48 protein-coding genes (1 of these 48 running past the window's edge) are annotated in these 57,671 nt (G+C 33.2%); 33 read left to right on the top strand and 15 right to left on the bottom strand.

What is annotated here, in order from left to right; translation table 11 throughout:
- A protein-coding gene (locus HM984_RS07965; RefSeq protein ID WP_179348786.1) for a DUF8696 domain-containing protein crosses the window boundary here: on the top strand, positions 1–3,562 show its 3' portion. The gene continues 2,300 nt to the left of window position 1, outside the view; only the last 3,562 of its 5,862 coding nucleotides appear in the window; its start codon lies beyond the left edge, outside the window; its stop codon occupies positions 3,560–3,562.
- 7 nt (positions 3,563–3,569) lie between these two features.
- Complete coding sequence (locus tag HM984_RS07960; RefSeq protein ID WP_179348785.1) at positions 3,570–4,571, top strand: PorP/SprF family type IX secretion system membrane protein; 1,002 nt, start codon at positions 3,570–3,572, stop codon at positions 4,569–4,571.
- Between the two features lie 12 nt (positions 4,572–4,583).
- On the opposite strand, the gene bamG is transcribed toward HM984_RS07960, so the two are convergent.
- Positions 4,584–5,819, bottom strand: coding sequence for a BamG family beta-barrel-assembly machinery protein (gene bamG / locus HM984_RS07955; RefSeq protein WP_218845036.1), 1,236 nt, complete (start codon positions 5,817–5,819; stop codon positions 4,584–4,586).
- On the bottom strand, positions 5,812–7,110 hold the full coding sequence (locus HM984_RS07950; RefSeq protein WP_179348783.1) for a DUF4270 family protein: 1,299 nt from the start codon (positions 7,108–7,110) through the stop codon (positions 5,812–5,814). Before HM984_RS07950 ends, bamG begins: the two co-directional genes overlap by 8 nt.
- 214 nt (positions 7,111–7,324) lie before the next feature.
- On the opposite strand from HM984_RS07950, the gene HM984_RS07945 reads away from it, so the two are divergent.
- From HM984_RS07945 to HM984_RS07925, 5 genes are all read left to right on the top strand, one after another.
- A complete protein-coding gene (locus tag HM984_RS07945) occupies positions 7,325–8,224 on the top strand; it encodes a DUF6268 family outer membrane beta-barrel protein (RefSeq protein ID WP_179348782.1) in 900 nt (299 codons plus the stop codon).
- Between the two features lie 10 nt (positions 8,225–8,234).
- On the top strand, positions 8,235–9,233 hold the full coding sequence (locus tag HM984_RS07940; protein WP_257018467.1) for a Kelch repeat-containing protein: 999 nt from the start codon (positions 8,235–8,237) through the stop codon (positions 9,231–9,233).
- A 127-nt stretch (positions 9,234–9,360) separates the two neighbouring features.
- Positions 9,361–9,711, top strand: coding sequence for a DUF4907 domain-containing protein (locus HM984_RS07935; RefSeq protein WP_179348780.1), 351 nt, complete (start codon positions 9,361–9,363; stop codon positions 9,709–9,711).
- Between the two features lie 20 nt (positions 9,712–9,731).
- Positions 9,732–10,784: a sensor histidine kinase gene (locus tag HM984_RS07930; protein ID WP_179348779.1), complete on the top strand. Its 1,053-nt coding sequence runs from the start codon at positions 9,732–9,734 to the stop codon at positions 10,782–10,784.
- Entirely contained in the window at positions 10,765–11,493 is a 729-nt protein-coding gene (locus HM984_RS07925) for a LytR/AlgR family response regulator transcription factor (RefSeq protein WP_179348778.1), read from the top strand. The genes HM984_RS07930 and HM984_RS07925 overlap by 20 nt, the downstream gene beginning before the upstream one ends.
- Before the next feature lie 3 nt (positions 11,494–11,496).
- Here the strand turns inward: HM984_RS07925 and HM984_RS07920 are convergent, their stop codons facing one another.
- Entirely contained in the window at positions 11,497–12,939 is a 1,443-nt protein-coding gene (locus HM984_RS07920) for an SLC13 family permease (protein WP_179348777.1), read from the bottom strand.
- Positions 12,940–13,203: 264 nt separating this feature from the next.
- Here HM984_RS07920 and HM984_RS07915 point away from each other — a divergent pair, with 264 nt between their 5' ends.
- Together HM984_RS07915 and HM984_RS07910 are read left to right on the top strand one after the other, a co-directional pair.
- Complete coding sequence (locus HM984_RS07915; RefSeq protein WP_179348776.1) at positions 13,204–14,781, top strand: T9SS type A sorting domain-containing protein; 1,578 nt, start codon at positions 13,204–13,206, stop codon at positions 14,779–14,781.
- A gap of 230 nt (positions 14,782–15,011) precedes the next feature.
- Positions 15,012–16,463 (top strand): phage tail-like protein, encoded by a 1,452-nt coding sequence (locus HM984_RS07910; RefSeq protein ID WP_179348775.1) that lies wholly within the window; start codon positions 15,012–15,014, stop codon positions 16,461–16,463.
- Positions 16,464–17,323: 860 nt separating this feature from the next.
- On the opposite strand, the gene HM984_RS07905 is transcribed toward HM984_RS07910, so the two are convergent.
- The 3 genes from HM984_RS07905 to gntA form a co-directional block, all read right to left on the bottom strand.
- The gene (locus tag HM984_RS07905) at positions 17,324–17,485 is read right to left on the bottom strand and encodes a hypothetical protein (RefSeq protein WP_179348774.1); all 162 of its coding nucleotides are present in this window, start codon (positions 17,483–17,485) and stop codon (positions 17,324–17,326) included.
- A gap of 66 nt (positions 17,486–17,551) precedes the next feature.
- Positions 17,552–18,172, bottom strand: coding sequence for a DUF1989 domain-containing protein (locus HM984_RS07900; RefSeq protein ID WP_179348773.1), 621 nt, complete (start codon positions 18,170–18,172; stop codon positions 17,552–17,554).
- Positions 18,169–18,852, bottom strand: a complete 684-nt coding sequence (gene gntA / locus HM984_RS07895; protein ID WP_179348772.1) for a guanitoxin biosynthesis heme-dependent pre-guanitoxin N-hydroxylase GntA — start codon at positions 18,850–18,852, stop codon at positions 18,169–18,171. Before gntA ends, HM984_RS07900 begins: the two co-directional genes overlap by 4 nt.
- Before the next feature lie 208 nt (positions 18,853–19,060).
- On the opposite strand from gntA, the gene HM984_RS07890 reads away from it, so the two are divergent.
- A complete protein-coding gene (locus HM984_RS07890) occupies positions 19,061–19,579 on the top strand; it encodes a DUF421 domain-containing protein (protein ID WP_179348771.1) in 519 nt (172 codons plus the stop codon).
- Positions 19,572–20,135, top strand: coding sequence for a hypothetical protein (locus HM984_RS07885; RefSeq protein ID WP_179348770.1), 564 nt, complete (start codon positions 19,572–19,574; stop codon positions 20,133–20,135). Before HM984_RS07890 ends, HM984_RS07885 begins: the two co-directional genes overlap by 8 nt.
- A gap of 26 nt (positions 20,136–20,161) precedes the next feature.
- On the opposite strand, the gene HM984_RS07880 is transcribed toward HM984_RS07885, so the two are convergent.
- The 7 genes from HM984_RS07880 to HM984_RS07850 all read right to left on the bottom strand — a co-directional run bounded on the left by HM984_RS07880 (position 20,162) and on the right by HM984_RS07850 (position 28,114).
- Positions 20,162–20,431, bottom strand: coding sequence for a SemiSWEET family sugar transporter (locus tag HM984_RS07880; protein WP_179348769.1), 270 nt, complete (start codon positions 20,429–20,431; stop codon positions 20,162–20,164).
- Positions 20,432–20,454: 23 nt separating this feature from the next.
- Positions 20,455–21,702, bottom strand: a complete 1,248-nt coding sequence (locus HM984_RS07875; protein WP_179348768.1) for a cation:proton antiporter — start codon at positions 21,700–21,702, stop codon at positions 20,455–20,457.
- A gap of 16 nt (positions 21,703–21,718) precedes the next feature.
- Positions 21,719–23,851 (bottom strand): catalase, encoded by a 2,133-nt coding sequence (locus HM984_RS07870; protein WP_179348767.1) that lies wholly within the window; start codon positions 23,849–23,851, stop codon positions 21,719–21,721.
- Positions 23,852–24,130: 279 nt separating this feature from the next.
- Positions 24,131–25,933, bottom strand: a complete 1,803-nt coding sequence (locus HM984_RS07865; RefSeq protein ID WP_179348766.1) for an FAD/NAD(P)-binding protein — start codon at positions 25,931–25,933, stop codon at positions 24,131–24,133.
- An 83-nt stretch (positions 25,934–26,016) separates the two neighbouring features.
- Positions 26,017–26,865, bottom strand: coding sequence for an SDR family oxidoreductase (locus tag HM984_RS07860; RefSeq protein WP_179348765.1), 849 nt, complete (start codon positions 26,863–26,865; stop codon positions 26,017–26,019).
- A 128-nt stretch (positions 26,866–26,993) separates the two neighbouring features.
- Positions 26,994–27,446 carry a ferritin-like domain-containing protein gene (locus HM984_RS07855; protein WP_115809418.1) on the bottom strand — a complete coding sequence of 151 codons (453 nt, stop codon included), beginning with the start codon at positions 27,444–27,446 and terminating at the stop codon, positions 26,994–26,996.
- Positions 27,447–27,757: 311 nt separating this feature from the next.
- On the bottom strand, positions 27,758–28,114 hold the full coding sequence (locus HM984_RS07850; RefSeq protein ID WP_179348764.1) for a hypothetical protein: 357 nt from the start codon (positions 28,112–28,114) through the stop codon (positions 27,758–27,760).
- 292 nt (positions 28,115–28,406) lie between these two features.
- Between HM984_RS07850 and HM984_RS07845 the strand changes: the two genes are divergently transcribed.
- A complete protein-coding gene (locus tag HM984_RS07845) occupies positions 28,407–30,071 on the top strand; it encodes a hypothetical protein (RefSeq protein WP_179348763.1) in 1,665 nt (554 codons plus the stop codon).
- 2 nt (positions 30,072–30,073) lie between these two features.
- A complete protein-coding gene (locus tag HM984_RS07840) occupies positions 30,074–30,739 on the top strand; it encodes a DNA-binding response regulator (RefSeq protein ID WP_179348762.1) in 666 nt (221 codons plus the stop codon).
- Between the two features lie 264 nt (positions 30,740–31,003).
- Here HM984_RS07840 and HM984_RS07835 read toward each other — a convergent pair whose 3' ends face one another.
- On the bottom strand, positions 31,004–31,249 hold the full coding sequence (locus tag HM984_RS07835; protein WP_179348761.1) for a hypothetical protein: 246 nt from the start codon (positions 31,247–31,249) through the stop codon (positions 31,004–31,006).
- 214 nt (positions 31,250–31,463) lie between these two features.
- Between HM984_RS07835 and HM984_RS07830 the strand changes: the two genes are divergently transcribed.
- The 20 genes from HM984_RS07830 to HM984_RS07740 all read left to right on the top strand — a co-directional run bounded on the left by HM984_RS07830 (position 31,464) and on the right by HM984_RS07740 (position 57,356).
- The gene (locus HM984_RS07830) at positions 31,464–32,519 is read left to right on the top strand and encodes an endonuclease/exonuclease/phosphatase family protein (RefSeq protein ID WP_179348760.1); all 1,056 of its coding nucleotides are present in this window, start codon (positions 31,464–31,466) and stop codon (positions 32,517–32,519) included.
- 66 nt (positions 32,520–32,585) lie between these two features.
- Positions 32,586–33,578 carry a hypothetical protein gene (locus HM984_RS07825; protein ID WP_179348759.1) on the top strand — a complete coding sequence of 331 codons (993 nt, stop codon included), beginning with the start codon at positions 32,586–32,588 and terminating at the stop codon, positions 33,576–33,578.
- A gap of 121 nt (positions 33,579–33,699) precedes the next feature.
- Complete coding sequence (locus HM984_RS07820) at positions 33,700–34,095, top strand: hypothetical protein (protein WP_179348758.1); 396 nt, start codon at positions 33,700–33,702, stop codon at positions 34,093–34,095.
- A gap of 5 nt (positions 34,096–34,100) precedes the next feature.
- Positions 34,101–34,547: a molecular chaperone DnaJ gene (locus tag HM984_RS07815; RefSeq protein WP_179348757.1), complete on the top strand. Its 447-nt coding sequence runs from the start codon at positions 34,101–34,103 to the stop codon at positions 34,545–34,547.
- Between the two features lie 4 nt (positions 34,548–34,551).
- A complete protein-coding gene (locus tag HM984_RS07810) occupies positions 34,552–34,749 on the top strand; it encodes a hypothetical protein (RefSeq protein WP_115818114.1) in 198 nt (65 codons plus the stop codon).
- Between the two features lie 32 nt (positions 34,750–34,781).
- A complete protein-coding gene (locus HM984_RS07805; RefSeq protein ID WP_257018466.1) occupies positions 34,782–35,201 on the top strand; it encodes a hypothetical protein in 420 nt (139 codons plus the stop codon).
- A gap of 121 nt (positions 35,202–35,322) precedes the next feature.
- The gene (locus tag HM984_RS07800) at positions 35,323–36,939 is read left to right on the top strand and encodes a type I restriction-modification system subunit M (RefSeq protein WP_179348756.1); all 1,617 of its coding nucleotides are present in this window, start codon (positions 35,323–35,325) and stop codon (positions 36,937–36,939) included.
- Positions 36,936–38,216, top strand: coding sequence for a restriction endonuclease subunit S (locus HM984_RS07795; protein ID WP_179348755.1), 1,281 nt, complete (start codon positions 36,936–36,938; stop codon positions 38,214–38,216). Before HM984_RS07800 ends, HM984_RS07795 begins: the two co-directional genes overlap by 4 nt.
- A 40-nt stretch (positions 38,217–38,256) precedes the next feature.
- Entirely contained in the window at positions 38,257–42,894 is a 4,638-nt protein-coding gene (locus tag HM984_RS07790) for a PDDEXK-like endonuclease domain-containing protein (RefSeq protein ID WP_179348754.1), read from the top strand.
- Positions 42,895–42,985: 91 nt separating this feature from the next.
- The gene (locus tag HM984_RS07785) at positions 42,986–43,828 is read left to right on the top strand and encodes an HNH endonuclease (RefSeq protein ID WP_179348753.1); all 843 of its coding nucleotides are present in this window, start codon (positions 42,986–42,988) and stop codon (positions 43,826–43,828) included.
- Between the two features lie 9 nt (positions 43,829–43,837).
- Positions 43,838–43,969 carry a hypothetical protein gene (locus HM984_RS17650; RefSeq protein WP_257018465.1) on the top strand — a complete coding sequence of 44 codons (132 nt, stop codon included), beginning with the start codon at positions 43,838–43,840 and terminating at the stop codon, positions 43,967–43,969.
- Positions 43,969–46,050: an McrB family protein gene (locus tag HM984_RS07780; protein WP_179348752.1), complete on the top strand. Its 2,082-nt coding sequence runs from the start codon at positions 43,969–43,971 to the stop codon at positions 46,048–46,050. Before HM984_RS17650 ends, HM984_RS07780 begins: the two co-directional genes overlap by 1 nt.
- Positions 46,051–46,055: 5 nt before the next feature.
- A complete protein-coding gene (locus HM984_RS07775; protein ID WP_179348751.1) occupies positions 46,056–47,507 on the top strand; it encodes an McrC family protein in 1,452 nt (483 codons plus the stop codon).
- Between the two features lie 3 nt (positions 47,508–47,510).
- On the top strand, positions 47,511–50,723 hold the full coding sequence (locus HM984_RS07770) for a type I restriction endonuclease subunit R (protein WP_179348750.1): 3,213 nt from the start codon (positions 47,511–47,513) through the stop codon (positions 50,721–50,723).
- Between the two features lie 14 nt (positions 50,724–50,737).
- Positions 50,738–51,241 carry a TIGR00725 family protein gene (locus tag HM984_RS07765; protein WP_179348749.1) on the top strand — a complete coding sequence of 168 codons (504 nt, stop codon included), beginning with the start codon at positions 50,738–50,740 and terminating at the stop codon, positions 51,239–51,241.
- A 6-nt stretch (positions 51,242–51,247) separates the two neighbouring features.
- Positions 51,248–54,061 (top strand): glycosyltransferase, encoded by a 2,814-nt coding sequence (locus HM984_RS07760; protein ID WP_179348748.1) that lies wholly within the window; start codon positions 51,248–51,250, stop codon positions 54,059–54,061.
- On the top strand, positions 54,058–54,858 hold the full coding sequence (locus HM984_RS07755; protein ID WP_179348747.1) for a M20/M25/M40 family metallo-hydrolase: 801 nt from the start codon (positions 54,058–54,060) through the stop codon (positions 54,856–54,858). The genes HM984_RS07760 and HM984_RS07755 overlap by 4 nt, the downstream gene beginning before the upstream one ends.
- Positions 54,859–54,860: 2 nt before the next feature.
- Positions 54,861–56,294, top strand: coding sequence for an asparagine synthetase B family protein (locus tag HM984_RS07750; protein WP_179348746.1), 1,434 nt, complete (start codon positions 54,861–54,863; stop codon positions 56,292–56,294).
- 1 nt (position 56,295) lies between these two features.
- Complete coding sequence (locus HM984_RS07745; protein WP_179348745.1) at positions 56,296–56,973, top strand: hypothetical protein; 678 nt, start codon at positions 56,296–56,298, stop codon at positions 56,971–56,973.
- Between the two features lie 20 nt (positions 56,974–56,993).
- Positions 56,994–57,356: a hypothetical protein gene (locus HM984_RS07740; RefSeq protein ID WP_179348744.1), complete on the top strand. Its 363-nt coding sequence runs from the start codon at positions 56,994–56,996 to the stop codon at positions 57,354–57,356.
- Between the two features lie 68 nt (positions 57,357–57,424).
- Here HM984_RS07740 and HM984_RS17595 read toward each other — a convergent pair.
- A partial coding sequence (locus HM984_RS17595; RefSeq protein WP_218845035.1) for a hypothetical protein occupies positions 57,425–57,671 on the bottom strand: 247 nt, incomplete at its 5' end.

Here is a 57,671-nt window from a genome sequence, read left to right as displayed (position 1 = left end):
CCAATGGTATGAAAATTCTGTAAACAATACCACATCAGGAACTGCTATTGCAGGAGCAACCTCAGCCACATTTTCTCCACCAACAGGCACGGTTGGTATAACGTATTATTATGTTCGTATTACATTTTCTTCTGGTGGTTGTAATGAAATTATATCAGATACCGCAGAAATTGAAGTGGCCAATGCGCCGCAAATAGATACGCAACCATTAAACTCACAATCCATATGTGTTGGTGGTAGTTCAGAGGAACTTTCAGTTATTATTTCTGGTGGATCAGGAAATGCAACATACCAATGGTTTAGTAATACCACAAATAGTAATTCTGGTGGCACTTTAATTTCTGGAGCAACAGGGTCAACGTATTCACCTCCTGTATTTAACACGGTTGGGACATTTTATTATTATGTAGAAATTTCTTTTATATCTAATGGCTGTTCAATGCTCTTAAGTGATGTTTCTGAAATAGAGGTCGTTGAAGATCCTGTGATAACAACACAACCTATAGATTTTCAGAGTTTATGTCAGAATTCTGCGGTTCAAGATTTGGAAGTTACTGTTTCTGGTGGTTTAGGTACTTTATCTTACCAATGGTATGTGAGTACAATAAACGGTGCCACTTCCGGAACATCAATAGCAGGAGCAACATCAAACATTTATACTCCTCCAACAACCACGGTAGGAACACTGTATTATTACTGTGTCATAACCCAAGATGTTTCAGGTTGTGACGTGACAAGTGCCATCGCTGAGATTGAAATTAGTGCAGGCGCACAGTTTAGTGCACAACCTATGTCTGATGAGATATGTTTAGGTGAAACCACTCCCGCTTTAACAGTCGCTTATACCAATGGCACAGGTACAGCAACATACCAATGGTATCGAAATGGAGTAGATGATACTGCAACTGGTACTGCTATTACAGGTGCAATTTCAGATACATACAACCCAGAAGTCACTTCAATCGGAACGACGTACTATTATGCGGTCATTACGTTTAGTTCTGGTGGTTGTACTGAAATCATTTCAACTACAGCAGAAATTATTATTAATGAAACGCCAATTATCGATGATGCAGATCTGTTGATTTGCAGTGGTAATACGTTTCAGTTTTTTCCAGACACAACGAATACAGGTGATATTGTGCCCTTAAATACATTGTACACTTGGACGACTCCTGTGGTTAGTCCTGCAGGAAGCATAACAGGAGCCACAGCGCAATTAACACCAATAGCAACGCTATCTCAGTTTTTAGAAAATACAACTACCAATTCCGCAACCGTAACATATACGGTAACGCCAGTCTCAGGAAATTGTCCTGGTTTAGATTTTGAAGTTGTGGTTACGGTGAATCCATCCATTTCAGTAACGTCGAGCGTGATTCATAATTTATGTTATCAAGTGAATACCGCAACTATAGATATTACCATTGTCGGTGGTATTCCATTTTCAACAGGAAATGATTATAATGTCACTTGGACAGGGCCAAACGGATTTTCTAGCACAGACCAAAATATTTCTAATCTTGAAGCTGGGGATTACACATTAGATATTGTAGATGATGGAGGTTGTCCATATTCTGAAATTATAACCATTACAGAACCAGATGAATTATTATTTAGCGCTGTAGATTTTGATGTCGAAACTATTTCATGCTTTGGTGCAAATGATGGTGAAATAAGCATTGAGGTTTCAGGTGGAACTCCACCTTATATGTATACTTGGACATTGAATGGTGCTCCATTTTCTACAGATGAAGATTTGACTGACCTCGGACCGGGAGATTACAACATTTCAGTAACTGATGCTAATTCTTGTGGACCAATAGCGCTTACTTTTAATGTGGAAGAACCAGATGAATTAGAAGTGACTTTAGATTCTAAAACAGATGTCTTATGTTTTGGTGATGCTACAGGAATAATCTCTGTAAACCTCATTGGAGGTCGAACGGATTACACATATGCTTGGACCGGACCGAATGGTTTTTTAAGTACAAATCAGAATATAGATACATTAATCGCAGGAATATATAATCTTACGGTCACAGATAATTCCGGTTGTACAGATACTTTAGAGGTCGAGATTCTTCAAAATGATCAAATAGATATCGATATTAGTGTAACACAAATTGTATGTTATGGGGATAATGATGGATCAATTATTATTAATTCAATTTCAGGTGGTGTTTCACCCTATACAGTTGCATGGAGTAATTTAGGATCAGGTTATAGTCAGACTAATTTATCGGGTGGTACTTATACAATAACCATTACAGATGCTGAAAATTGCGAACGTCAATTTCCTGTGATAATCGATGAACCTCCTGTGTTTTTAATTGATCCCGAAGTGACACAAATGTCTTGTGCTGGTGAAAATGATGCGAGTATCACTTTAAATTTTGTTGGAGGCATTGATCCTGTAACACTAGTTTGGGATGATGACCCTACGGCCGGAACAGAACGAAATAATTTAGCACCAGGCACTTATACTGTGACCATTACAGATGGTGTACCTTGTGTTATTCAAGAGAGTTTTACCATCCATAATATTTTACCATTGGCTTTATCTACAACAATTACTAATGCCTTAGAATGTGAGGATGCTAATAGCGGTGCCATTAATTTACTTATACAAGGAGGAACACCGCCTTTTAATGTGGTTTGGTCTAATGGTTCAACGACTGAAGATTTAGTTGATGTACCACCAAATACATACATAGCGACAGTTACAGATGTTAATGGCTGTACCATTGAAGGCAGTTGGGAGGTGACACGATTTGAGCCTTTGGTTTTAAATGTTGAAGAGCAAGTTGATGTGAATTGTGATGCCAGAACTATAGATCAAACGTTTATAGCTATAGCAAGTGGCGGAGTACCACCATTTCAATATAGCTGGTCTAGCGGAACAGTTAGTGGTGTTAATAATGAACTTATGACGACTGATGAAAATGGCTTAGTCATTTTAGAAGTTACGGATAGTTTTGGGTGTTCTATCAATTACACTTATAATGTAGAGTTAACTACTTTTGGTGATGCAGATTATGATACCTCTTCTTTTGGCTATTTAAATTATGGTATTTATGCGATTCAAGATCCGATTGAATTTATAAATGAAGCCACAGGGCACTATGAAACCATACTGTGGGACTTTGGAGATGGTAGTTTTTCGGGTGAAGAAAATCCATTTCACACATATTTTACACCAGGAAGTTATGTGATAAAACAAACCGTTACCTATCCTTTTGGTTGTGTGTACGAAAAAACAATTACCCTAATTATTGAAGAAGGTTATAAATTAATAATGCCAGATGCGTTTACTCCAAATGATGACGGTATAAATGATTTCTTTGGACCTGTTTACATCGGACTCAATAGTTTAGAAATGACGGTCTTTGATACTTGGGGAAGTCTTATTTATAAAGAGTCGGGTGATGCAATACGCGGATGGGATGGTAAAGTGAAAGATGAAGAAGCCGAAAACGGAAATTACTATTACACTTTTACGGCCAAGACTTTTTACGGAAATGAAATTAAGAAACAAGGAGCTTTTGTATTTATCAAATAAAACCGAAATGACATTGAAAAGAATTATAAGTATTATAGCGGTTTTGGTGGGGATTCAAGCACAAGCTCAAGATCCTATTTTTACACAGTCTAACTATATACAAGAAACGATAAATCCTGGGTTTTCAGGTTTTGAAGATAGCGATAGAATAGCTGCCGGAGTCTTAAGCAGAACACAATGGCCAAATTTAGATCTAAGAGTCGATACGCAATATGCCTATCTCAATAAATCGTTTGATTATGGTCCAAGTTTGGGTTTCGGAGTTGGAGTAAATTTCTTAAGACAACACGAAGCATTTAGCAAATACAATTATTATCAACTTAATGCTAATTATGCACACCGAGTTAATCTTGATGGTGGTTGGTATTTTAGACCCGCTTTAGAAGTCGGTCTTGGGTTTAAAGATGTAGGGTTTAGTAATCTTACTTTGGCAGATCAAATAAATATTAATTCGGGTGTTGTGAATCCTGTGTCTGTAGACCCACTGAGTAATACTTTAGATAATGTGTTTTTTGGAGATATTTCTGCAGGTTTTGTTTTTGAGAGAGAAGAGTTCAATGGATTAACCTATTGGTTTGGAGCTTCTGCTAAGCATCTCAATCGTCCTAATATTTCATTTGTAGATGGAGAAGAAGTGCCCTTAGATATTTTCTATTCCTTGCATGGTAATTTTAGATTTCCATTTATGAATGATTACAGCATCATGATGACCGCTAATTACATGCAACAAGGCGAATATAATCGTTTAGATATCGGGGCATTGTTTGTTGTTAATCAATTCCTTGTTGGTGTGACTGCAGCTACCAATCCGGCTAAAAATGATGAGAACAGTCACATTTTAACCTCTGTCAATGGGTTCTTTGGGTTAGAGTTTACAGAGTTTAGGTTCGGGTTGTCGTATGATATGAATACCTCTAAAATAGGACGAACCAATGGAGTCTATGAGGTGTCAGTAACCTATTTGTCCCCTTGTAGACGTTGTAAAACAAATCGTAGTCGCAAACGTTAAAACCACTTTAGACTAGTTAAACTTTCGTTTTTGAAACCATAAATCAGATAATGAAATATTAATGTTTAAGGTGTTTACATATTCTTGAATTAGAATACTATCTGTAGTTCCTTTTTTAGCTAGGGTATAAGAAACATTTAATAGCGATTGTTTACCAATAGGCAAACCAATACCAAAGGAAGCGGAATAGGTGTCAATATTGGTGTCATCGACTTTAAGGTAACCCGAATTGTAATTTAATCCCATTCTAAAATCCACACGTTTCCAAAATTTATAACTCGTTGGGTCTACAGCATAAGACGCTCCTAAGCCAAAAATATTTTGATCGGTATAATCTCCTATGGCATCAGACTGATTTGTAGCTCCCCAGAAATTTTTCTTATAATCAGCAGTTAATAGTAGATTCTTAAATTTTGTGCTATAACCAAAGCCTAGTTTTAAAGGGAGATAAAAACTATCAACGGATTCGTCTTCTGTTTCTTCCAATATACTGTACGCGGCATTTGAATATTTGCCAACAAGAACATCTTTTGTACCTTTTAATACGGTAGGTAAATCTAAAGTCAAGCCAAAATTATGTCTGTCTAATAACTTGTATTGTAAACCGACCCCCAATTGCGCACCACTATAATAATTAGTTTCGTTAATTTCTAAATAACTGTTTGTGGTTACTATGGATTCATTTTCTTCTATTTTTCCAAATAAATACGATGCTTTTATACCTACATTAAAATTTTTGAAGACTGTTCTGGCATAATCTAATCGTAATTCACTTATACCACCATTACCGCCTATGTTCGTTGTAAATTGTTCTGAACTACCTTCAATATTATTCTCCAAACCAATTAAGGAGTACCCAACAGTAGTAGATGGTTTTAGAGTTAAACCAATACCGTAGTCGTTGTTATGATTAAAGGCTATTGAGATATTGGTAAAATTGTAGGTTGTTCTTTGTTCACTGACGTTGTCGCCCGTAAGATTATTGAATTCCGCAGCACCACCAAAATCAAAGGTGATTTCATTTTCTTTTAGAGTAGCAAAAGCAGCAGGATTGTAAAGATTAATACCATAGTTAGCATCTAAGGAAATACCAGTATTACCTAGTCCACTATTTCTACCTGTACCAGAATTACTTTCTACACCCAAACCAAAAAGCGAGTATGGTGAGCCCGTTAGGTTACTAGACTGAGAGTAACCTTGTAACCCAAACAGTAGTACGAAAAACATTAGGGATGGATATTTATTCATATAGTGCATAGGTTATAACTAATTTGGTATTAAAGCCAGATCGCTGACTGTCGTTAAAAATGGTTTTATTAATAGTAGAATTATAGTCTGTAGGAATTAAAATAAGGGCATCTTTAGTCACAGGACTCTCACTTAGTTTTTGATCTATAAAATCTATAACAGGTACTGTAAATGCAATTTGATTAAATTCTGAATCTACATTAGTTGTAGTTGCGGTGACCACATCTACACTATTACTAATTTGGCTAGCTAAATCATTATTTTGATCTATAGTATATAGTAACAATGTTTCGCTTAAAGGGTGAATATCAGAATGTGATGCTGAATTCGGTTCTATATAAAGTGTGGCATCTAATATGGTGCCTTCTACACCTAAGTTATATAACTCTTTAATTGTTGGAAATTCAATTCGAGTTACATACCCTGTGCCAGCTTGGTTGTAACTAATATTTCCACTTTCCGATGACGATAAATTGTATTCTTGGCCATCAATAGCTTCTAGAGGTAAGCCTGTAACATCACTTTCTATGTGATTATAATAGGTGTTAATCGACATATCATAGGTGTATTCATCGGTTACTAACTCATCTGGAATGGTATAATAAAATCGAAGGTAACTAGTGCTAATGTCTGTTGAAAAGCCAATGACAGAAGCATTGTCATCTGTGCCAGGTTGTATGGTTAGTCCTTTTAATTGCTGGTATAAGGATTCTTGATCTGTAATATTGTTATCTCTAATAGCATTAAATAGGTTTTCACCAAAGCTGTAAGGTAGCGTTATAGAAATCGAATCTCTATTTGGAGTTGGGTAGTACGTTTTCTGGGCTAAAGGAGTTGTTTCGTAAGCCGTCTCTGTGGTGTTGTAGAAAAAGGTGTCATCAGAACTCATTTTGTCGGTGAGTTTATGAATATTAAGAGTGGCCACCTGCGTGGTGTCATTGTAATAGTAGGTGTCATACCCAAGCACTAAACCAACACTATCTAAAATAGCATCATTATCTAAGTAATAAGAAGAAGGACTAATCTGAATATAAGTTGAGGTATTTGCAATTCCCATATCATCATCCTGATATTTACCAACTAATAAGCGCTCGCTTGTTGAGGTTGTAATAGAATCAAATTTCATAGTCGATAGTTTTACAGAAAACGTATCAATAGATAACACCCTTATGTTGGTACCTGTAAAGTCTTCACCTGCAACTAAGTTTTCATCTTCAGCGTCTGCAGAACAAGATATGATGACCATTAAAGTGATAATAACTGTCAGTAATTTTAGAAAGGATTTCAGCATTTGTTTTGTATAATTTCTACAAATCAACTACCCAATTGAGGTAATAAAAAGTCTAATATACCTATGGCATATATGTATCTACAAAAAGGGACATTTATACGATTAAAATTCATAATTGGTTTTGTAGATTAAAATTTGGGGTTTGTCTATAAAAAAAGAGTCTAGGTATATTTTGTAATTGTTGTAAAAGATTGTGGTAGTAAGTTAGCAGCCGATGAGAAAAAAGACATTACATTATTTAACCTTTAGCCTAGTCTCTATGGTGTCGTATGGGCAGAAAATGTTCACTACTACCCATGCAGGAGATGTAATGGCATTAGAGTATAGCAGTTATCTTAATTTGAACGACGTTCAATTAGATACGAAATCAGTAACTATAGATTTTACATCTGTATTAGATAAACCAACCATTGGTTTTGGTATGAGCTACACTAATAATAGTTTAGATTTTGATGCGTACGATCGGTTTCACGATTATAGTGCATTTGAAGAATTACACAGTATAGAGCTATTTGCAAGGTATAAAAAAGCGCTACGTAATAATTGGGATGTAAATGTCACTGTAGCACCGTATGTGTCTTCAACATTTAATGAAGCCATTTCTAGCGACGATTTTATATTGAGTTATGCAGGAAGCTTTACAAAGACTTGGGATAAAGACGGACTTAAATCATCCTTAAAAATAGGTGCAGGTTACGGTTCATTGTTTGGTAAGCCTAATTTTTACCCTTTACTATCGTATTCTAAACATGTCAATGACAAATTGAGATACGAAATAGGAATGCCTGTAACAGGTGTGTTTTATAAACTAAACGAGCAGAATAGTTTTGATTTTAAAGCAGAACCCGAATCTATTTATGCTAATAATACTTCAGACTTTAGCATGACAAATAATGAGGTCGTTTATAATTCTGAACTAGAATTTAAAGCCTTGAAATTAGGATTGGGATATCAATTCCGTTTTGATGATAATTGGTCTACCCATTTTAATATGGGGTATTTATTAGCAAGTGAGCTGACGTTAAGTGAAAACGATAATACCATATATGATTTTGATTCTAAGGAATCATTATCCTTAAACATAGGAATTAGTTTTAATATAAATAAGAAGTAAAATGAGAAAAATGAATAACAAATCAGCCATAAGATTACTTTATTTCGGTGCCGTATTGGCGTTGTTTTCTAGTTGTAATAGTGATGACGATGATGATGACACTTTAGGAAACTGGGTAAAGAAATCGACATTTAATGAAGAGTCGAGAAGCAGCTCTACAGCTTTTACCATTGGTAATGTTGGCTATATGGGAACCGGTTATGATGGTAGTGATTATTATAAAGATTTTTGGGCTTATAATATGGATACCAATTCTTGGCAACAATTATCAGACTTTCCTGGATTAGAAAGAAGTTCTGCAACATCTTTTGCTATCGGTAACGATGGTTACGTGGGTACAGGTTATAATGGTGATACTAATGATGAGCTGTCTGATTTTTATAAATATAATGTCGATACTAATAGCTGGACAACCATTGCCGATTTCGGTGGTTCAGCAAGATACGGTGCCGTTGGATTTGGATCTGATTCCTATGGTTATGTAGGTACAGGAAACGACGGAAGTGATAAAAAAGACTTCTGGAAATACAACCCAATTTCAGATTCGTGGGAGGAAGTGTTTGGTTTTGGAGGAGACAAAAGAAAAGATGGTGTCACCTTTACAATTGGCAACGACGTCTATTTAGCAACAGGTGTCAGTAATGGAGTGTACGAGACTGATTTTTGGTCATTTAATTTAGATACTGAAGCCTGGACGCAACTTACAGATGTTGATGACGATGACGAGGACTATGTGTACCGATCCAATGCTGTAGCTTTTACAATGAATGGTAAAGGTTATGTGGCCTGTGGTGAATATTCTGGAAGTTTAAGCACGGTTTACGAATATACTCCATCGTCTGGAAGCTGGGTAGAAAAAACACCTTTTGAGTTGTTTGCAAGGCGTGATGCTATAGCGTTTAGTGATGGTGCCCGTGCCTTCGTAGCCCTAGGTAGAAACGGTACTTTGTATTTAGATGATAACATGGAGTTTTTCCCTAATGCAGAACAAGACGACGACGATAATTAAAATATAAAGGGAGATTAGATTGGTTGATGGGCTATTACTTTAGTGATTGAGAGTAATAGCCAACTTAGAGTCAGGAGAATGTTGATATCCTTCATTAATTCTGACTCTTTTTTTAATAATATATGAGATGAAAAATAAGTATAACAGTAAAGCTGTATTTTTAGGCATTATAATTTTATGTGTAGCATTCTTTTATTTCCAATCTGGAAATGTTGAAAAGAATGCCGTAAATGAAACATCTTTTGCTTTACAGGTAATAGAACAAGATAGCTTTTGGATCTATGAGGTGTATAATGACGATAATTTATTTATTCGTCAAGAATACATTCCTGCCGTAAAAGGACAACAAGGTTTTACATCTAAAGCAGATGCCGAAAAAATCGGAAATCTTGTAATGCGTAAGCTTATAGAAAACAAAATGCCTGTGGTTAGTATAAAAGATTTAGATGCTAATGCCATACATTTTAAGCGAATATAAAAGACGTTATTAAATAGTACATGCTAACTAAAAACATATCTTATAAAGAATTTATTGTACATATCCTTGTTTGGCTTTGTATTAGTATATTTCCTTTATTAACGGCTTATCTAAATTTAGGTAAAATTCCTCATGAGGTGTTTTTAAAACAATTAATGAACCCCATTTTGTTTTATGTTAACTACTTAGTTCTTGTTCCCTATATTTTACTAAAACGCAAACTGTTCCTCTACATTGTAGTGTCTATTTTATTTTTGGCACTCTATAATTATGTGAGTGAAGTGTTAATTTCAAACCCAATAAGAGATGAGTTCAGAAATATGGGTATGCGCTCTAATAGACCAGGAGGGCCTTTTGGTATACGACATGCTATACCTTTAGTCTTTTCATTAACTATTTTTCTTTTAGGTGGTATTTTTAGTTTGGTTGTAGACTTTTATAAACGCGATCGGTTGTCTAAAGAATTAGAAAATGAACAAAAAGAGATTAAGTTACAGTTTTTAAGAAATCAATTAAATCCGCACTTTTTATTCAATTCACTTAATAGTATTTATGCTTTAGTGAGAAGTAAATCTGATGATGCACCAGAAGCAGTAATAACATTATCAGAGTTAATGCGCTATATGCTTTATGAAGCAGGAAATGAGCAAGTCACATTAGAGAAAGAAATAAATTACATTAAGAATTATATTGCGTTACAGCGGTTGCGACTCAAAAATACTGAAGCTGTTAAACTTAACATAAAAGGAGAGACAAGAAATTTAAAAATCTATTCTTTGCTATTAATTTCCTTTATTGAAAATGCGTTTAAGTACGGCACAGATTATAAAGGAAATACACATATAGATATAAAAATAGTCGTCGACAATAATAAATTAAGCTTAAACGTAGAAAATATAATAGGCTTATATAAACGCGACGATAAGAACTCTGGAGTCGGATTAGAGAACATAAAAAATCAACTAAATTATTTGTATAAAAACAATCATGAGTTGGCCATAGAAGAAGACAATTCGTATTACAGAGTGCATCTAACCTTAAATTTAAATGACAATGAAGTGCATAATAATTGATGACGAGCCGTTGGCAATAGATGTCATCGCATCCTATTGTCAGGCTTTAGGAGCAGTAGAGGTGATTAGCACATTTACAAATGCCATTGAAGCTTTAGATTTTATAAATAATAACCGTATCGATTTGGTGTTTTCTGATATTGAAATGCCAAATATTTCGGGTATTGAACTGATACGATCTTTAGAAGGTAAAGTACCTTACTTTATTTTTACAACTGCTTACCCAGAATATGCTTTAGAAGGTTTTGACCTCAATGCTGTGGACTACTTAATGAAGCCCATTCCGTTTCCCAGGTTTTTAAAAGCGGTAAACCGCGTTAAAGAGATGATGAAGCTCAATGAAGTGAGTACATCTGTCAATGTGTCTTCAGCAGGTGGTGAGGCTTCAACGCACGAAGATGATTTCATTTTTGTAAAATCGGAGTACGAAAACGTAAAAATAGACATTAAAGAGATTAAACATATTCAAGGTTTAAAAGACTATTTGAAGATTCATTCAGAAAACGCGAAACCTATTTTAACCTTAATGAGTTTCAAAGAGATGCAATCTAAATTACCCGAAGCAATGTTTATAAGAGTGCATCGCTCGTACCTTGTTAATGTCAATAAAATCACCTCTATTCAAAAAAATAGAATTATAATTAAAGAAGAACGCATTCCAATAGGTGAAAGCTATAAATCCATGGTGTATAGTCGCTTAAATATCTAGTGATTAATTCAAATCCCAAATTAGAGGTAGTACAAAATAGACAATTAATGTGATGAGTAAAATAGAAATCACATTCATCCAGATGCCTTTTTTAACCATATCTTCTATTTTTAAATAGCCCGAGCCAAAAACCACCGCATTTGGAGGCGTAGCAACAGGAAGCATAAAAGCGCATGAAGCTGCTAAAGTTGCACTTACCAGTAAGATATAAGGATGCACATTTATAATGGCAGCTAAGGATACCAACACAGGCAATAGCATTGCTGTAGTCGCCATGTTAGATGTAATTTCAGTTAGAAAGTTAACCGAAGCAATTAAGACTAGTAGCAGAATAAAAAGAGAAACGCCAATTAAAGAGGTTAGTTGATTGCCAATCCAGATGGCCAAACCACTCGATTCAAAGCCATTGGCTAAAGCCATGCCACCACCAAAAAGTAGCAAAATACCCCAAGGTAATTTTACGGCATCTTCCCAAGAGATTAAAGCCTCATTTCCTTTTTTATTCGGAATTAAAAACAAAATAACAGAGGCCATCATTGCAATAATAGTATCGTCAATTGCTGGTAACCATTGCGTTAATATAAACGATCTGCTAATCCATGCTATGGCTGTAATGGTAAAGACTATGAGAATCACTTTTTCCTCATAAGACGTTTTTCCTAAGGCATTCAGCTGATTTTCAATTTCTTTTCGACCACCAGGAAACTCTTTTTGTTCAAATTTGAAGGCAAATCGGGTTAAATAAAACCAACAAATAATCAGCAAAATAACACTTATAGGAAATCCAAACATAAACCATTGCGAAAATGTAATTTCGGTATTATAAGTACTTTCAACCACACCAGCTAAGACTAAATTTGGTGGTGTACCAATAAGCGTGGCCATACCGCCTATGGACGCACTATAGGCAATAGCCAGCATTAAGGCTTTTCCAAATATTAAATTCTCATTAGCTTTTGTTTTGGGGTTATCCTGTAGTTGTAAAACAATAGCGATACCAACAGGTAAAATCATTACTGCTGTGGCGGTATTAGAAATCCACATGGATAATAAGGCCGTCGCCACCATAAATCCAAGAATTATACGACTGACATTAGTCCCAACAATTTTAATGATGTTTAGGGCAATCCGTTTGTGTAAATTCCATTTTTCAATGGCAATAGCGAGTATAAAACCTCCTAGAAATAGGAAGATGTACTTATGACCATAAGCCGCTGTAGTACTACTTAAAGATAGGCCACCAGATAAAGGAAACAATACAATAGGCAATAAAGCGGTGACAGGTATTGAGATCGCTTCAGTAATCCACCAAACGGCGATCCAAGCAGTAGAGGCTAGAATAGCATTTGCGGATTCGCCTAAGCCTTCAGGGTAACAAAAAAGCTTAATCAGTATAAATAATAATGGGCCTAAAACGAGACCAATCTTCTGTTTTGTTGATTTCATAACTTTTATAACGAATGGTTAGTAGTTTTTTAAGGTACTAATTTTCCTATTTTTTATTGAATTTCTTTTATGGTGAAATTCTAGCTGTAAGGTATTGTATTATCCCGATATTTCAATTTAGGCGGTTAACTAAAAGATGTGATTTTTCCTACTTGTGAGGGTTAAGTAATTGAAATTCAGTTAAAAAATAAATGATAACTTTTTAGTTTTAATTGGAGTAACTGATGTTTATACTGTTCCTTTGTAATCCCAAATCTACTAAAAATGAAACTATTTTACCTTACGGCCATGGCTGTGGCTTTTTGTTACACAACAAAAGCTCAAGACTTATCTAGTACTTTGCATGTAAGTGCTGGTACAACAGTTACTGTGTCATCGGGCACTAAAATTTCTACAGAAGAAGTAAACCTCAAATCCACATCAGATAGCTTTGCATGCTTATTTCTAAATGGGGATTTAGACGCCTCTACAGTAGTTAATTATGATCGTTATGTTAATGTTATTGGTACATCTGGTGAAAACGGAGGTAACGATTTAATTTCGCTACCAGTAAAAACAGTGGCATCTGCTACTTTTGCTGATTTTTTAACCTACACTGATGGACTAAATGCAAATCTAACGATTATACCCAACTCACCATCGCTTCCAACGTTATTTGCCTTTGGGCCTTATAACAACACTAATCAATCCTACACCAATTATAATTCAGCTACAGATGGAGGTGTTATACTTAAAAGAGGAGTAGGGTATAGAGCTGCTAGTTATAGCGGGCAGACCGTAAGATTTACGGGTACAGTATCTAAGGTGTCAGAAACTGTTGAGATCTCTACAACTAATAATGCATGGAACTCAATAGGTAATCCCTACCCAACATTTATAGATTCTCAAGCTTTTCTATCTGCAAATTCTGCAGTATTAGATCCAAATGCAGTAGCGATCTATGCTTATAATAATGGTGCGGATACCGATATAGGAGCCGGAACCTTTGGAAACTTTACAATTATTAATGGACTAACGGAAACAGTTGTAAATATTGCACCAGGACAAGCATTCTTAGTAGCAAATGATCCTGCTGATCCAACAAACATAATAAGCTTCACTACGGCTATGAGAACTTATGAAGGAACGGATGATTTTATATTAGGTAGAGCGACCAATCAAAACCAAATGCTACGCCTTCAAGTTGAAAATGGTACGGATGATTTTGCAACAGAAATTTACTATAATGCTAATTCAACTTTAGGTTTAGATCCAGGATACGATGCAATACTTTATAATGGAGTTGGTTATAATTTATTAGTGTATTCTCATTTGGTAGAAAATAACCTCGGCAAAAATATGGCTATTCAAAGTCTTGGGTTTGACAATCAAAATGATGTTAGCATTCCTCTTGGACTTAAAGCAGCGCAAGGGCAGCAGATTACATTTAGTATTGAGGCATCTACATTGCCAAGTGAGATTGAGGTTTATTTAGAAGATACTCAGACCAATACGTTTACCTTATTAAATACTAATACGTATTCATTTACCGCGAATACCGCTATTTCTGGTACAGGACGATTTTATCTAAGATTTGAAAACAGTTCATTATCAACGATAGATTTAAATAGTGAAAGCATACAAATCGTTGCAAGCGAGCAAACCCTTTTTATTAATGGAGCACTTTTGGCCGATACAGAAGTTTCAATTTACGATATTCAAGGACGATTAGTAATGTCTTCGCTCTTAAAGGAAGCGTCAGACAGAAACATAATTGATGCGGCAAGTTTAAGCCAAGGCATTTATGTCGTAAAGTTGAATAACGAAGAGCAACAGCAAATAAAGAAAGTGATTTTTAAATAAGTTTCAATTCACGGTTTTAAACATTGTTGATACAACAATATCAACGCGATTCTATAATATGTTTTTAAAACGGCGGTTTGTTTCTTAATTAAAAAAGGATTAAGTGTGTACTTTCAATGGGGTGTAAACCATTGATTTATACTCAATATATTAACAAAAAAACGTTCATCTTCAGGATGAATACGATTTAACTACCCCCAAATATTCATTAACCTCACAACCCTAAATTTATGAGACATTTTAAAACATTACTTTTTAGTTTATTACTTACAGTTACCGGAGTAACCACTGCACAAGTAGGAATCGGTACAGAAGTACCAGATCCTTCATCGCTTTTAGATTTACAATCAAATTCTCAAGGTTTGCTAGCACCACGAATGACAACCTTAGATCGCGAAGCAATTGTAAGTCCGGCAGAAAGCTTATTAGTTTTTGACACAGACTTAGATGCCTTTTATTATTATAATAACACAACGAGCACGTGGGTAGAATTAGCGAATAACAACGCTGTTAAACGAAACAATTACAAACTCATAAAATCTGCAGACGATTTAGCTGCAGAGTTAATTGCAGGTGGAGGCTCTAGTTATCAACTAGAAGAAAACACCTATTATGAAATCAACGGAACGATAACATTATCATCTCCTATTGATTTAAATAACGCCTACATTTCTGGTTTAGATGCTAATGAAGATGTACTCTCTGCTACAGGAGTTGTTTTTAAAGGTAGTACTGGTGGTGGTATCAGAAATGTAACGCTGAAAGGAACTAAAGCTTTTGAAATTACCGGGCCAGGTTTAGCAACCACTGCAACGCTTTTAGTTCAAAACGTAGTTATTGATGGTATGACCTCAAGTGTAGGAAGCGTTTCAGGATTAGGATTATATTTTGGAAATATCAATCAATTTATAAATAATACGAATGGAATTACGTTTTCTAATATTGGTAACTTGTTACTAAATACCCAAGCATGGTTAAGCAGCAATAATGGTACTTTTGAAACCTTTACAGGCAACTTCGGTTTAATAGAAAAAGTGAGTGGTTTTAGTACAGTAGATGGAGCAGATGTGGCAATGGACGTTAGTAGTGGTAGTCTTAGCGTAGGGACTGGAATTATAGAAGGTACAGTGTTTACAGGGACTACATCTAATCCTTCAGGTTATATTAACGGTTATACAACAGGGTCTTATTTAGATTTTAACTTTAACAATGATTGGTCCGTAAGTGCTCCCGGTATTCCAAGGGAAAGCGATGATGTAACTTCTGGTAACTTGTATTATGCTTCGTCTAGTATTAAATATGTTACTAATAATAATGCTTTTAAGCTACCTGTGAATACAGAAGCAATACGACTTTTTAGAACAGCAGAAGGTACTGGAGGTAATAGTGAAAACCGTATTATATATAAAGGGGAAACAAGACGTCCTTTAAACATCTTTGCTACTGCGTCACTTACTGCAACAGCAGGTACGCGATTAGCGTTCTCTATATATAAAAATGGAGTTGAAGTGATAGGAACCGAAGCTATAGTTGATGTGATTCAAACCGATTCTAGACAATCTGTAACGGTTATTGGAACAGTTAATGTAGTTAAAGATGATTATATTGAAATATATGTACAAAAAAAATCTGTAGATAATGAACAACTTTTAATTACCTCTTACAATTTAATAGTAAACTAAATTCATATCTAAATTATTATTTCAAGCCTTCGGTAATTCACACCGAAGGCTTTTTGGTTTTTAAATTGTCCAACATAGAAACGTTTTTCTTTAGCAGATTACCACGACATATAATTAAGGACCACTAATTAATTATATATCTTTTTTACAAGATTGGTAAAAGCTTTACGCACTATGTTCAGAAATTCTCTTAGTCCGTATTTTACCACAAGTATATGACAATGTTAAATTAGTGCTAAATCTTTAGTTTTAGGTGGTTTATGTCTCAATCGGAGATCCAAAATTATATTTTACGTCGTATCTTTATAAACACCAAATTATATGTGCTATGAGACTACTACAGCTATTAAAAAAACAATTTTTTTCAACGAAATATAAGCCAACAAATCTGAAGAGATCATCTCAGGATGCTCAACCCAAAACGATGATTGAAAGAACGTTCACAAAAGACGACGATACCTTTATGTTTATATAAACTAATGGCGAAAGAATATTTGAAACTCCATAATGATACGGTTTTTGGTGCTTATAAATTAGATATTATATTGAAATCTTTACGTCATATTTCTAGTTGTGAACCTGTTTATAATCAGGTTCTTAATAAGTTGACGTTGTTGTGCGTTTGCTTTAGATAAAATCAGTTTTCCTGCAAATACGACACATGTGACTAAGAAATAAGTCTTACAAATAAAGTCGAAATCAAGTCTCACCTTGTTTTATATTGCTTTTGAAACTTGAAGTGTCATTATAATAGGTCTTCAGTCTTAATCGCATACATGCTTACAAAGCTTCAGTTTATAACTTTAAAAAGTCCAACCTCTTTAGGCTGGACTTTTTTTTAATCGGTGTTTAGAGCATTTTTATTCGTCTTTTAAGCGCTCAGCGCGTTCACGACGAGTTTCATTTTGTTTACCGTATTGGTTGTAATGGTCGTCTTTTAACGGCCCTTTTTCATCAGTTGCATTTTGATGCAAACGCTTTTCATGTTCTGTTTTTGGTTTTTTGTCTTTATCGTTTTTCATAATATGAGATATTTAATTATTAATTATTTTCCTTTTTCAGTTGCTGAGCATCTTTATAAGATGACTTTAAGATCGTTTTCGCTCTATATGTTGAGGTTCAGTTTCTATGTAATAGTGAATAGGTTTAAAAGTACCTCCGTTGCTATCTTCTGCTGAGCACGCAGTAAGTGCAACTAAAAGATCCATTTGCGCTTGTAAACGAATGTAATCTCCTGCTTTCGATGTGGGAGGATTAACAGATAGTTTACCATTAGCATCAAATTGTACATTCATAAAAATATTGAAGGCCGTAGGGATATCATCAACCGCAATACCATAAGGGTTTAGGTGCTGTTGTAAATTACCTAAGCAACTTGGATGCTCACCTTGATAATCGTACATAATCTTAAATGTTTCTGGGCTACATGGCGCTAAGAGAAAATCGTTTCGTCCGTTGGTGTCTTCTAAAATATGCATCATCTTCTGAGAACGGTTAGACCATAAATAATTCCCTTTAGTTAACAATAGAGATTCTTCAAAATCTAAAGATTTGCCCGAGGATAGTTTTTCTTTATAATCATCAGCATTGAACAATACCATGTCGCTGACTTGTTCTCCCATAGGATCTATAACCGTAAGGATGTCATTTTTTTTAAGTGTAAAGGCTGCTCCAGATTGTTTTTGGATAATATTAACTAGTGGTTTCATATAACTTTAGTGGTTTTGTGAAAAGGACATTTCCAAGAGCTGTCTACAGCTCTACCGCTATATTGTTTGGTTTCAGAATCTGTTCCGAAATCTTTCAGTACAGGGTTAATATGACCTTGTAATTTTTTATCTCGTTTTCTAATACGTTTTTTTACCTTTTGGTAACTACCCATGTCACGCAACTGTTCAAATTGGGCATGTAGATTAAATACAATAGTAGGATAGGGACTTTGACGCGCTATCCGCGAACTATTAGGATGAAGACCCACAATGTAAAATGCGCGTCCTTTTATACTAAAACTGAAATTAGAGTCCTCTGGATCATCACTTACCGAAGGATCCCAGTCATGGTCATCCAATTCATGTAATTGTTGGAGCGTTTGCCATAAGCTTTTTTCGAAATCTACCTCAGACTCATAATGTTCAAAGGGAAAAACGGCTAAGAAAGATTCGACGTTATGCGATTCAAAATCATATTGATCTATAAAAGATTCTAAATCCTTTATTAGATGTTTTAAATCTTCAGTTCGGGTAGAGGAACTATATACGTTAAGATGATAATTATCTGTCATAAACAATGTTTTAGCCATAACGCAAGGGTGTTTTTGCGTAAGGATAAAATCTTTGTAAGCTTCATCTATAGTTTTATATAATGGATATGTTTTGCTGATCGATTTCATAATGACATAGTATTAAATGTATCGTGACATCAAATTTAATAGGGAACATATAATTGGATTTCCTCTATCCGAGTTATCATTACCTCAATACGTTAGGACTTAATTAGGGTGGTGGTGTAGAAATGATTTCAGTTAGTCTTTATTCTAATTGAATTAATACAAGTTATAGACTCCTTGTAATTTTATCATCTAACTAAACTATTTTATTATGACTTTTGAAGACGTTTTATGGCTCGTGGCATCGGTATTGGGTATATTTACTATTATCATAATCATTACGCGAGTATTCGGACTGAGAACTTTTGCTAAAATGTCGAGTTTCGATTTTGCATCTACTATTGCCGTAGGTTCTGTATTAGCCTCAATTATACTTAATTCAGATTATTCGCTTCTTAAAGGTGGTATTGTACTCACTGCTATTATTGGGTTTCAAACTTTGTTTTCATATTTGGTGCGTAAGAATTCACTTTTTAAAAGATGGTTTACAAATAAGCCACAAATTATTATGTGGAATGGTAAAATATTACACAGTCGTCTTAAGGCTTGTAATGTGGGGGAAAGTGACTTAATCGCTAAATTAAGAGAAGCAAACGTGCATGATTTTAGCGAAGTAAAAGCCGTTATTTTTGAAAGTACTGGCGATGTGTCCGTTATTCATAATAGTTCTAATAAGGACATTGAACCGACACTGTTACATGACGTAAATACCCACGACCTATATGTTTAATTTTATAGAGGAAAATAAAAATGCCATTTATGGCGGTTTAATTGCAACCCTTTTTACAGGTGTTGGTATTTTCTTATTAGGAAATGTTTCGGGTTATGAAGCTAAGCATTTATTGAAAGAGTCTCTAAGCGGGCTCAATATGTTATGTAACACTATAGTGTTAGCGTCAGCAACTATTTTAGCGCTATTGCTAACTTTATTGAGCGTGAGCTTTGGCTCTAAAATGTCCTTAAATGAAATTCATTACAAACAAGTTCTTAGTATAGCTAAATTTGATGTCATATTATTTATTGCAGCACTTATCCTATTTCAATTCTTTAATATTCCTATCGTAGAATCAGATAATGTACCCACCAATTGGTATTCGGTAATTTATTGGGTCACCTTAGGGTCGACTTCAGTAATAAGTGGTATGATGATTACAGTGATATTAATGCTATACCGAGCGGTTACGAATCTAATCGCAATTATAGGTCTAGGAAAAGATCACCCAATGTTATCTAAAGACGACTTAAATGACGAGATAGAGAATGAAAAAGAAGCGATGAAGTCTTGATCGTATTAAATAGAAATATAGTGATTTTAACTTGACTTATGTTTACTTTGAAACCAAACAATTTTCAACATAATGCCATTCAATATAAAGGATATACCATTGGTTATAATAATTGGCCAATCCATCTTTAAAATACCATAAATTGTCCACAAGCCAACACCAAGACATAAGATAACAAACATGCTTGGACTAACGTCGTCTATTTTTTTTGTCTTAACTGCTTTATGAATTTGCGGTAATACAGCAATCGTTGTAAATATCCCAGCAAAAATTCCTATAAGTTCTTCTAAATTCATACCTCATCACTATTTAATACTATTTATTCTATTAATGTATTGTCGTCTTCTATGGCAGCCATAGAGCGTTTAGCCGTTAAGCCATGCAGAAGAATAGAGACCAAAATAACTAATGCCACAATTGAAAATAACTGATCTGTGTGGGTAAATTCGCCATGTTTTATAGCGTAAGTTAAGTAGAATACAGATCCTATCCCTTTGATTCCAAAAAAGGAAATGGCCATTTTGTGACGATTATTTAATTTAGAACCATAGAGTGAAATGTATCCTAAAATGGGCCTTACGATTAAGACTAAACAAACACTAAATACTATAATCTCTATGCTAATAAAATTCAGAATTCCTGCCATAATTGACCCCCCAAAAAACAGCATCCAAAACACAATAAGAAACTTCTCAATGTTAGATATAAAGCTTAAACTCGGATGACCAGGATGCTCAACATCCTTTTTATGCTGATGGTAATGTGCAAATAATCCAGCAAAAAACACACTTAGAAAACCATAAGAATTCAATACCTCAGCCAAACCATAAGAGATAAGGGTAAGCGATAAGGCTACAAATGCTAAATGGATTTTATGGGTGTTTCCTTCGGAAAGCCGTGTGGTAAAATAACTATATAGAAAACCAACTGCTATGCCGACTAAGATGCCTACTACAGTCTTGAAAAATACGTAGAAGGATAGCCATTCTAACCAAACATCAGTATGTAGTCCATCGTTTTTAGACCATACTATGGCAAGATATACAAATGGAAATGCTAAGCCATCATTTAAGCCGGCTTCTGCAGTAAGGTTGTATTGCGCCCCTAAATTCTTTGATGATACCGACTGCTTTTTGTTCAATTGAATTTCGGAAGCTAAAGCAGGATCTGTAGGGGCTAAGACGGCAGCTAATAAGAGCGCAAGTTCGCCCGAAAACCCCAAAATATAATACGAAACGATAAAGACCACAGCCATAAATAGAGGCATCGTTATACCTAACAAGCGCAATGGGTTAAGCCATTCTCTCCAAGAATAATTTAATCCAATTTTAAGTCCTGCCACCATTAAACTAATAATAACCACCATTTCTGAAAAATGTAAGGTTAAATCGATTTCCCAAGTGGGATCTGGCCAAGGTAACGGCACGTTTATATAATAAAATAGCCCTCCCAAGATTAGAACTGGAAGTGTAAAACTAATTTTAAAGCGTTTTAAAACTATAGGGAGAAAACTGGCTAATAAGGTCGTAATCCCAACAATGAGTAAAACGCTAAAATAACTATCCATCATCGATTGTCTTTATTTAAGCAGGAACCTGAGCGGCAATTTCCATTCTATCCCAATTACGATGTTTTGAAATAGCATCAATAAATGCTTTAGGTTTCTTATTAATAAACACAGTCTTATCATCTTTATAATCTGCCACAAATGTTTTGTCTAGTAAATGTTCACCTTCATTATCTACGGCGATAGCTTTACAATGTTTAAAAGCCTCGTTTACAAACTTCTTAAATTTAGCTTCTTTTAATAATTTGTCGATAGCGGTTTTGCCGCCTGGAATATAAATAGCATCAAACAACACACTTTCTGTAGTCATAATAGCCGCATCAACTTGATGTTCCATATGCTCATCACACACTACTGTTCCGCCGTGAGGAGCTATTAGTTTTACCATAGCATTCTCTTTTTCTAAGGCCTTTTTCATGGTGCTAAAATCTTTCATTGAAAACCCATCGCTAACTAATACTGCAACCTGTCTTGTAGCTATACTATTAAACTTTGTATGAGCCTGACTTAAAGTTTTGTCTTTATCTAAATAGTTTTTCTTTTTTGGAGGTTGATGTTTTTTTACATCGGCATCCGCTCCAATGGCTTGGTTAATGGGCTGCTCAATGGTATCGGGAATGTTAAGTCCTAATCCTTCTGCTACTTTTTGAGATAAATCCCTATCTATCTGAGCAATAAGCCATAGCATCCGTTCTTTGATAGATTTCTGAGTGCATTTTCCAAGTTCAAAGGTGTAGGCTTCTGCAACGTGTTGTTTTTCCCAATCGGCTAAACTTCTATAAAATAGTGCGGGTTGTGAAAAATGATCATTAAAACTTTCGCTACGTGTTCGGATTTTTTTGGCATCTACACGTTCCTCATAGGAGGTAAATGCACCTTCACTCATTTTAGCCAAATGTGGACAGCCACCTCCTAAAGAATTGGGGAAATAGGCCGTTTGACCTTTTGGTATATCCATTTGCATATGTCCATCTCGCTGATTGTTATGCACCTCTCCAATAGGTCTATTAATTGGAATCTGATGAAAATTAGGACTTCCTAAGCGCGATAACTGGGTATCCCGATACGAGAATAAACGGCCCTGAAGTAGAGGGTCATTTGTAAAGTCTATTCCAGGAACGATATGCCCAGGTAAAAACGCGACTTGTTCCGTCTCGGCAAAGAAATTTTCAGGATTTCTATTTAAGGTCATTTTACCAATAATTTCAACTGGAACTAATTCTTCAGGAATTAACTTCGTAGGATCTAATAAGTCAAATTCAAATTTATGCTCATCTTCTTCAGCTACGACTTGAATTCCCAATTCCCATTCTGGGTATTGTCCCGCCTCAATAGCATCCCATAAATCCCGTCTGTGAAAATCAGCATCTGCACCATTAATTTTTACAGCTTCATCCCAAGTTACAGAATGAACACCTAATAGTGGTTTCCAATGAAATTTTACAAAGTGTGATTCGCCTTTTTCATTTATCAATCGGAACGTATGAATACCAAAGCCTTCCATCATACGTAAACTTCGAGGTATAGCACGATCGCTCATTACCCAAATTTGGTTGTGTAGTGTTTCGGTAGAACGCGAAATAAAATCGTAGAAAGTGTCGTGGGCAGAGGCTGCTTGTGGAATTTCTTTATTAGGCTCGGGTTTTACCGAATGGATTAAATCTGGAAACTTCATCGCATCTTGAATAAAAAAGATAGGCATATTGTTACCTACCAAATCCCATGTACCTTCTTGAGTGTAAAACTTTACTGCAAACCCTCGTACATCCCGAGCTAAGTCCGCAGAGCCTTTAGATCCAGCTACTGTAGAGAACCTTGCGAATACTGGTGTTATTCTCTTGGTGTCCGTAAAAATGCCAGCTTTACTATACTTTTCAATACTATTATAGAGTTCAAAGTAGCCATGAGCCGCACTTCCTCTAGCATGAACAATACGTTCTGGTATACGCTCATGGTCAAAGTGCGTAATTTTTTCTCGCAATAAAAAATCTTCTAAAAGGGTAGAGCCACGTTCACCAGCCTTTAAGGAATTATTGGTGTCGTTAACTTTTAAACCTTGGTTAGTCGTCATAACCTGGTTTTCCGCATCTTTTTCAAATTGCTTTAGGTCTTTTGATTTTTCGGTTGTAGTGGTTTTTTGCTTAGCCATCGTATGAATTTTTAGATATTCTACTCGCATTTAAAATTACGTAATCCACTACCATTCGTTAACTCATCCGCATAAATCTATACCCCTTTTGGCATTATATATTTTATTATTTTGAATAGTTTAAGTCGTCACATTCGGAACATGTTTAGTTGTTAACGGTACTTCAACTTAATTGTACGCAGGGGATTGTGCTTACTTTCCTAATGTCAACATAGGAAATGTGGGTTATAATTTTCTGTCTTCTTTGACAATGTAAAACCGTAAGACGACTAATTATGTTTAAAGCATACGCTCTTCATCATAAGTGTGTGTAATCGTTTGGATTTCTACAGGCTCGTCGCTCTGTAATGTTGAGTCTAATAATGAGGTCACCATAATTTGGCTCGTGGCATTACACGCTTGCAATCCATAGGAATAAGGTCGCAATCCATAAATATGATTAAAGGCTAAATCATATATACTTTGCGACGGCTGGCCATTTTCATCAAGACAACGATAAACGTTGTCTATGGCAATACCTCCTAAATTAAGATACAATGTGTCGTTAACTGGTAGTAGCGCGTCTTCAGGAACTGACGACCGCACATCTTTAATGCGTGATAGGGTTTTAAATTTGGCTTTTGCCATTGAAATATCACCGTTTATTTTCAGGCTTTTAAAAGGGAAATTATCAAATGCAATGGTATCATTACCAGAAGAGTTTATAAAAAGCTTGTAAGTTTTGGTAGTCTCGTTATTGTCCTCATCAACAATTTTTATGTGTGTGCCATGAGTTGTCTTATTTTGAATTTCAACCTTGCCATTAATCAACGCTATGCAGTCCGCCTCATAAAGTGCTAATAGAATTTCGGCAGATTGTAACGGTAGTGCAGCAATCACGTTCATAAGGAATGGCTTAATTTCAGTATGGAAAAAAAGATGGTCTTCCGCTGAAAACAAATCGGTATGAAAATTTAGACTATACATTAAATCATCTAAGGTTTCCATCCAATGGATGGGTTTATTTCGTTTCAGTAATTTATCAGCTAATTCTAATTCCTCACGCATACCAACGAAAGAATCAAGGTATTCGTGCTTTTTTGCCATAGTTTCTATAAACTGTTTAAAATCGAAACTGTTATCATTCAACAGTTGTATAACATCTCTTAAATCGTCTTTTTCTAAAGCTTTTAATAGTGCAGGTCTACAAATTTCATCAAAGTAAGTGTCTATAAAAAGAGCATCCTTTTCATTTTTAAGATTTACTAAGGTTTCGCGTGTGGTATGCCTATAGATTTCTCTATACGGCTGTTCTTGCTCGTATTGCAAATGAGGTAGCCAACCGTTAGCATCATGCAGTGTAATTTTAAAACCAGAGGCTTTAGCATGTAATTTAAATGTAAGCCGATTGTTTTTGCGTAAAAATGTTCCATGACGATGCGCTAAGGACGTTACCACATCAAAAGCACTAAGGGAAGCGCCTAAAATCCCGATATCAAAATTATAATAGTCCTTAGAGGGATTAAGCAATTTAAAGATTGGCCAAGGGGAATCGTAATAACCAGATTCGGATTGGTCTTTGTTTTCCCAGTGATGCCCCGTTGCTATAATTATTTTATTAAATTTAAAACGATGCGTTTCGGTTATAATTTCAGCTGTAGTATTACTAATGGTTTTAATATCAATAACGTTGTGATTGCGATAGGTGGCAATGGTAAAACCTTTGCTTTTTAGGTTTTGAATTAAAAGTTTTAACTGAGCACTAAAATAGGCGCCAAGAGCAATCCGGCTGTACACCTCTGTATCTTTTATAGGGAATTCAACAACATTTAAATCTTTTAAATAGTTGCGGTCTTGTGCTCTTAACCAATTAGCTAAGGTTTGGGGTAATTTCGGAATCTCTTCAGAGGAAATATTCGCCAAATTATATATATCTGTAAACTCAGGGTTAAATGGCATGCCATAGCCTAGTTTAGAACTTTTCTCAAATATTGAAATCAGATGAAATTGCTTACCTAGAGCTTCAGAGTTATCCAAAATATGCTGCAAGGCATATATGGAAGTAGGCCCCGAACCGATGAGTGCTAATGTAGACGTTTTCATAATGTAAAAATCTTATGTTTGGTTAAATGCTTCAGTGTGTACATCGCAATTGGCCTTTTAGGTGCAGTAGGTAAAGGGCTAACTTAGCCACCTATAATTTCACCTCCATTAACATGAATAAATTGCCCTGTAATGTAGCTCGCATCCTTAGAAGCTAAAAACACATAAGCTGGTGCCACTTCGCTAGGCTGACCTGCGCGACATAATGGAGTGTCTTTTCCGAAATCGCTAACATCATCAAATGTTGCAGGGATCAATGGAGTCCATATAGGACCAGGTGCCACACCATTAACTCTAATTTTAGCTTCTGACAACTGCTTAGATAAGGATCTTGTAAAACTCACGATGGCTCCTTTGGTACTCGCGTAATCTACCAAATGATTGCTACCTCTATAGGCTGTAACAGAACTTGTATTAATTATACAATCGTGTTCTTTTAGATGTTCTAAAGCTATTTTAGACAGATAAAAATAAGGGTATATATTGGTCTTAAAGGTGGTGTTAAAATCCTCCATTGAAATAGTTTTAATAGTATCCTTGGGGAATTGAACGGCTGCATTATTAACCAATATATTAAGTTTGCCAAATGTAGAAATACACTGTGCTAATGCTTTGTCACATTGGTCGGTATGTTGTACATCTGCTTTAATAAGCAGACAGGTTTGGTTTTCCTTTTCAACTAGTGCTTTGGTGTGTTCTGCATCTGCTGTTTCCGAAAGGTAAATAATAGCCACATCGGCACCTTCTCGTGCAAAGTGTACGGCAATACTTCTCCCAATACCGCTATCTCCACCCGTAATAAGCGCCACTTTATTTTTTAATTTATCGCTACCCTTATAATCCTCACGGATAACTTCTGGTTCTGGAGTCATTTTACTTTGTTTTCCAGGTAATTCTTGATCTTGCTTTGGAAATGATTTCGGTTTATTCATAATAATAGGATTTATGCTGTGTTATTCATAGGTGCTCAACTTACATGGTATAAAAAAAAAGGGTTGATGTACAGCGCTAACAGTGTACATCAAACCCTTTATACTTAACGCTAACGTCATAAAGCGAATTACTGAATACCCTCTAAATAATCGGCTTTATTATAACTCGCTTGTATCTCAGCTTTTTGCTTTAATAGCAGCGCTCTCACGGTTGGGTTTAACTCGTAATTGTTGAGGATATCGTTATAATCGTCAATGGCTTGTTTTTCACCAGTCCTAACTTCTTCTAGCATGGATTCATCATTATCCATAGAAAAGAATGCTTTGGTGTCTATCCATGCTCTATGCAAGGACCCTGACCAACTGCCATCTCTTTCTGTGATGTCCATTCCGCTATTTCTTAGCGTATCTGTCAACTCGTTGACGTAACCACTACGTGTGCGCGACTTATTAAGAAAAAATGTTTTTAATCTAGGATTGTCCACATTTTCTGCCACTTTTTTAAATCCTTTTTCTGCATCGTAAGCTTTCTCGATGAGGTCATTAAGTTTTTCTTCTGTTTTTTTATCAAATAGTGCCATAATTATAATGTTTTAGTACAGTGCTATATAATCCTATTATAGTTTCACTGCATATGTTATTTATTAGTCTAAAATTAATTACAACGGATCATTACTATTAATCGGATTAGATAAGTTTTTTGCTCAATTCATCTTATTTAAATAAATTTAAGAAGCTAATGACATATTTTATAAATTAACCATGACGAAATATATTATAGCCTCTAACCGTTTGAAATATAGCATAAACCATAGCTTTCATGATTGTTTAACTTTTAAATATTCGCGTCTCTAAATAATAAATTGAAAACAGTAGGTTATAAAATACTGGCTTAGTCAATATTCAAAATACTATCATCTTGACTCTTATTTTTTTCAGGAATCGCTTCAATAAATTCATGTATATCTAAATCTGCTGAAGGGCCATACGCATTAAGGAGGGTTCCTTTTTTATCGTTTTCCGTTGTAATCACATAAAGAATAGATTGGTCAGACGGATCACTCATGCCTTCATAGCGATGTTCTGCAACAATAAACACGTCCTCAGGTTTATATTTGGTGTCTTCACCCGAAGCAATTAACGAATCGTCTTGTACTCTAAAATTATGGGTATAGCCTTTTTTCTGATACTCCTTCAAAAAGTCTAATTCATGCTTTGCGTTTGGGTCACTATATTCTGAATTTTTCATAATGTTTTGTTTTTTAATTTAATACATTTCGAAAATAGGTCTAATAAGAGATAGAGTGTTTCTCATTTGAAATAAATACTAACGCAAATGGAATTGAAAAGGTTTCACTTCTTTAACGTGTTCATTATCATATCTCCGAGCCATTCGGCTTTCCAAAGTCGTTATGTCATCGGCTTGTTTAATAGGGGTTGTAAATTTTATCTAAGGTATCTTCAAGATAGACGCTTAGTGCGCCTTTCAACTGCAAGCAGAAAAAGGTAGTGTAGTCCTATTTTGTTATTATTTTTGAAGCATGAAACCCAACCTTAGTTCATTCCTCTTTTTCTTTAGCCTATGCAGTGTACTGCTATTCACAGGCATTCAATACACATTTGCACAGCAAAGCATAGATAATGAGCATTATTATAAGGCATTGGCTCTAAAGCCTCAAAGTGCGAAAGATTTAATGGTATCCGAAATCTATTTCAATCGTAATTATGATAAAGCAATAAAGGAGGGGGATACCATACTGGCCATTAGGAATTTATATTATATTTCGAGTATAGCCTATAAAAAGGGGGAGTATAATGAGAGTGAACAAACCGCTGTAAAAGCCTTACGATTTTTGGATGCTAGCACGTCCTCACCTCACATTACAGCAACACGTAAAAGTTTCTATAATCTTTTAGGCTTAATGTATTCTGAGCAAAAGAATAAACCCAAAGCCATAGAGTTGTATACCAATGCTTTTAAAATGTCTGAATCAGCCTCCGACAGTGCTAAGATTTATAACAATCTATCTATTGTGTACCGTAAGTTTGATGACATTACTAATGCCGAAAAAGAAATACTTAAAGCCTATCAGTTATTACCAAGAATAAGCGATACCATTACTCACGCGCTTATACTCGATAATTATGGGGTTATTGCATCGCAATTACATAGAGCGAATGGTATAACTTTAATGATGAAGGCTTTAGAGTTGAGGGAGTCCCAAAAAGACAGCTCTACCATTTACACTAGTTATTCACATTTAGCGGATTATTATGACCGAATGGATGATGAAGAAACTTCTAAAGCCTATGCTTTAAAGTCGCTTCAACTTGCCGAAAAACTAAATTTAGCCTCTTATAAAAATAGAGCGTTAGGTTTATTAGTAAAGCTAAGCGATGACCCTATTGCTAGAGCTTATAAAAAGTTGAATGATAGTATATATGCGGCAGAGAAAGCGAAATTAAACCAATATGCCTTACTTAAATATGACCATTCAGAATATAAAAGAGCAGCCTTAGAGAGTCAACTCGAAAAAGAAAAGCAAGAATCTAGAACCATTTATGCGCTGTTAATAGTGGCATTTGTAGTTTTGGCATCGGTCTTCTTATATTTTGTAATTCGATCACGACATAAAAAAGAAAAGTTACAACAAGTGTTTCATACCGAATCGCGTATTTCAAAAGAAATTCATGATGAGATCGCAAGTGATGTCTTTCAGGTGATGACTAGACTAGAACATAAAGAAATAAAGCATAAAGTTCTTAAAAATGAGCTCCATAATTTATATCTTAAAACAAGAGATATCTCTAAAAAGCACAGTGTTTTAAGTGACGACTATCCATTTATAGAATATTTAGAAGAATTATTAGAAAGTTATAATGATGCCCAAACCAATGTTATTATCAAAGGACTTTCGGGCATCGCTTGGGATACCATACCGCAGTTAAAGCAGCTTACGCTATATCGGGTTTTACAAGAGTTGTTAATCAATATGAAAAAACATAGTGAGGCCTCTATTGTGGTCATCATGTTTACTAAAGATCAGAACGGTTTTCAGGTTAATTATAGCGATAATGGAGTAGGAACGACGTTAAAAAAGCGAAATGGACTCCAGAATACGGAAAACCGTATTCAATCTATTAATGGAACTATTACTTTTGTAACACATCCAGATAAAGGGTTTAAAGCTAATATAACCATATAGTAATGTTTAAGAACGTTTTAATTAATGAAGATCACGATGCGGTTCTTGCGAGTATCACAAAGATATTACGGGAATTACATGTGGAATCAATTGAAAAATCGCAATACTGTGATGAGGCGTATCTAAAATTAAAAAAAGGCGCTTTAGAAGCTCGTAATTTCGATTTATTAATCACGGATCTCTCGTTTAAACAAGATCATAGAGATACAACCATAGCATCTGGCGAAATGCTTATAGAAAAGCTACGCGAAGAATTTCCAGATTTACCCATCATCGTATATTCTATGAAAGATCAGCTTCAAAAGATTAGAGGCTTGCTCAATACTTATCATATCAATGGCTACGTGTGTAAAGATAGAAATGGCAGTGCCGAATTAGCAGCAGCTATAAAAGCGGTATCTAAAAAAGCGATTTATGTTTCTCCACAAGTTAAAAAGGCACTGAGCCCTAAGTCGCAATTAGAAATAGACGATTATGATATTAGGTTACTAAAAATGATATCTGAAGGCCAGTCTCAAGACGAAATTAGTAGTAACCTTAAGTTAAATGGAGTTACGCCAAACAGCTTAAGTACCATTGAAAAACGATTAAATAAACTTAGAGAGCAATTTAAAGCCAACAATGCCATACATTTGGTGGCGATTACCAAAGATTTAGGAGTGATATAATACAACAACATATAAGTAAAAGCCCAGCACTTATCGGGATTTAATATTTTAGGGAATACTATAATCGTAAGTGTTGTGGTGAGAAAAGGCAATTAGAAATAATTGCCTTTTTGTGTGTTTAATGGTTTCTAAATATTCTAGACTAATTTTTATACGCTCTGCGGCCTCTCAATTGGCGATTTCTGCCAGCTTTATATATACCACTATTTACGATTTGTAGGAAAAAAGTATAGCGAACCCGCTTATGACCCGCTTATGACCCGCTTATGATGCGCTTATGATGCGCTTGTGGTTGGTTGTTGGTTGTTGGTGATTGGTGATTGGTGATTGGTGATTGGTTGTGGGTGATTGGTTGGTGGTTGGTGGTTGGTTGGTTGGTTGGTTGGTTGGTTGGTTGGTTGGTTGGTTGGTTGGTGGTTGTTGGTGATTGGTGATTGGTTGTTGGTTGTTGGTTGTTGGTTGTTGGTTGTTGGTGATTGGTTGGTTGGGGATTAGGTTTGGAAAATGCATTATAAAGATGAATTTGGTGTTTTATCTTGTTTACTATTAGTTGTTTAGCTATTATTTGTAATTTTAATATATCCCTTAAGTACGGCTTCCTTAACCGTATGAATTACTATAATTCGATGTTGACACATGTTAATAAGATTACCCATTATTGGGTATGGTTTGCTATACTGATAGCTATTAATTTTATCCCTATTGAACATAATACCACGGAATTATGCCACTAAAAATTTCAACTTGGAATGTAAAACACAGTCAGCAACTTATTGAAGACCATCCTTCTGCTGATATTTTAGAACGGATTGGGCGTGTTAAAGACACCATTACTCTAATTAACGCCGACATCCTATTAGTCGTTGAAGGTCCGAAAGGAGAAGCTAAGATTATTGACTTTTGCGATAAGGTATTAGATAATGCCTGGGTACCTGTGCTTTTGCCAGGTCCAACTGATGGAGTGGGAGATCGGGATCGGGATTATGGTTATGATATGCGAGGCACGCAATGGGTATGGTATTTGGTGAAGCCTTCTATATTATCGCAATGCCGTATACAAGCCGCTACCGTATGGCACTCTTTTATTGGTCGTGATAATTGGCAGGTGAATTATTGGGGGCAATTTGAACGTGACAACCACGAGCATTACCGTCAGCCGCAAGTTCTCATTTATAGATTAGATAACGGTAAAGAAATTGAATGCATTGGTGTGCATCTTAAATCTAAGATTAATAAAGACCCCATTACTTATGATGCTGAGCAGAACCTCACTGGTGATTATGTGAACACTGCTTTAAAAGCCCGCGTGAAACTCGCTACCGAAGCCCGTAATATTCGGCATTATGTAGATGCGAAGTTTAGACAATTAGAAGCCCCGGCTTTAGTGATTTTAGGAGATTGTAATGATGGCCCTGGGCAAGATTATTTTGAATCTAATTATCTGTTTTTCGATTTGATACAGAATCTGCAAGGTGAAGTTTTGATGGCCGAAAAGTATTTTAACCACGTGTTGTTTGATGTGGCTAAAGACCTGCGTTGGACGGCACGCTTTAGAGATCCCATTCTTAAAATTCCAGCCAGTAAAAACCCCTTGCTTATCGATCATATTTTAGTGAGCCAACCTTTGTGCAATGGCAGTTTTCCGTTAAAGGTGCATGCGAAAGCAGGCAAGGTGGAGCATGAGATTTTTGAGCGGGTGAATGCCGATTCTAACAGTAAGACTGTTTCTAGTGATCATCGGCCTGTGTCTGTGGTGCTGGAGGATACGGTTATTGTTTAGTTTGCGTATTGGGTGTGCTGAATGCTTTGTTTTTAATTATAACTACTAACCAAAACCAACCATATTATGAGATTATTTACAACATCATTACTTGTTATTTTCTTTTTGACTTCAATGCGAGCTCAGGAAGTACAAATTATAAAATCAAAGTTTTATATATCAAATTCACTTCCATTTGATTCTGGGGATATACACTTAAAAAAAACTATTACTTTAAATTTTGATAGTTTAACTTCAGGAGAACAAAAGGTTATAATTAAAAAATACAAGAAATTAAAAGGTAAAGAATTACAAATAACCATAACAAATCCAAAGGATTCAAAGTCAACTATTACATACACCGACTATTTTAAAATGGACATGTTGACTAGAATGGATTTTAGTGTAGAACGGGACGTAAATTTAAAAACTAAAACTAAAAAAGGTTTTGTAAAATTTACTGATAGTGGCAAAATAATTGTTAATCCTTATCTTACTGCAAATGAGGTAAAGGATAGTACTGGAAAAAAATCCTATGTCAGAGATATTTACAGTTATCAGTTAAAAAACAGACAAAAAGCTAAACTATGGTTTAATGAAATTACTATTTCTACAGTGACTATACCACTCAAATATAGACCAAGAATTGCTGTTGATAATGATCCTAACCCACCGAATGAAGACGAAGCCATGGCTAGAGAATATATACCTGAAGATTTTTCTTCAAGTTTTAATGTTAATTTGTTTTTAGGTGTTTCTATTGGGCAAACAAGTTTCTTCTATAGAAAAGATGTGGGCAATATTACCAATACGTGGAAGGTTACAGCGGGCTTTTTTATAGGAGCATCGACCGTTAAATTAAATAAGACAAATACTGACTTTTCTTCAAATAAATTAGACACTGAGGTTACTAAAGGATTGGCTAGTCTTGGCTTTGGACTAACTTATTCTTTCAATAAAATTAATGTTGGAGCTTTTTATGGTTTTGATTATGCTCTTGGTAGTGATGTTGATTTATGGAATTATAATAAAGAGCCATGGATAGGGGTCGGATTGGGTTTAAATCTTTTCAAATTTTAATACTTAATTGACTCAAAAAAATCAAAATCTATTATAAAAAAATAAAGCCTTACGGATTTCCGTAAGGTTTTGTTTTTTAATGGGTTTATGTTTGAGGATATAGATTTTAAACAGAAAATAAATGTGGTATAAAATAATTGAAATTAAAGACTGGTTTGGTGAAGTAACTGAACGTTATCGTTTAATTAAGGATTTTAATAGAGCAGCTAAGTATGCTTTTATACAGGGAGAATCACCTACGCTATTAGAAGCAAAAATAACTAAAGGAGATAGTTTGTATAAACATGCATTTTCAAAATGGATGGCGAGTGGATTTAGGATAAGAGCTTTAACAGGGAGGCCATTAGAAAAAAGTGAATTAATAGAAATTGGTCGCGTTATTTTAGATAATGAGGAACTAACCAGAAAATTAATAACATTAGGTTGGGATACTTTAGAAGTGCATTCCAATGGAGGTTTTAATGGAGCTAAGTGGCCATTAAAAGAGTTTGCAAATATTGGAGGATTTTTAAATTAGATATTATGATGATGAATAACATTCAAATTAAAACTGATAGCCTGTCAGTTGATTCAATATCAAAAGTCGTTGAGGTCGCCAATACGAATCAAGAGTATGCTATTAATTTGTGGCTGTATGTAGCGATAATAGAGTTTTTAATTATCGGATTCTTAGTATATAAAATGACCAAGAAGAAAACAGATTTAGACTTTTCGAATATTTCAAAAGATAAACTAAAATCAGCAAAATCTTCTCAAGTTGATATGGGGAATGTAATGAATAGTATTAATGGATCAAAAGAGCTCTATAAACAACTAAGTAAGCGTTGTCATCCAGATAGGTTCATTAATTCTGAAAAACAGGAATTAGCAGAAACGATTTTTCAAGACATAACCAAACACAAACGAAATTTTCAAAAACTTTCCGAATTAAAGGAAAGAGCAAAAGAAGAACTAAAAATTAAAATGTAATAAAATGGAAGGAGCAGTTGTTATTATTCAGTTAGGATTAAGAGTTGTAGGTATAATAGTATGTGCAAACAAAGCAAAAGAATTAAATAGAAGTACAGGTGGTTGGGGTTTTTTCGGGTTTGTGTCACCAATAATTGCGATGATTTGGATTCATTGTATGAAACCTGTTACAGATTGGAACAAGAATATAGATATTAAGTAAAATGATGTTTATTATTAAAAACATAGAGGAGAATGAATAAAATATACCTTATGCTTCTAGTATTGGTAATACCAATAACAACTTATGGACAAACACTTCACTTATATGGAGGTGATAATCATAAGGAATATCTAGGCTGTCTCAATTGTAATAGCTACGATAGTGATTCCATTTGGAACGCATACGGAACCTATGGTAATAGTTACAACTCAAACTCCATTTGGAATGCATACGGCACTTACGGAAATGAATACAATTCATATTCACCATGGAATGCCTATGCTTCAGATCCACCAGTTGTAGTAGATAAAGATGGAAGCTTTTATGGATATTTCGCAGTCAACGCTTATAAAGCTAAACGCGCCGATTTTAGTCTCGCCTTAACCATTTATAAATACCATAAAGAGATACGTGAAGATGTGGGAGCATGGTATGATGAAATATTTGATTAAACACAAATACCTTAGCAAGTTTACCTTTGACAGTTAAAGGCTTTTTGTATATTTAAAGTCACTTTAACTTAATGATAACTAACGGCTCTTTGGAGCCGATTTATTTGTTTAAAAACCAATAATGAACCAACAAAATATAAAGCAATTAGAAACTGAACTTTGGGATGCAGCAGATGACCTTAGAGCAAACTCAAAACTAACTGCTGGTGAATATAAAGACCCACTTTTAGGTTTAGTATTACTGCGTTTTGCACAAAACCGTTTCGAAGATGCAAAAATAGACGTAGATAAAAAACTACCTATAAACCCAAGAACAGGAAAAAAACGAGAAGCCAATAAAGGAGATTATGCAGGAGAAGGTGCCATGTTTTTACCAGAAAAAGCAAAGTACGATTATCTAGCAGATTTACCAGAAGAAGAAAATATAGCCGAAGCCATTAATAATGCCATGAAGCTTATTGAAGCCGAATATCCAGATCTAGAAGGTATTCTACCAAAAAGCTACCAAGAGTTTGATGATAAACTATTGCGAGATTTAGTACGTGTCTTTAATAAAGACGCCGTAAAAAATGCAAAAGGCGATGTGTTTGGACGTATCTACGAGTTTTTCTTAATGAAATTCTCCATGCAAGGTGCGGGCGCACAAGAAGGAGGTGAGTTTTTTACACCACCATCTTTAGTAAACCTAATTGTCAACTTTATACAACCCAATCATGGTATTGTGCACGATCCCGCTTGTGGTTCTGGTGGTATGTTTGTGCAAACCGCTCATTTTGTAGAAAACCACGAACATAAAAAAGTAAATGAGACCATAAGAGTTTATGGTACAGAATTAAAAAGCAACAACACACGTTTAGCAAAAATGAACCTTGCCATTCATGGTATAGAAGGTAAAATTATAGAAGCCAATAGTTTTTACACCAATCCACACCACTTAACAGGAAAGTGCGATTTTGTAATGGCGAATCCACCATTTAACGTCGATAAAATTGACGCCAAAAATAAGTTTCTAGCAGATGATGATCGTTTACCATTTGGTGCGCCTTTAACAGGGAAAGGCACCATAAGCAATGGTAACTATCTATGGATGCAATATTTCCATTCGTATTTAAACGCAACAGGTCGCGCAGGTTTTGTAATGGCAAGTTCTGCAACCGATGCTGGAAATGCCGAAAAACTAATCCGTCAAAAACTAATAGAAACAGGCGATGTAGAATGTATTGTAGCCATTAGCAACAACTTTTTTTACACACGTAGTTTGCCATGTCACGTTTGGTTTTTTAACAAAGGAAAAACCAAAGCCAACAAAGACAAAGTGCTCATGATAGATGCACGAAACACTTTTAACAAAGTTAGCACAACCATTAACGACTTTAGTGACGAACATTTAGAGGGTTTAACAGCAATAATGAATTCATTCAGGAGTAACGATGTCACCCTGAATCTGGACACTGAGCGTAGTCGAAGTGCTAGCTTACCAAAGGAGAATTCTTGGCTAAACCAACACTTCCCAAAAGGAACCTACCAAGACGTAGAAGGCTTATGTAAAATAGCTACTATTGAAGAAATTAAAGAACAAGACTACAGCCTAACACCAGGACGTTACGTTGGTGTTAAGATGGATATTGATATGGATTTTGACTACAAAACACGTATGACTGAAATACATACCGAATTAGCACAACTCAATACCGAAGCCAATAGTTTAATGGAGCAAATACAGTCTGTGAAATTATGAGATTGAAATTAGAAGATAATTGCACATTTATTAATGGTGGAAGTTGGACAGCTAATGAATATGCAGATTCAGGCTATCCTGTTTTGAAAGTTTCAAATTTTGACAAAGCCTCTATTTCTTATAATGAGTTGAGTTATTTACAGGAAAGTAGTTTTGGTAAGTATAAAAAGAATGAGTTAAAATTACATGACATTGTAATAGCAACTGTTGGTTCGCATCCATCACTTATAAATTCAGCAGCAGGAAGATGTATAACTGTACCAAAAGATGCTGTTGGTTTATTATTAAATCAAAATGCTTTATGTCTCAGATCTAATAATCTAGACTTCATTGATCAACGTTATTTAGGTTATTTGTGTAAATCTCAATTATTTCAACATTTTATACAGCAAAGAGGAAAAGGAGCAGCAAATCAAATGAGAATTCCTATAGGTGGAATCAAGAGTTTTGAAATCGATTTTCCTGAAATTGAAACCCAACGCAAAATAGCATCCATTTTATCTGGGTATGATGATTTAATAGAAAACAACCTAAAACGCATAAAATTATTAGAAGAACAAGCACAACAAACTTATGAAGAGTGGTTTGTACGTTTTAAATTTCCTGGTTATGAGGATGTGGATATTGATGCGGTTAGTGGTTTGCCTGTTGGGTGGGATTTAAAGAAATTAAATGAAGTATCCAAAATAAATTCAAAAAGTCTTAAGAAGGATTTCAAAGGAAAAATTAAATATATTGACATTGCGAGTGTATCAATTGGTAAAATAGATTCAACAACTACTTATGGCTTTTCTGAAGCTCCAGGAAGAGCAAAACGAATTGTCCAACATGGAGATATAATTTGGTCATGTGTAAGACCGAACAGAAAATCTCATTCTGTTATTTGGAATCCTGAAGACAACTTAATTGCATCAACTGGCTTTTGTGTGATTTCACCAAAATCTCTTCCAACATCCTATTTACTTAAATATTTAACAACAGATTCATTTGTAGCATATTTAACTAATTTGGCAGGAGGTGCAGCTTATCCTGCTGTAAAAGCTATTGACTTTAAAGATGCTGATGTAGTCGTTCCTTCAAAAAATCTTCTGGATAAATTTGATAATAAATTTAGAAAAGTTCTTGAAGTTTCAAATAACCTTCAAAACCAGAACCAACACTTAAAAGAAGCGCGCGATATTTTGTTACCACGGTTGATGAGTGGGATGATAGATTTGAATAGTTTGGAAGTTAATGAAGGATTGGGGATGGTTGCGGAGGATAATGAGAAATATTAGCAATTAAGTAAACAAAGTCGTTGAATAAACAAATGATATAATGACAGTTATTCAAAAATATATTGAGTTTTTAAGAGAATACAATAAGTTACTTGAAAAAGGATCTAAGAATGTATTACGTCTTAAAAACACCTTATGGAAAGAAGATATTGAAGGATCTTCTATAGTTGTTAAAAACAACTTTGATAACCTGTTTACTGTTGGAGAAGAAGGTGTGAATACCACAACATTGCTAGATGTTAAACGTCCGTTAGCTAAAAAAGATACCCAAGATGAAGATGAAGAGACGTTTCAGGAAAAATTTGATAGAGAGGCCTATTCTTATTTTTACCAAGCAGCTAGAGATACAGCTAAGAATAGTAGTTTAGAATTTGTGTATTCTTTTGGGCTGTTTCATCTTAAATTAGGTGATTCAATGGTAAAAGTACATCTTTTCCATATTCCACTTACCGCAGTTATTAAAGGCAGTAAAGTTGTCTTTAAACTACACATTAGTGAAGATCCCTACATAGATGCTTTTTTTCTAAACAATCCACAAATAGATAGAAGTAAGCTTCTAGAAATAATAAGTGCTTTTGAAAAAGGCATTGATGAGCAAGGTATCGCTTATTTAAAGTCACCAGCTTTAAAAAAAATGATGAGTAATGATGTTTTAGCATTACACCCAAGTCTGGTTTATGATCCTAGCACATCAAAACCAATAGATACGCTAACTACTAATTTTGTAAAATTTGCGCCTTGTTTTATTTTAAGGCAAAAACGTTCACGGCATTTTCAAAAATTAATGGATAAAATCATTGATTTCACAAAAGAAAACAATGTTAATCCTTCTGTGTTAGACATTCTACTCGGGCAAAAAAATAATCTGGCACAAGACCAATCGCATTATTTTGCAAATATATATGAGTCTATTAAAGATAAATTTGCCAGTCTAGAAGCTACAGATTTTGAAGCGTTTTTCCCCTTACTTTATAACAGAGAACAGTTAGAGATTTATAAAAATTATAAAACTCACGAGTTATCTGTTGTAACCGGACCACCAGGAACAGGAAAATCTCATAGCATTGTAAACTTACTTTGTGCAATGCTAGCAGAAGGTAAGCGTATACTTATCACAGCAAAGACAGATAAGGCTTTAGAATCTTTGTTAGATAAAATACCGTCTCAATTTGATGGTTTGGTAATGGCAGATATAAAGCAACAAAATCAATCTGATTATACATTATCTAACAGTATAGATAATATTCGTCAACTGTTATTAAATAATAACGGCTATGATCTTAATTTAGATTTAGAAAGATTAAATAAAAGCAAAGAAAATTATATTACAGAAAAAAAAATACTCTCACAGCTACTAAATCAAGAGTATACAGATATAAACATTCCTTATTTTGAGAGAGATTTTAGTGTTTATGAGTTGTACACTTTTGTTTATGAACAAAAGGTAAATTGGGATTATATAAAAGATACTGTTAATGATGATACGTTAGCGCACTCAGAAGAGATTAATAAAGCATTAAAAAAGTATATCTCGCTGCAAACTGTAGATAAGCAGTTTTCGACAATAAATTTTAAGGAGACTTTTAATCTATTAGATGTAGTAGACTTTGATACATATGATAGTCTAACAGATTCTTTTAAAAATAAACTTGAAATTTTAAAAGTATCGAGCTTAAGAGAATTTAATATTGACAGGATTAATGGAGTCCTAAAAAGTCTAAAATCATATAAAAATGAAGACTTAATAAGTGAAAATAAAGACTTGCTAGAGTCTTTACTTCGGAAACGTTCTATTGTTGAAAAAGTAGTCGAAGATTATCAAATTAATAGATCTGCCCATGAAATTAAGCTAGACAGCGCAAAATATGCAAGAGACATCTCTACCTATTTAGCCCTTTTACCAGAGGGCAAAGACAAACTTTCATTTTTTCAGAAAAACTTTAATTCACTTTATAAAACTGTTAAATACATAGATTTAATATCTGTTAATGATGTGTTCTGTAATAACAGAAAAACATTGATGGAGTTTAGAGCCTTCTTAAATAGCTTCTCAAAGTTAAATGAGTTAATAGAAGTACTCATAAAAAATAATTTTATTGACTACGCTCTTAAAGAACAGTGTAGTTTAAAAGAAATGCAAGCAGCTGCTAAAAAGGGAGTTAATAAAGTTGATGTTAACTTAGCAGTATTAAATAAGTTGAATGAAGAGTCTGTACGTTACTTTAAAGATAAGTATGAAATAACAGGTGCAACCTGTGAAAAAATAACAAGTACAGCACAAAAAATAATAGATGTCTATGAAGAAGCAAGAACAATCAAAGATCTAAAAGAAAAAGTAGGAGTTGCTATTAAAAATACTAAAAAGGTAATTTCAACAATAGGAATTAGTTCATTTAATAAAAAGGAAGATATAGTAAGCGCAAAGAAAAAATTAAAAGAGTTAGAAAGCGCACACATAGCACATCAAGAATCTTTAAGTTCAGAAAAAAATCTTAAAGATTTTATTCCAGAGACTTTAAAAAGTCTAAAGTCTGACGCAACAGAGGTTTTAGGTGTTATTACTAAAGATTCTTTTTACTTAAAATATGGCGCACAATTAGTTGAGCAAGCAACATCAATAGATCTACAACAAACAAGTGAGCGACTGCGTCACGCAACAGAAGCAATTAAAAATTGCAAAGCAGATATTTTAAGTGGTCTGGCTAAAGAAAATTTTAAAAAGCGTTTTAATCAACAAGAAAAAAATAACTTCATTAATTTACTTTCAAATTTTGAATATGAATTTAAGCAAAGTAAAAGAGGTATAGCAGATAAAGATAAATTTAGAAGAAACGCACAACAAACTGCAAAAGCAATAGCGCCAAATATTTCTTGTTGGGTAATGAAGTTTGATGATGTATTAAAAACGGTAGATACAACACCAGAGGTTTTTGATTGTATTATTACAGATGAAGCTAGTCAACTCAACTTTAATAGTCTTTTACTGGGTTATTACGGTAAAAAGATGATTGTGGTAGGAGATGAAAAACAAACGTCACCAGAAGATGTAGCCATCACAAATGAAGCTTTTGACTCTCTTAGGAAGGATAATCTTGATTTTATGGGATCAAAAGCTATTAATATAAGGGCAGATGCTAGCTTGTTTTCGTTAGCAAATTTGGTTTCTGGTTCTACAAGTCAAATGCTAAGGGAGCACTTTAGGTGTGTGCCAGAGTTAATAGATTTTTCAAAAAAACACTTTTATGAAAACAAGCTAGTTCCGTTAAAGGTTATTAGTGCAAATAGGCTTATACCTAAAATAAGAGTGTTTGTTAAGAATACAAATTATTTTGATAAAGTAGTAAAAGAAGAAATTGCTGCAATTTCAAAAAAGCTACAGGAGATGATTGAAGATCCTTTGTATAGCAATAAAACAATAGGAGTGGTTAGTTTAGGTCTAGCAAAACATACCAGAGAGTTAAAAATGATTATTGAAGACTTTCCTATTAAAAAGCTAGAAAAACATAACATTATTATAGATAGTCCTTCACAATTTCAAGGAGATGAAAGAGATGTTATATTGGTTTCATTAGGTGTTGCAAGTACTGTAAATGAAGACCACTCATTAACTGCTCCAGGATCTATAATAGACAATATTGATCAGAATCTTACTTCCAAATTAAGAGGGATAAATGTAGGTTTAAGTAGGGCAAAAGAACAAATGATTTTATTTCATTCTATTGAAATAGATCAATTAAAGACCACAGATTTTCGTCGTAAAATCATTTCTTTTTTTGATGAAAAGTTCAGTCCAGTCTTACCTATAGAGTTACCGCCAGATTTAGAAAAGAAACACAGAATCCCTGAGAACAGGCCCAAACCTTTCGATAGTTGGTTTGAATATGATGTGGCAAGTTTGTTATTTAAAAGTGGATATCATCATATTGTACCTCAATATGAAATTAAGAAGAAAGAACTATTTCATAATCCACGATTAGGAAGAGAAACTTATGTGCATTTTAAATTAGATCTGGTAGTATATAACAACGGTACGCCTCTGGCGATTGAATGTGATGGTGATGCGTATCATTCTTCAATAGATGATGTAGCATACGATATTGAGCGACAAGAGTTTTTAGAAAGAATAGGGTGGAAAATACATAGAGTCACTTACTCAAGCTTTAGAATTGACCCTGAAGGTGAACTAGAAAAGCTTATTAATTTTATTGAAAGAAATTCTCAAAGACAAGTGGAAGTTCTTCCAGAGTTAGAAGAGGAGGAAATTGAAGATGTTGAAATTTTAGAAGAAGAAAATTTTAATAGAGTTGAGGTAAATAAGGAAGCACTAGATATTAAGAATAATCAGACGACTGAAGAAGTCGATGCTGATGAATCATTATTTGAACAAAGTGTTACACCGGATTTGTTTTCGTCAGATTATTCAATCACAGAGGGTCATACTAAACCAACTGTAAAAGTGAATAGTAAGTGTAAAATAACTATGCTTGATATTGAAAACCAAATAATGGAAGTTCTGTTAATGGATATCCCAAGAAATCAACAGCCTAAAAGTAGAGATGGCATTCAGATCTTATCAATATATAGTGATTTAGGGAAGTTGTTGATGGGTAACAAAGAAGGTGAAATCTTAATGTTTCCAGAAAGGAATCAAAGAGTTAGAATTGATAAAGTGTATTAATGCAGTTTGAACATTAAATTAAAAAATAGCTTTGGCGTAGTTTGAATAACTCAGTAAGCTTATTTGCAATATCTATCACATTTAAATAATTATGAAAGAAATTAAAACAGAATTAGATGCAACTTTAAATTATGGTTTTGATAAAGTTACTGGTCTGGTGGGATTATTAATTGATTCTGGAGGAGGAAATAATAGAAACCCTGATCATACCATATTATTCAGGGATATTTTAAGTAAACTTAAAAAGAATAATTCACATAATGTATCTATTTATGTAGCAGCATGCAAAACAGCAGCTAACAATTATCCTGATAATGATTATCGAAAGATAAAATTTGAAAATCAATCTGAATTTAATTTTAGAAATATTGATTTAGCCAAATTTATGTCCAATGCAAATGATGAGATCAGAGAGAAAGGAAAGGTAGATCCAAATAGTCCAAATGGGTCAATACATAAAAAACTGCTTATAACTTCAGACTTAAATGAAAATGATTGGAATGAATTGTTTGGAAATACTTCTACGAATCAAATTGTAGTTCAAGAGCTTATCAATAATCAAAATGAAGAAGATTTAGAATACACTTATCAAAAAATAAAAAAACGTCTTCGCCAGTCTAAATTCCGAAAAGAGCTTTTAAAGGCCTACGATAATACCTGTGCAGTAACAGGATGTAAAGTTTTAGATATATTAGAAGCCGCACATATTGAGCCTTATAATGGAGCTTATACAAGTGTTGTTAATAATGGTATTTTATTACGATCAGATATTCATGACTTATTTGATTTATATAAAGAAGAAAAAAGATTGATTACTATTTCTTCGGATTTTAAGATTGAAGTTCATTCATCTTTGAAAGATTCGGAGTATTGGAAGTATGATGGTAAGGGAATTAATTTACCTAAAGATAAAAGTGATTATCCTAAATTTTGATTAATTAATATGAGTTTTAAAAGAATATATAGTCAATATCAACAATTAATAGAAGCACGTGATATTTTGTTTTCTCGTTTAATGAGTGGAATGATAGATGTTGCTGGTTTGGAGATTGGTAAATTAATGCAAACTATATAATGTCACATCCTAACTATTACATTTTTGCAAACAAACCAAAAGGAGAGTATGATAATTCTATTTGGGATACTAACAATATTTTAGTCACAAAAAAGTATTACATAGACAGTACTTTAGGTTTAGTAGATAAGCCAAAGGTTGGAGATGTTATTATTTTTAAGGAATTTGTTACCAAGGTATATTGGGGAGAAGCTATTATAATCAATATAAGTAGAGTAAATACAAATCACGATTCTGAAGCAGTTTGTTACGAGCTTGTAAATCTTAAAAAGTGGTTGTATACTATTGATACGGATGGTTTGTATGAATATTTATCAAAAAAAGATACTAGAAATAGAATAGTTGCTATAAATAAAAAAGATTATAAAATAATCAAACAAGAAATGGAAAAAAATAATTTGTTAAGTGAAGATAGGCAAGAACAACTTATTAATTTATGGGACAGTTATAAATCTATACAAAAAGAAGATTTAAATCAAATAGAGGCAGAATATCAGGATAATATAATAGATTATCAATTTTATAAAAGTAAAATAGAAGATGGTAGTTTTGGTCTTGATGATTATACAAATGTATTATACAAAACAGATGGTAAACAGGGTGGTTATTTGTGTAATTTTTTAGAACGCACAACAAGTCATGTCTTTGGTTCGTCTAAACCAGGTAATGCAACAAATTTTGAAGTTAAGCTTAATAAAGATGGGCAAACTTACACTATAAGAGAAGAATTAATCTCAAGAACAGATGTTGGTAACATAAATAAAGTTCAAGCGACCACTTTTTTTAATGATAAAATAAAACCTATTTTAAATACAATTATTAAAAGCCAGAACCTAGATGAAACAATAAGCTATATTGAAAACTTAGGTAGCGCTTATACTGCAAAGCAAGTATTAAGAAAATTACTGGTTATTGCCCATCCTTTTAATTTTATTAATATTTATTCGGATGATGTAGTAAATGATTTATATGAAGAGTTTATTTGTAGCAATCATGTTTCTAATTTAGAAAAAAACGAGGCACTTACAACGCTTTTTGTAAAACTATTTGCATTAGATAGCACAACATTTTCAGACCGATTTTTATTATCAAGATTTCTCTGGATGTATTCGAATACCAAAGGAATTGCTGATGAGAACACACCAAATGTTATTTTATATGGACCACCAGGAACAGGAAAAACATATCAAGTAACTAATAGTTTAGATTTTGTTTGTCAAGGAGAAAAATCGAGATATGAAATGTTACAGTTTCATCCCTCTTTTACGTACGAAGATTTTATTGAAGGTATAAAGCCTAAAGGAGTTACAAAAGATGGTAATATTAAGTTTGAGTTGGTTGATGGTGTTTTTAAACTCTTTTGTAAAAGAGCAAAACAAGAATGTTTAGATGCTATTCAAGAAGCAAGGGACGTTAAGCCTTACTATTTTGTAGTTGATGAAATTAACAGAGCTAATTTATCTTCCGTATTTGGTGAAACCTTATCGAGATTAGAAAAAGATTACAGACATGATGTTGTAAATAATGATACATCAAACTTGATAAAAACACAATATTCATCACTAATAGAACAATTAGAAGAAGATAAAAAAACTGAATTGGCTTACGAGCTAATAAACGGTCAAGCTTATTTTGGAGTGCCAAGTAATGTCTATTTTATAGGGATGATGAATGATGTAGATAAAAGTATAGATACTTTTGATTTGGCTTTAAGAAGACGTTTTAAATGGATTAGAAAAGATTGTGATTATAATGTTATTTCAGAGGAAACAAAACGCAAAAAAGGAGATGATTTTATAAATATTGAAGAATATGTAATTGCATGCGAAAAACTAAACACCTATATCTCTCAAGAGTTAGGTTTAGGTAAATCTTATGAATTTGGACATTCTTTTTTTATGAAAATGAAAGATATAGCAAGTCGTAAATCTATTTCAGAAAACAATATAAAACAGTTGTTTGACCTTTATTTAAAACCAACTTTAAAAGAGTATTTAAGAGCATTATATCCTGAAAGTGAATTAGATGCTAAATTACATGTCGCTTTAGATATTTTTAAAAGTCCATTTTCAAAAAAATAAAACTAATGGAGATAAGTGTTCCTAATAATCATAACTATTATGAAGAAAGCCCTTTAAGTGAAGCATACTTATTGGAGCAAACTGGAATACGTGGAAAGAAAAAATCTAGAGAAGTAATATCTAATTTGTTTTCTTCTGTTTTTGAATTAAAAACAAATAACGTAAGTGTAGAAAAATTACAGATAGTTGGTTTTAAAAATCAAAAAGACGTACTAGAAGAAGATAATTTAATATTAAAACTATATACAAAAGAGAATACAAGAAATGAAAAGGAGTATTTTATTCAGTCTGGCTTATTTTCAGGTGTAGTATACTATAAAGGTTGTAAGTTTAATATAACAACAAGACATGGAGGTGCTTTTCTTCGAAGAATGCTAAATTTTGTAAATGATATTTATGTTGATACAGAAAAATCTAAAGCTTCTAAAAAAGAAGAGCATAATGAGTTTCAATACATCATTGCATATCTATTTATACAATCGTTAGAAAAAGCATCTGTTTTGGGCTTGCCAAAAGAATATCAAAGTATTACACAGCGTAGCCATAAAGTAAGAGGTAAAATAGATTTAAATGCATATTTAAAAACAGATATTCCATTTAGAGGAAAATTAACAACAACCTTTAGAGAACAAATTTATATTCAAGAGATTATTGATATTTTGTACCTAACAGTAAAAAGACTGCAAAATAAGTTTGGCAACGATATTAATAATAAACTATTTAGTATTAATCAATTGCTAAAACAAAATTATTCTGGCCGCTTTGCAAATATGGAAACGCTACGTAAAGCAAAAAATCATAGAATACTTAATAATCCAATGTATGCTTCATTTAAAAAAGTAATTGAGTATGCAGAGATTATATTGTTAGAACATGATTTAAGTCCAAAAGAAACAAACAATAATCTTGAAACTTCTGGATATTTATTTGATATTTCTCAGTTGTTTGAAGTGTATTTAGAAAAACTTTTAAGTCGTCACTTTCAAGATTGGTATGTAACAGGTCAAGAAGAGTTAAAATTATACAAAGGCTTGTTTTATAGTAGAAAGATGCTTCCAGATTTAGTTTTAAAACATAAATACTCGAATAAAGTTATTGTTTTTGATGCTAAGTTTAAGAAAATGGAACTAGAAACTAATCAAAGTAAATACTCAGATTTAGATAGAAGTGATTTTTATCAAATACATACTTATATGCAATATTATCAACCAGATGTTATTATTGGAGGTTTAATTTATCCATTATCTAAACCTTTAAATAAAGAAAAAGCCCATTCAAATAGTTTATTTGGCAAAGGAGATTTAAATACAAGTAAGTTCATTGTTGATGGTGTTTTTGTAAATGAAAATATGACTATGGAAGATTTATTAAATTCAGAAAAATCTTTTCTAAACAGAATAGAGTTATTAACTGAAAATAGTCTGAGTATAAAAGATCAATATTTAAAAGTTATATAAACTATGAGCTACGAATATTCAGAAGACGGTTTAATAGAAAATGCAACACAAGATGTTTTAGAACAATTGGGTTGGACCGTAGTTTCTGCTTGGCATAAAGAGTCTTTTGGAGACAATGGTTTATTAGGTAGAGAAGATAAAAGCGAAGTGGTTTTAACACGTTACTTATTGCAGGCGCTTAAAAAATTAAATCCGAACCATCCAGAGTTAGCGTATCAACAAGCTATAGATAGAATCACTCAAAATGTAGCGGACCAAACGTTAGGTTCTATAAATAAAGAAAAAAGCAATTTACTTAAAAATGGTGTTCCTGTAAGTTACACCAATGATAAGGGCGAATTGATAAAAACCAAGCTAAAGGTTTTTAATTTTAATAAATATCAAGACAATCATTTTTTAGCAGTACGTCAACTAGAAGTTTTAGGTGAGTTGTATTTAAGACGACCAGATGTTATTGGTTTTGTAAATGGGATTCCCTTAGTGTTTTTTGAGTTAAAAGCACATCATCAAGATTTACGTCATGCATATAACGATAACCTAAAAGATTATAAAGATGCCATTCCACAGGTGTTTCATAATAACGGATTTGTTATTTTAAGCAATGGTTTAGATGCCAAAGTAGGAACCATAACCAGTAAATATAAATACTTTTTAGACTGGAAACGTATTGAAGAAGATGAAGAAGGAGAAGTAAGTTTAGATACCATGTTACGTGGTACTTGCGACAAACATCGTTTAATGGATATTTTTGAAAACTATTTGTTATTTGACGATTCGCAAGGCGATGTGGTGAAGTTAATGGCTAAAAACCATCAATATATTGGTGTCAATAAAGTCATAGAAAACGTAAATAACATTGAAGATTTAGAAGGGAAGTTGGGTGTGTTTTGGCACACGCAAGGTTCTGGAAAAAGTTATTCTATGGTGTTTTTATGCGAAAAGATTCATAGAAAATTAGGAGGTTCTTATACTTTTTTAATTGCTGTAGATAGAACAGAATTAGAAAATCAATTATATGATACCTTTTCGGGTGTTGGCGCAGTCAATGATAAAAACTGTATTGCAGGAAAAAAGAAAGGGACGACTGGTCGTGAACATTTACGAGAGTTGTTATCTGAAAACCATAGGTATGTGTTTTCATTGATTCATAAGTTTTCCATAGATCCAAAATTAGAAACCGAATACCCCTTAATTACAGATCGTAAAAACGTCATCGTCATTAGTGATGAAGCACACAGAACACAATCCGGAACCTATGCAAGAAACATGCGTTTTCATGGTTTACCAAATGCATCGTATTTAGGTTTTACAGGAACACCAATTATAAAAGAAGAAGAAGAGTTAACCAAAAATATATTTGGTGAATATGTGTCTATTTACGATTTTAAACGTGCTATTGAGGATGAAGCAACTTTGCCACTACGTTATTTAAATAGAGGAGAAAAACTAGATATCACCAATCCAGAATTGGATGAGCAAATGGCTGCCGTTTTTGAAAACGAAGATCTTGATGATGACCAAAAGAAGAAATTAGAATATCTGTTTAGTAGAAATTATCCAATTCTTACAGCGCAACCAAGACTAGAAGCCATTGCAAAAGATTTAGTCTGGCATTTTAACGAAAGAGGGTATCAAGGTAAAGCTATGTATGTTGCCTTAGATAAACCTACAGCAGTAAGAATGTATGAGTTAATTCAAGGGTATTGGCCAGAATATCTCAAAGAATTAGAAGAACGTATTAAAAACGCAGAAGACCAACAAGAAGAACAAGAACTAAAACGTAAATACAACAAAGTAAAAGAAACAGAGGTTTGCGTTGTAGTAAGTAGCGAGCAAAACGAAGTAGATAAATTCAAGAAAATGGATTTAGATATTGAAGTGCATCGTAGAAAAATGGTGGAGCGTAATCTAGAAAAAGAATTTAAAGATGAAGAGAATCCATTTAGACTTGCTATTGTATGTGCTATGTGGATTACTGGTTTTGATGCACCTTGTGTCTCAACGGTCTATCTAGATAAACCTATAAAAGGGCATACGTTAATGCAAACCATTGCCAGAGCAAACCGTGTGTATGATGATGAAAAGGAAAATGGTTTAATTGTAGATTATGGTAATGTATATAAACAATTAGAGCAGGCGTATTCAGTTTATGGAGAAGGTGGAAAATCTGGAGGCATAGGGAAACCATCAGGAAGTCCTGTGGAGCCATTAGAAGACGTAGAAATTGAATTAAAACAAGCTATAAAAGATGTTAAGGCATATTTAAAAGAATTGGACTTTTCGCTTCAAGATTTAAAGGATGCAAAACCAATGTCTAAAATTGCTAAAATTAAGGATGCTACAGATTGTGTGTGTTTAAATGAAACCACGCGTACTACTTTTGAAATGGTGGCAAGAAATGTATTTAGAAAATACAAAGCCTTGTTTCCTAATGATAAATTAAAGAAACATGTTAAAGATTTTAATGCAATTGAGGCTATTTACACTGCTTTAAATCAAAATGTAAAGTCAGCAGATGTCACACAAATTATTATGGAATTGCAATCCATAGTAAGTGATAGTGTGGTGATTCAGAATAACGAAGTAAATGAGGATGAAGAAGAGGTTTACGTCGATTTGTCGTCGTTAGATTTTGATAAATTGAAAGCAGCATTTGCTAAAACACCTCGTAAAAACACATTAGTATTTAACTTACAAGAAGCTATAGAACAGCAATTGGAACAAATGCTAAAAGAAAATCCGTTGCGTATTGAATTTTATGAGCGTTACAAAGAGATTATAAAAGAATACAATAAAGGGAAAAGTCTTGAAGATACAGTTAAGACCTTTGATAATCTAAATGATTTCATCAAGGATTTATCTTTTGAAGAACAACGTGTCGTTAGAGAAAATTTAAAAGATCAAGAAACACTAGCTATTTTCGATTTGCTTAAAGAAGGAAAAGAGCTAACAACTAAAGAGCTTAAAGAAGTCAAAAAAGTAGCCACTAAAACATTAGAAACACTAAAGTCTGAAAAGCTTAAAATTGAAAATTGGCGGGAAAGCAGACAAATAAAAGCACAAATTAAAAGTGCTATTTACGACAATTTACTTTATTTGCCACAAGACTATTATTCAGACGAAGAAGTAGGTGTAAAAACAGCAAATGTATATCAACATATTTATACTAATTATTATGGTGGTGATAAAAGTGTTTATAATCAAATAGCGAGTTAATTAAGAATTAATAAATGATAAAGATTGGAATAATAGGTCCTAATAAATCGGTTTGTGGGAATGATTTGTATGATTTTGGAGAAAACCTAGGTAAAGTAATAGCGAAAAAAGATCGTGTATTTTTAAATGGAGGCGCAGGTGGTTTTATGGAAGCTGTTAGTAAAGGAGTAAAATCATCTAAAGAAACGTTCGACGGTCAAACAATAGGTATTTTACAAGGAGACAATGCTGAAGAAGCTAATGAGTTTATAGATATAGCCATACCAACAGGAATGGGAATAGCACGTAATATGATTTTAGTAAATAGCTCTGATATTATTATCGCAGCAGGAGGCGGAGCAGGTACATTGTCCGAATTAGCTTTTGCATGGCAAAAAAAGAAAATAGTGTTATGTGTCACAGAATTTGGTGGCTGGTCTAAGGAATTGGCAGGGAAAAATCTAGATCATAGATTGAAAGATTTATTGATTCCGGTGAAGACGATTGAAGCTATTGAAAATTATATTAAACAGATGTAAAAGTATATGGTTGTTTTTACAGTTGTAGTTACTTGTAATAGAGTAAAATTATTAGAAAGAGCACTTAAATCTATTCATAATCAAGTTCGGAAACCAAATTTTGTCATCGTGGTGTCTAATTCCCAACAAAAAAATCATCTCGCAGAGCAGGAAATATGTAAGGCTTATAACGTTGTTTGGATTAAAAATAAAAGAACAAATAATTATTCAGGAGCTTTAAATACAGGCATAGAATATTTTATTAGCAGTAACGATATTGATGATACCGTTTATTTTTCGTCACTTGACGATGATGATGAATGGCATTTTGATTATTTAGATGCGATGACTTCTAATACAACTAATGAAGATATTGTTTTTACGAACCTCATAAGAAAAGATTCAAACGCAGCGTCTTTTTTGAAATTACCTAAACAGCTAGATTTTCATAATTTCTTGTATGGCAATCCAGGCGTTGGAGGCTCTAACACTTTTGTAAGATTAAAAACACTATTAAAAGCAGGTGGTTTTGATGAAGCAATGGTAGCTACAGTAGATAGAGATTTATTTGTAAGGTTATTTCAGTTGAAGCCTAAATATAGAGTTCTGGAAAGTAATCTAGTAACGCTGCATGTTGAAAACACACGTCAGCGCTTGACAAATAATTTAGAACTAAAAAAAGAGAGTTATAGGTATTTCTATTATAAATATCAGCATTTTATGACTTCTCTAGATAAGGAACGTTTTTTCAACAGAGCAAAAAAGGTATTTGAATTAAATGAAAATGATATTGTTAGATCTATTAGAAAACAGGAATTAGTTAATAAACAAGACATACTATTTAAGGATTGTAAAGATTTTGACTTCATTGTAGGCTTTATTGCAGGAGATAAAAAAATTGCAGAAAGAATTACTGACTCTATTATACAAAAAACAATTAGAGTAGATAAACTCTTGATAATAGATAATCTATCTTCTCTAGATAATTTTGATGATGTAAAACAAAAATTAGTCAAATTTAAAATAGACTTTATAATTGTGCATAGAGCAGATTGGGAGACTAATTTAAAATTAGGGTATTATGGAACGTACTTTAAAAAGTTTACTAAAATAAACTCCATTCCTATTGGTCGCACAATACTTCAACATCATTTGTTTACGGAATCTATGGCATTTAAAAAACCAGTGTATTGGGTTATAGATGATGATATCACTTTTTCTAATACACATGGTAATAATAAGAGTTCAAAAACAGATTTGTTTTCTATTATTAATAACTATAAAGATAAATTCGATGCATTAATTGGCAGTGTAAGTAAAGACCCTCCATTACCGTTTTTATCATCGATAAGAGTACAATTGGTGGATTTAGTTTATAGCACGTATTCCAATAACCAAGAAGAGTTAGATTTTAATAGTCTTAAAGAATTAAAGGATTATTATTATGATATCTCAGATGCGCATTTTACACATATTGAATCACCTATTTATTATGCTTCCAATATAGAAAAGGATATAACACATATTTTTTCAGGGAAAGCAGTTTCTAGACCTGTTTTACAAAAAAAAGAGATTAATCATTCGGAATCTGTTAGTAACAGAGGTCCGAATACTTTGATTTTTAATAGGGATTTGTTACGATTTTATCCTGTAGTTAATTTAGAAGTAAATGATAAGTTTGTAAGAAGAGGTGATTTGTTTTGGGCACTTTTAAATCAATCAATATCTAATAGGAAAATTGCAGAGCATACGTTTTGTGTGGATCAAAATAGACCTATTCAAAATTTTAAAATAGAACATGAACTTGATAAATCAGCTAATGATTTAATAGGTTATGCTTTTAATAAGGCTATCATAAAAACAATCGAAGAGATAAAACAGAAAACCAAACCTAATAGACCAAAGGATATTTATGAAAGGTTAAATGAAGTTGGCTTTTTTAATGTTTTTTTAATAGAATATAAAAAGACCATTATAAAAAGAAAGTCTCGTTTTTTAATGAACTATTATAGAATATTTGGACTTTTGGAGATGTTAGGTAAAGACTATAATTTTATAGATGCTTACACTAAACAATTTACAAATCTTGTTTTTAAAAAATATTTTATAGATGTTATTGAAGCTTCACAAAGCGAAATATTATTAAAACAATTTATACAATCTCTAGCGACTACAGTATGGTCTTATACCGATTCAATTAAAAGAAATATTGAAACAACGGATAGTAATAAACAAAAAATTAAAGAAGCATTTAAGTTAGATAAAGATCTAGTGTTGCTCGGAGAAGGATCTGAAGGTGTTGTTTTTACAGACTATATTTTTGTTTATAAATCATTCTATTCCATAAAAGATTATGAATGGGAGTTGTTAAAAAATAACAAGAATGTGTTTTCTCAATGTACTTTATTAGAGTCTATAGAGTTTGTGGAAGATGCAGAAGGAAACTATATTAAATATCCATACCATCCTTTTAAATCAGTGGATTATATAGAAGAAAATCAAATCATTTATTTTTTAAGATTCTGTAAAAATAATGGGCTTATATTTTCAAATATTAAACCTGTAAATTTTATAGTTATTAATGACAAGGATTTAAAGCTTATAGATTATGGTAGGTCATTTGAACCCTATACAGAGAGTAAATATATAAACATGATTAAAAGAGCATTTTTAATGCTTAATTATCCTAAAATGTTAGATTCAGAATTTAGGGGACTTACAACAAAAATTAATTCAGGAGAAATTCCATTGGAAATTAGGGGCTGGGCGAGTTTCATGTCTAAAGTCATTAATGATAAAGAAAATAAGGAGGTTATAAATTCAAAAGAGTTAGTTAAATGATTAATACATTAAAAAAGTTTATCTCTATCAAGACGATTGCTAATGATAAAGAAGCAAACCTTGAAGGAATTCAATTAGTTAAAGATTTATTAGAAAAAATTGGTTTTACGATTTCCATAGAAGGAGATAGCCCTTATAACCAACCGGTTATTATAGCGAAATATACTAATCTAGATTCTTCAAAAAAAGTGACATTATATAACCATTATGATGTTGAAAAAATAAATAAAAAGGAAAAATGGAAAACAGACCCTTTTGTTCTAACTGAAACTGATGGGAGGTATTATGCAAGAGGAATAGCAGATAATAAAGGGATACTTATTTGCCGCATATTTGCGTTGTTAGAAATGAAAGAAAAAGGACTTGGAATACCCAATATATTATGGATTATTCAAGGTGAAGAAGAGGTTGCAGGAAAAACACCTTTTGATGTGATACCAAAACATATTGCCGAATTTGGTTCTAAAATATATGTTGAAGAAACAGGCGTCAATAAAGGAGAAATACCAGTAATCTTTTATTTACCAATAACTAAAAAACAGCCTTCTTTCTTAACGGAATTAAACAGTGCATTATATAATGGTGACGCTATTTTTGATAATAGGAGCTTAAGTAAATTCACAAAATGCCCTTTTGTATCTAATATACCAGAAGATGGCTTTTATATTGGTTTTGGTCCAAATGATGGTAGATGTAACATACATAGGGAAAATGAAAGTTTAGACATGATTAAATTAGAAAAACATAAACAAGTATTTACAAAATTTATACAATGGATTAACAAGACTGAGATATAAATATGTGCGGTATTGTTGCTTTAATAGGAAATCATAATCCTCAAGCTATCCAAAAATGCCTAAGGCTTTTAAGTCATAGAGGGAAAGATGGTTCTAAAGTATATCAAGATAATAATATAGCCATAGGTTTTAATCGTTTAGCAATTAACGATGAATCTGAAAAGGGGATGCAGCCATTTGAGTATGGAGACTATATTGGCGTCTTTAATGGAGAGATTTTTAATTTTAAATCTTTAGCAAAAGAAAATAACATTTCATTAGTCTCTAAATGCGATATCGAAATTATTTTACCCTTATTTGCTAAATATGGTGGCGGAGTAATTCATCTTTTAGATGGATTCTATTCAGGTTTGATTTTTAATAAATTAACTCGTAATCTATATACAATAAGAGATTATATTGGAAAAAAACCGCTCTTTTACGGTTCTAGTTTTTCATCTAAATTTATTACAAGTGAGTTAAAGTGTATTAGTGATATAGAAAATTTTGAATGTGTTCCAAAAGGGTTTTCTATTATAGAAAACAATAAAATTTCAAAGAATATAAAACATCAGTTTTTAGATAAATCACCATTAGATTTAAAAGAAAGCATTAAAATTGCTGTTAAAAAAAGGGTTCCTGAAAACAAAGATATACCTTTTGGTGTTTTTTTAAGTGGTGGAATAGATAGTTCTATAATAGCGTCAATAGTGAATACGTTAACTAAAAATGTGGTTTATTATTCACTGGTAGATCTTCATAGTGAAGATTATAAATATGTTCAAGAATTATCAGTTTTTCTAGGTATAGAAGAGCAATTAATAATGGTGTCATTACCTGATCGAGATGAATTAAATCAGTTAATAGATCAGTTGGTTTATCAAACAGAAAGTTATAATCCTTCTATAATAAGTAATGGTTTAGCAACATATCTTTTATCTAAATCGGCTTCAGAAGACGGTTTAAAAGTTATATTGTCAGGCGAAGGAGCAGATGAGCTATTTTGTGGTTATAAAATTTCCAAGGATGCAGAAGTAACTAGGGATAAAAGTAAAATTTTGATTAACAATTTGCATGTTACAGAGTTAAGACGATTAGATTTAGCATCAATGTCAAATACTATTGAAGCGAGGTGTCCTTTTCTAGATAAACAGGTGTATGAAGCTTCTTTAGGGTTATCAATAGAGCAATTAACAGATAAACAAATATTGAGAGATTTGTTTATTGAAGAGTTACCAAAAGATATTATTTCTCGAAAAAAAACAGCATTCGATGTAGGTTCAGGTATTAGAAAATTAGTAGTAGAACATCTTAATCATAATAACGAATTGGAGAGACTGTCTTTAAAAAAAATATGGTCAATACACTATCCCGAAAAACTAGCAGAAAAGAATTATTTTCATAAATATCCTGTTTTTGATGATGCAATTGATAAAAGAGGAATTAAACATAGATAAGTTGAGTACCATCGATAAAATAGAGTCTTTACTATTAAATGAATTTAAAACGGTTCCTTTTCACAACCTGTTTATGTTAAATAATATTCAGAATAAACAATTATCCTTAGGAGGTACTTGTTCTGATAAAGTTTTAAGGTTTAAGGGGGTATTAGATGACAACGATATTCATAGTAAGCTACATTCGTCTTTTATTAATGGCATAGAATGTCATAGAATGCTTTCTGTTATTATTAATGATAAAAAATATTTTATAGATGTTGGTTCAGGTTGGCCATCAGTTAAATTATTTCCTGAGTTTAAAGAAATTGAATATTCTGTTTATGGTATGAATTTTAAAACAGAAATAAACGATAATGAAATTTTTTTATATCACAAAACCAAGGCTTCATATGAGTATAATAAAATGATAGTGATACCTAAAGTGTCTAAGTCTCAGGAAGATATTTTATTAGATATTAAAAATAGATTCGTCGATTCTTCAATTTATCCTTTTCATGACAGTGTTAGATTTTCAATAGTGAAGGGTCAGATGTTCTATTTTATAAAAGGCTCTCGTTTAAGAATTTATTCTGATAAAGAATTCAAAGAAATTATGTTAAATGAAAAGGAGGTTTCAAGTTTTATAGAAGAAAAACTTAATCGTTTAGAACAATATTTAAACTTTTTGCTTAAATAAGATGTTAATTTAATACTCAAATGACCATAAACGAACTACCAGGAACCTACAACATTATAGGAAGCAACCAAGATGAAGACGGTATCGCTTATAAAGGCACATTAGAATTAACCCTAAATCAGTACAACAGAATAGAAGCGAAGTGGCTTATTAATTCTAGTCAAGAACAATTAGGAACCGGTTTTTTTAAAGATAACATCTTGATTATTAATTTCAATTATAAAGGAGATGATGAACGTATTTATAAAGGCGTGGTGGTTTATAAATGTATCACTAACGATTTGTTGGAAGGCTTTTGGTCAGAGAAACATGGTAATCCGTTATATCTTGGTGAAGAACGTTGCTATAGAATAGGGACGCAAAACCGTGAGTTGTTGAATTGATTTGGTTGGCTTTGTGTTTTTTTTGTGCTTCATTTAGCTTCGCTGAATCTTCGCGAGTGAGCTGTACATTAGTAAAAGTCCGCAATGCTAGGGCATTGCTTTGGTCTTTTTTTTATGCTTTTGCGCTCTTGTTTTACGCGTTTAGCTTCGCTGAATCTTCGCGAGTGAGCTATACAATAGTAAAAGTCCGCAATGCTAGGGCATTGCTTTGGCCTTTTTTTATGCTTTTGCGCTTTGAAGGGATCAATCTCAAAAGTTGTGTGTGAATTATCTATACTTTTCGGATTTTTGTAAAAAAAAGACTGTGGACCATTA

It is taken from the genome of Winogradskyella pacifica, assembly GCF_013403915.1.
Taxonomy (GTDB): Bacteria; Bacteroidota; Bacteroidia; order Flavobacteriales; family Flavobacteriaceae; genus Winogradskyella; species Winogradskyella pacifica.
This window is presented reverse-complemented; position numbering and strand designations above follow the sequence as displayed.

Bases quoted from the DNA above. Each gene is read 5' to 3' on its own strand.
- HM984_RS07960 (WP_179348785.1), top strand. From the start codon at position 3,570: ATGACATTGAAAAGAATTATAAGTATTATAGCGGTTTTGGTGGGGATT.
- bamG (WP_218845036.1), bottom strand. From the start codon at position 5,819: ATGAATAAATATCCATCCCTAATGTTTTTCGTACTACTGTTTGGGTTA.
- HM984_RS07950 (WP_179348783.1), bottom strand. From the start codon at position 7,110: ATGCTGAAATCCTTTCTAAAATTACTGACAGTTATTATCACTTTAATG.
- HM984_RS07945 (WP_179348782.1), top strand. From the start codon at position 7,325: ATGAGAAAAAAGACATTACATTATTTAACCTTTAGCCTAGTCTCTATG.
- HM984_RS07940 (WP_257018467.1), top strand. From the start codon at position 8,235: ATGAATAACAAATCAGCCATAAGATTACTTTATTTCGGTGCCGTATTG.
- HM984_RS07935 (WP_179348780.1), top strand. From the start codon at position 9,361: ATGAAAAATAAGTATAACAGTAAAGCTGTATTTTTAGGCATTATAATT.
- HM984_RS07930 (WP_179348779.1), top strand. From the start codon at position 9,732: ATGCTAACTAAAAACATATCTTATAAAGAATTTATTGTACATATCCTT.
- HM984_RS07925 (WP_179348778.1), top strand. From the start codon at position 10,765: ATGAAGTGCATAATAATTGATGACGAGCCGTTGGCAATAGATGTCATC.
- HM984_RS07920 (WP_179348777.1), bottom strand. From the start codon at position 12,939: ATGAAATCAACAAAACAGAAGATTGGTCTCGTTTTAGGCCCATTATTA.
- HM984_RS07915 (WP_179348776.1), top strand. From the start codon at position 13,204: ATGAAACTATTTTACCTTACGGCCATGGCTGTGGCTTTTTGTTACACA.
- HM984_RS07910 (WP_179348775.1), top strand. From the start codon at position 15,012: ATGAGACATTTTAAAACATTACTTTTTAGTTTATTACTTACAGTTACC.
- HM984_RS07905 (WP_179348774.1), bottom strand. From the start codon at position 17,485: ATGAAAAACGATAAAGACAAAAAACCAAAAACAGAACATGAAAAGCGT.
- HM984_RS07900 (WP_179348773.1), bottom strand. From the start codon at position 18,172: ATGAAACCACTAGTTAATATTATCCAAAAACAATCTGGAGCAGCCTTT.
- gntA (WP_179348772.1), bottom strand. From the start codon at position 18,852: ATGAAATCGATCAGCAAAACATATCCATTATATAAAACTATAGATGAA.
- HM984_RS07890 (WP_179348771.1), top strand. From the start codon at position 19,061: ATGACTTTTGAAGACGTTTTATGGCTCGTGGCATCGGTATTGGGTATA.
- HM984_RS07885 (WP_179348770.1), top strand. From the start codon at position 19,572: ATGTTTAATTTTATAGAGGAAAATAAAAATGCCATTTATGGCGGTTTA.
- HM984_RS07880 (WP_179348769.1), bottom strand. From the start codon at position 20,431: ATGAATTTAGAAGAACTTATAGGAATTTTTGCTGGGATATTTACAACG.
- HM984_RS07875 (WP_179348768.1), bottom strand. From the start codon at position 21,702: ATGGATAGTTATTTTAGCGTTTTACTCATTGTTGGGATTACGACCTTA.
- HM984_RS07870 (WP_179348767.1), bottom strand. From the start codon at position 23,851: ATGGCTAAGCAAAAAACCACTACAACCGAAAAATCAAAAGACCTAAAG.
- HM984_RS07865 (WP_179348766.1), bottom strand. From the start codon at position 25,933: ATGAAAACGTCTACATTAGCACTCATCGGTTCGGGGCCTACTTCCATA.
- HM984_RS07860 (WP_179348765.1), bottom strand. From the start codon at position 26,865: ATGAATAAACCGAAATCATTTCCAAAGCAAGATCAAGAATTACCTGGA.
- HM984_RS07855 (WP_115809418.1), bottom strand. From the start codon at position 27,446: ATGGCACTATTTGATAAAAAAACAGAAGAAAAACTTAATGACCTCATC.
- HM984_RS07850 (WP_179348764.1), bottom strand. From the start codon at position 28,114: ATGAAAAATTCAGAATATAGTGACCCAAACGCAAAGCATGAATTAGAC.
- HM984_RS07845 (WP_179348763.1), top strand. From the start codon at position 28,407: ATGAAACCCAACCTTAGTTCATTCCTCTTTTTCTTTAGCCTATGCAGT.
- HM984_RS07840 (WP_179348762.1), top strand. From the start codon at position 30,074: ATGTTTAAGAACGTTTTAATTAATGAAGATCACGATGCGGTTCTTGCG.
- HM984_RS07835 (WP_179348761.1), bottom strand. From the start codon at position 31,249: ATGCATTTTCCAAACCTAATCCCCAACCAACCAATCACCAACAACCAA.
- HM984_RS07830 (WP_179348760.1), top strand. From the start codon at position 31,464: ATGCCACTAAAAATTTCAACTTGGAATGTAAAACACAGTCAGCAACTT.
- HM984_RS07825 (WP_179348759.1), top strand. From the start codon at position 32,586: ATGAGATTATTTACAACATCATTACTTGTTATTTTCTTTTTGACTTCA.
- HM984_RS07820 (WP_179348758.1), top strand. From the start codon at position 33,700: ATGTGGTATAAAATAATTGAAATTAAAGACTGGTTTGGTGAAGTAACT.
- HM984_RS07815 (WP_179348757.1), top strand. From the start codon at position 34,101: ATGATGATGAATAACATTCAAATTAAAACTGATAGCCTGTCAGTTGAT.
- HM984_RS07810 (WP_115818114.1), top strand. From the start codon at position 34,552: ATGGAAGGAGCAGTTGTTATTATTCAGTTAGGATTAAGAGTTGTAGGT.
- HM984_RS07805 (WP_257018466.1), top strand. From the start codon at position 34,782: ATGAATAAAATATACCTTATGCTTCTAGTATTGGTAATACCAATAACA.
- HM984_RS07800 (WP_179348756.1), top strand. From the start codon at position 35,323: ATGAACCAACAAAATATAAAGCAATTAGAAACTGAACTTTGGGATGCA.
- HM984_RS07795 (WP_179348755.1), top strand. From the start codon at position 36,936: ATGAGATTGAAATTAGAAGATAATTGCACATTTATTAATGGTGGAAGT.
- HM984_RS07790 (WP_179348754.1), top strand. From the start codon at position 38,257: ATGACAGTTATTCAAAAATATATTGAGTTTTTAAGAGAATACAATAAG.
- HM984_RS07785 (WP_179348753.1), top strand. From the start codon at position 42,986: ATGAAAGAAATTAAAACAGAATTAGATGCAACTTTAAATTATGGTTTT.
- HM984_RS17650 (WP_257018465.1), top strand. From the start codon at position 43,838: ATGAGTTTTAAAAGAATATATAGTCAATATCAACAATTAATAGAAGCA.
- HM984_RS07780 (WP_179348752.1), top strand. From the start codon at position 43,969: ATGTCACATCCTAACTATTACATTTTTGCAAACAAACCAAAAGGAGAG.
- HM984_RS07775 (WP_179348751.1), top strand. From the start codon at position 46,056: ATGGAGATAAGTGTTCCTAATAATCATAACTATTATGAAGAAAGCCCT.
- HM984_RS07770 (WP_179348750.1), top strand. From the start codon at position 47,511: ATGAGCTACGAATATTCAGAAGACGGTTTAATAGAAAATGCAACACAA.
- HM984_RS07765 (WP_179348749.1), top strand. From the start codon at position 50,738: ATGATAAAGATTGGAATAATAGGTCCTAATAAATCGGTTTGTGGGAAT.
- HM984_RS07760 (WP_179348748.1), top strand. From the start codon at position 51,248: ATGGTTGTTTTTACAGTTGTAGTTACTTGTAATAGAGTAAAATTATTA.
- HM984_RS07755 (WP_179348747.1), top strand. From the start codon at position 54,058: ATGATTAATACATTAAAAAAGTTTATCTCTATCAAGACGATTGCTAAT.
- HM984_RS07750 (WP_179348746.1), top strand. From the start codon at position 54,861: ATGTGCGGTATTGTTGCTTTAATAGGAAATCATAATCCTCAAGCTATC.
- HM984_RS07740 (WP_179348744.1), top strand. From the start codon at position 56,994: ATGACCATAAACGAACTACCAGGAACCTACAACATTATAGGAAGCAAC.